This is a genomic window from Bacteroides finegoldii DSM 17565 (assembly GCF_000156195.1).
GTDB lineage: Bacteria > Bacteroidota > Bacteroidia > Bacteroidales > Bacteroidaceae > Bacteroides > Bacteroides finegoldii.
Window position 1 is genome coordinate 1 of the sequence record NZ_GG688337.1, and the last position, 51504, is coordinate 51504.

Sequence of the window (51504 nt, forward strand, 5' to 3'; positions counted from 1 at the left end):
TTCCGAGAAAGGGAATAGAGAATGGAGTCGACCTAATTCACTCGTTGCAAAACTTTGACGATATTTTTTAAGCATATCGAACTCGGTAAAACCTAAACAAGGTTCGATTTCTGAGATTTTTTGTATCTTTACCATGTGTTTTTATTTTAGATTACCCCCGTTTTGGCCGTCAAACCGTTTTTTGGGGGGAATGCTTAAAGATACAAAAAAGGCAACTAATTCGCAATGAAGTAGTTGCCTTAAATTTTATTATTTTAGGAATATCCCGAAGTAAATCGCATTAAGATTCAACTTCCGGCGTAATCAGCTTGTAGCCTTTTCCGTGAATATTGATAATCTCGATAGAATCATCTTCTTTCAAATGTTTACGCAGTTTCGTAATATACACATCCATACTGCGGGCATTGAAATAATTATCATCAATCCAGATAGTCTTCAAAGCAAAGTCACGCTGTAAGATTTCATTTGCATGTGCGCAAAGTAAACCGAGTAACTCAGATTCTTTTGTAGTCAACTTAGTCTGCTTACCCTCCGTTGCCAGAATCTGCTTCTGAGTATCAAAAGTAAACTTACCAATCTTATAGATATTACTTTCTTTGTTCTTCTTTCCGCGAACACGTCTCAAGATCGCTTCAATTCTGAATGTCAGTTCTTCCATACTAAACGGTTTGGTGATATAATCATCCGCACCAATCTTAAATCCTTCCAGAATATCTTCCTTCAGCGTTTTTGCTGTCAAAAAAATAATAGGAATCTCGGCGTTCGCTGCACGGACATCCTGTGCCAATGTGAAGCCATCTTTCTTAGGCATCATTACGTCAAACACGCACAAGTCATATTTATTCTTCAAGAAAGCCTTATAACCAGCGTCTCCATCAGGATATAACTCAGCAGAATAACCTTTTGCCTGTAAATATTCTCTTAAAAGCATGCCAAGATTTTCGTCATCCTCGCATAATAAAATACGCAGTTTCTCGTCCATATCAATTATTTTTTAATAAAGGTAATGCAATAATAAATTTAGTTCCTACATTCAGGTCACTTTCAGCTCGGATGGTTCCTTTATGATCGACAATAATTTTCTTCACATAAGCCAATCCCAGTCCAAAGCCCTTCACATCGTGCAGATTACCCGTATGCACACGATAGAACTTTTCAAATATCTTTTTCAGGTTTTCCTTCTTGATACCGATACCATTATCCTGTATCGAAATCATCAGTTTACCCGATTCATTCCATGTTCTCACGTTCAATTCCAAATCCTCGTCCGGCTTTTTATACTTCACCGCATTATCCATCAGATTAAAGATGACATTCGTAATATGCATCTCGTCTGCAAATATAACAGGATCGGTCGCCTCAAGGTTCGATGTTATCTTTCCATTATACCGTTCCACTTTCAAGGCAAAGGTATTGACAACTCCCGTTATCAATTCGTTCGCATCGATTTCCTTCATCTTCAAAGTCGCCTTCTGCCGGTCGAACATCGACATTTGGAGCACCTTTTCCACTTGAAAACGCAGGCGTTTGGTTTCATCATTTATAACCCCCGATATATGCTGGAACATCTGCGGAGATTTTCCGACCGCCGGATCTTTCAACATCTGCGCCGCCAGCGAAATGGTGGAGATCGGAGTCTTAAACTCATGCGTCATATTATTGATAAAGTCATTCTTCATCTCCGTCAATTTCTTCTGACGGAACACGATATAAATCGTAAAAATGAATGTCACCAACAACACCATTGTAAATATCAACGACGGAATCATGAAACTGATCGAATCAAAAAGATAGTCTCTTCTTCCCGGAAAATGTACATTCAGTACACTCATCTTCGCAGGCGGATCATTTTTAAACAAGGCCTGCTGGTACACTTCATCATTTCCCTTCGGATCATAATCCGCACAACGATAGACTTCCTTTCCATCCTTGTCAATCACCGTAAAGTGAAAAGGCAGGTCTATATTATTATTATACAGATTCGATTTCAAGTAACCGTTTAAATCACCAAACCGTACTCTATCTCCGATCGACTTGTCACTTGCCCGATAAATCATCTGCCAGACCACTTCATTAAGTAGCTCACGTTGATACATATATCGGTTCTTGATAGCCTCAATCAGTGAACGCGAAGTCTCCGGAATCGTTTTTGATCCTCTATAAGGAGAGATCATAGCTTTCGGAAGTTCGGATGGTTTGGTAGTCATCACCTTCAATTCAAAATCCGTATAAACCTTTCCATCTTTAGACTTCATCGTAAAACGTTGCGTCTGCTGAACCATATTATTCTGTTGCAGCGAAGGATTGTTCTCAATCAACGCTTTTCTTTCCGCTTCAGAAATATCCTCAATCAACCAACGTTGCGTTTCCGCATATTCCACATCCTTAGAAACCTGATCCAGACTATTGCGCACAGCCATATCAAACTGTTCCTTCCGGGTTTTCATCATTTCCTCAATATAACTGACCTGTAAATACAGTAAACTGAGGAATGAAAGCCCCATTACAATACCTAATATCCAAATTGTTGACTTCTTCATAGCAACAAAATTAACACTCCCTAATTAACACTCCTAATGCATTAACTTGATTTAACCGGAACTTCCCGGAAATTAACCGTATAGAGCCATTTAGGTTGTATTTTGATTACTACAACAATAAAACCCCTACTTTGGTTTGCAAATTTAATAAAAAATTAAATCTTTTCCTTGCGTTTTTCCATCTTTATTAATCATAGTTAAACAAAAACCGCCACCTTTTACTTAAAAAAGATGACGGTTTTAACAGTATTAAGAGAATTACACGTTATTCTTCTGTCTGCTTAGCTTCAAAATCCTTAATCAACTTATCCTGAACATCCGTCGGAACAAGCTCATAACTAGAGAACTTCATGATAAACGAAGCACGTCCGCCGGTCAGCGAGCTAAGAGCCGTAGAATAAGACGACATTTCTTTCAAAGGCACTTTCGCAACCAGTTTCTCAAAACCTTTTTCGCTGCTCATACCCATAATCATGGCACGACGTCCCTGCAGGTCCCCCATCACATCTCCCATCCTATCAGACGGAACAAACACTTCTACATCATAAATCGGTTCCAGAATTTTCGGACCGGCATTCTTGAAGGCTTCACTAAAGGCATTACGTCCGGCAAGCATAAAGGAGATTTCATTCGAATCTACCGGGTGCATCTTACCATCGTAAACAATAACGCGCACGTCACGAGCATACGAACCCGTCAACGGTCCTTGCTCCATACGAGACATAATACCTTTCATAATAGCAGGCAAGAAGCGGGCATCGATAGAACCACCGACGATACTGTTAACAAACACCAGTTTACCACCCCATTCCAATGGTATCTCTTCCGTACCTCTCACGGTAATCTTAAATTCCTGTCCGTTGAACTTATACGTTTCAGGTATAGGCATACCTTCTTTATAAGGTTCTACGATCAGGTGAACTTCACCAAACTGACCGGCACCACCGGACTGTTTCTTATGACGATAGTCGGCACGGGCAGCCTTTGTAATCGTTTCACGATACGGAATCTTCGGCTCTTCATATTTTACCTGAAGTTTTTCGTTGTTTTCCAAACGCCATTTCAAGGTACGAAGATGGAATTCTCCCTGACCGTGTACCAAAGTCTGTTTCAGTTCTTTTGATTGCTCAATCACCCATGTAGGATCTTCTTCACGCATACGGTTCAGGATACTCATCATCTTTTCCACATCCGCTTCATTCACCGGCTTAATGGCACGGGTATATTTAGAGTTCGGATATTTGATAAAATTGAATTTGTAGTCGCAATCCTTACCATTCAGCGTATTACCGGTTTTCACGTCTTTCAGTTTCACGGCAGCACCGATATCACCGGCCTGCAATTCTTCCACCTTGACACGGTTACCACCGGCTACCACATAGATTTGCGCGATACGTTCCTTCGAACCACGGTCGGCATTCAGCAAATCGTCTCCCTCATGAACTTTACCGCTCATTACTTTAAAATAGGAAACTTCACCGATATGCGGTTCCACACTTGTCTTGAAGAAATAAAGAGATTCCGGTCCATTGGAGTCCGGAGCCACTTCTTTACCTTCCGTATTCTGTACCTTCGGCATTTCAGATACAAAAGGAACAACGTTGCCCAAGAATTCCATCAAGCGACGAACACCCATATCTTTCCCCCCGCAGACGCAGAATACAGGGAACATACCCCTGGCGATCAATCCCTTACGGATACCTTCACGCATTTCGTCTTCTGACAGGGAATCTTGCTCGAAGAATTTCTCCATCAGATTTTCATCATTCTCGGCAGCAGCTTCTACCAATGCTTTGTGCATTTCCATAGCCTTATCCATTTCTTCTGCCGGAATATCTTCGATTGTCGGAGCCCCTCCTTCGGGTTTCCACGAGTATTTCTTCATCAACAATACGTCGATCAGCGCATTAAAGCCCGGACCGGTAGCTATCGGATATTGGATGGGAACAACTTTAGAGCCGTATGCCTCTTTCAGCTGTTCGAGGATATTATCATAATCGCATTTTTCATTATCAAGCTGGTTGACTAGAAAAATAACAGGTTTATTCAGCTTTTCTGTATAACGGAAGTGATTTTGTGTACCGACTTCGACGCCGTATTGGCCATTGAGAAGGATAATTGCTGTGTCGGTCACATTTAGTGCAGTCACTGTGCTGCCTACGAAGTCGTCCGATCCCGGACAGTCAATAATATTAAGTTTTTTGTTATTCCATTCTACATGGAGAACGGTGGAGAAAACGGAGTAACCATACTCTTGTTCAACAGGGAAATAGTCGCTAACAGTATTTTTTGCGGCAACAGATCCGCGACGTTTTATAACACCACTCTCGAAAAGCATCGCTTCCACGAGAGTGGTTTTCCCAGAGCCAGAACTTCCCAACAAGGCAATGTTCTTGATTTCATTAGTCTGATATACTTTCATAATATATAAGATTTTAGTAATTACTCAGTATGTTTCTCACATACCATTAATTTTGTGATGCGCAAATTAGGGATTAATTGGGGGAAAAGCAATACTTATGGCAGTGTTACTAAACAATGTTATGTAACACATCTTTAACATGAACATTTTCGAAACGGGTTAAAAATTATTTTCGCATGGCTATAAACTAATTTCATAGTTGCAACGAGTAATCCGGCACGATGTTATTTTTAGTTGTTTTCCTTTCATACAATAGTTCCCCCGTTACCTAATCAGTTTTCGTTTGACTTAAGTCAAGCGATAGTTTAACTTAAGTCATTCTATCGTTTGACTTAAGTCAAACGAAAACCCGGCTACAAGTTCGAATCTTATTTATAAAAGAAAAGATCTTAAATTCAGCATTGCAGGAAATTATCTTCTACTAATCGATGGGGGAATTATCTATTTAGCGTATTCCTACCCCACTATAAATAATTTCCGTCAACTGCTTTTTTGATATATCTAATAATAGTCTTACTTTTACACCCACAAACCCAAACAGCATAGCTATGGCAGGTATCTATCTTCATATTCCTTTTTGCAAAACTCGCTGCATCTACTGCGACTTCTACTCAACCACTCGCAGCGAACTCAAAACCCGTTATGTACAGGCTCTCTGCCGGGAGTTGGCGATGCGTAAAGAATACCTGAAAGGAGAAGATATAGAAACTATTTATTTCGGTGGCGGAACCCCGTCTCAACTGGAAAAAGAGGATTTTGAACAAATATTTGATACCATCCGCGAGCACTACGGATTGAATCATTGTCAGGAAATCACTCTGGAAGCTAATCCGGATGATTTATCGCAGGAATATCTGGAAATGCTTTCCTCACTTCCTTTCAACCGCCTCAGCATGGGAATACAGACTTTTGATGACGCTACGCTCAAACTATTGAGACGCCGCCACAATGCCCGTACAGCCATCGAAGCAATTGACAGATGCCGGAAAGCCGGTTTCCAGAACATCAGTATCGACCTAATTTACGGATTGCCCGAAGAAACAAAAGAACGATGGGAAAACGATCTCCGTCAAGCTATCAGTCTGAATGTAGAACATATCTCCGCCTATCACTTGATTTATGAGGAAGATACACCTATATATAATATGTTAAAACAGCACCAGATATCCGAGGTAGACGAAGACTCCAGTTTAGAATTTTTCACATTACTGATAGAGCATTTGCAGAAAGCAGGATTTGAACACTATGAGATTTCCAATTTCTGCCGCCCCGGAAAATATTCCCGCCACAACACTTCCTATTGGAAAGGAATAGCTTATCTGGGATGCGGACCATCGGCACATTCTTTTGACGGAATGACACGGGAATGGAATGTGTCTTCAATCGACACCTATATAAAAGGTATAGAAGAAGACTGCCGTGCTTTCGAGACAGAGTATCTGGACCCAACCACCCGCTACAACGAATTTATTATCACTACCATACGTACCGTATGGGGAACACCTATAGAGAAACTGAAACAGATGTTCGGCAATGAAATGTGGGAGTATTGTCAAAAAATGGCTGCACCTTATCTGAAAAATGGTAAACTGGAGGAATACAACGGAGCTTTGCGGCTGACGCGTGAAGGGATTTTTATTTCCGATAGCATAATGAGTGATTTACTTTGGGTAGACTAACCAAACAAACAAAAAGCCGATGACCAAATACCTACCAATGGCCACGAAAGAAATCGTAGAAGAGATTAGCCAAGATTTACATTTAATACTATCTTTGCAGCCAAAAAGCAGGCACTAACTATGTTTATCATTATTGGAATTATGCTGACAGGCATGCTTCTTGGCTACTTGTTACGCAGTAAAAGACTATCATGGATACACAAGATAATCACTCTCCTTATATGGATTCTTCTCTTTCTTCTCGGAATAGATGTAGGGGGTAATGAATCTATCATCAAAGGATTACACACTCTTGGGCTGGAAGCTGTTGTCATCACGGTAGCTGCGGTCATAGGAAGTACTCTATGCGCATGGGGGTTGTGGTACCTATTATATAGTAAAGGAAAGGAGACAAAAGCATGAAAGGTAGTTTGATTATTGTCTCTTTTTTCATTATCGGTACTCTTTGTGGAGTTTGCCATCTTATCCCATACGACTTCACCGACAGCAAACTTAGTTACTATGCCCTCTGCGGACTCATGTTCTGCGTAGGTATCAGTATCGGTAATGATCCGAACACTTTGAAGAGTTTTCGGTCCCTGAATCCCCGGCTTGTATTCCTTCCTATCATGACAATACTCGGCACATTAGCAGGCTGCGCCATAGCGGGAGCTTTTATGAGCCAGCGAAGTCCTTTAGACTGTATGGCAGTTGGAGCCGGATTTGGTTATTACTCGCTCTCCAGCATATTTATCACCGAATATAAAGGTCCCGAATTGGGAACTATCGCATTACTTTCCAATATCATGCGTGAAATTATCGCTTTGCTGTGTGCACCCTTATTAGTGAAATATTTTGGAAAGCTAGCTCCTATTTCTGTTGGTGGAGCCACAACGATGGATACCACTCTTCCTATCATTACCCGATATTCGGGAAAGGAATTTGTAATCATTTCCATCTTCCATGGCTTTGTTGTCGATTTCAGCGTTCCGTTCCTAGTCACATTCCTTTGCTCAATATCATTTTAACAGCAATAAATCCTAAAATACAGAAATACTCTACTATCGTTTTCGCACACGTATTACAAAAATGTTTCATAAAAAGGTGTTTTTATATCAAAAAGCAGATCATCTCTTGACTTACATCAAGAAATCAGCCTAAAAAGAATCTTTTCCTTTTCTTTATTTTTATGCTATAAAACATATTCTTATATTTGCATAGGTAAAAAGAAAAAACTAAGCGCTTAGACAGTATTTTCAATAGGTATTAGATTTGTTTTTAGGAATAGTTTTTAGGTATAACAATTAAAAAAGTAGGTATTATGAAACGTTTAGGATTAACATTAGTGGCAGCGCTCTGCCTTGCTGCTACAACATTTGCAGCCGGAAATCAGCCTACAACTGCAAAATGGGAAGGTAACATCAATGTAAGTAAACTAGGCAAATATTTAAAGTTAAACTCCGATCAGAGTGAAGAAGTAGCCAATATTTGCGATTATTTCTCCACACAGATGTCAAGAGCTACAACAGCGAAGAAAGATAAAGAAGCAAAATTGCGCAACGCTGTTTATGGTAACTTGAAACTGATGAGAAAGACTCTTAGTGCTGAACAGTACGCCAAGTATGCAGCATTGATGAATATCACTTTACAGAATAAAGGTATTGAACTGAATAAGTAAAAATGATTAATATGTAAAAGAGAGAGAGAGTGGAAGCCGGTTGGCTTCCACTTTTTTTATACTATTATTTAATAGTCACCATCGTAGCCCCAAACCCATATTCCTGGAAAGAAGCATCCTGATAACGGCAATTACTATATTTCCGTTTCAATTCATCAATAACAGCCTTTCGAAGTACACCATCTCCCTTGCCGTGAATAAAGACAATCTTTTGTTCACGCTTATTCTTATAGGTTTCCATTACTTCGCGAAACTTATCCAATTGATAATTCAGAATTTCAGCATTGCCCATCCCTTGAGTATCATCCAGCAAAGAATCGATATGAAGATCTATTTCAATAATTCCGCTCTTTCCGCTATGAGTAGTATGGTTTGGTTTCACAATAGGTTGTGACTTCGGTTTATCTACAGATTTCTTCTGCAGCAGAGCCTCTTGAATCTCCTCCGCCGAAACATATACTTGTTTGGCAGGCATATCATCTTTCACAATGTCATAAATCAAAGCCGGTTCTTCAAAGAAATCAGAATCGCTAAATGTATGAAGTTTATAGAACTTCACGGTATCGATCCGTATCTCCACACTAACAGCCGGTTTGATAGCCGCAGGCTTACCGTCCTTGAAAGCGATCAACTGAACAGCCACCCGCTCCATGTCATTCAGTACATCTTTGGTGAACTCTTCCAACAGCAATTTTGTATTAGGCTCCACCAAACCGTGCGAACGGTTCTTCCATGCTTTTCCTTCTGCACTCAAATAAGTGTAATACAAATAATAATTGCTATCATTTACCAGATAAGTTTCAAAAGGAGTAGTCATCATCGCTTTTGCGTCTTCGGGCACATAAGCCAGAAATACATTCAAAGTATCTCCTCCACGCACCTCCGGCTGACGTTGAATGACAGGCATCTCCGGTTTTACCGGTTTAACTGGTTCTTCCGGTTTCGGAGCAGACGAACCGGGTTTACGCCTCATATTATAGTCATCTGTTTCAATCACGACACACTCGCGTATCGGCATTGGAATATCAAACCCATCCGCATCTTCTACCAACACAAAATCCTTTCCCTGGAATCCAGTTACGATTCCACCGCCTACCTCACTAAGAAAGCGTACTTTATCTCCTATTTTCATTATTGTATATCCAATTAAAATTCAAACTCAAAAAAACGAGTAACAAAGATAGAGATTTCTATGAAATTAAATGGAGATTCGGTTCTAAAAACAAACCGTCTGCCTTTATTCCTCTTTTTATTGTAACTTTGCATACGAAATACCAAACATATAATCTAAAATTCACCATTAACGACGAAAACCGATGAAAGAACTTATTAAAATCATTGCTTTTGATGCAGACGATACCTTGTGGAGCAATGAACCTTTTTTCCAGGAAATAGAGAAACAATATACAGACCTATTAAAGCCTTATGGCACTTCTGAAGATATTTCAGCCGCTTTATTTCAAACAGAAATGAATAATCTGAAATGTCTCGGCTATGGAGCCAAAGCCTTCACCATTTCTATGGTAGAGACAGCTTTGCATGTGAGTGGACAAAAGATTTCAGGTACAGACATTCAACATATTATTGAATTAGGCAAATCATTACTGAAAATGCCTATTGAACTATTGCCGGGAGTAAAAGAAACGCTTAAAGTATTGAAAGAGAAAGGAAAATACAAATTAGTAGTTGCCACTAAAGGAGATTTGCTCGATCAGGAGAATAAACTGGAACGTTCCGGATTAGCCTCTTATTTCGATCATATTGAAGTGATGTCCGATAAAACAGAGAAAGAATATCAACGAATGTTGAATATCTTACAGATTGCTCCTTCCGAATTTGTCATGATTGGCAATTCTCTGAAATCGGACATTCAACCTGTTCTATCGCTGGGAGGATATGGCATACATATTCCTTTTGAAGTGATGTGGAAACATGAAGTAGTAGACACATTCACACATGACCATCTGAAGCAGGTGAAAAGATTTGATGAGTTGCTGCTTTTGTTTTAAATAAGTTCTGTTCTTTCTTCAGATAAGCTTTAAATCTGAAGAAAGAAATCAGTGAACAATGCCATCTTATTGGATTACAAATCCAACAGTTTCATCAATTCAGCAGCCCGACACGCTTCTATCGAATTACCGACAGAGAGTTTCTCCAAAATATTCTGCCGGTGTCGATTGACTGTATTCACACTAATATAAAGGGCAGCTGCAATTTCTTTACTAGATAGTCCTTTACGTATACAGCGAAGTATTTCCTTTTCGCGTTCGGATAGGATATTGCGATGTTCTTCCGAAAGAAAGAGCATTTCGACTTCTCCACGTTCCATATGGGTAATAGTGGGATATATCCCCTGCTCCGTTCGTTGATCTGCAGACAAGGTATAAAGACAAAAAATCAACCATACACTTCCGGAAGGAGTATTTTCCATAATCTGCACTAAATTATCAATATACTGATAGACTCCTTTCTCATTCATCATACGTATTCTGCATCTTCCCCGGTACTTCAACCGTTCTTCGGAAGACATCGAAAAGGTCTTCTGAAAAAACTGATACTCCAATAACCGCTTTTCTACCAAGTCTTCAGGATGAATACGCCGATAAATACAATCTTCATCCATAGAATCAATCACACTTAAAGCAGCTTCTTTGGGAGTCAACCCTAGAAAATGCGCCCAAGGATGAACGGCAATGTAACTTTTCCTATTCGAAAGATCTGAAATAACAGCACATCCACCATTAATCTCCGTCAATGAATGAATAAAGCGTTGATGTTGCTCTACAACTCCATTGTCCAATATTTCATCGGCTATCAGTTGTGTCGCATAAACTTCATCTATTTCCTTTTGTAATACGTCCATCTTATAAAATGGTTATTATTCAGTATTGTTGCACACGGAGGTATGACCTATCTTTGCACCACAAAGATAAAGATAATCAAATTAGAAATGATCATGAAACATTTAAAAATCAAAATCATGTCAATAGCCTTTATGGCAGTAACAACTTCTTCTATGGCACAAAGTTTGAATAAGATGAACTGGCTGAACGAGCCTCAACAGTGGGAAATAAAAGATGGCAAAACCTTAGTGATGGATGTTCCTGCAAAAACAGACTTTTGGAGGATTTCTCATTATGGGTTCACAGTGGACGACGGACCTTTCTATTATGCGACTTATGGTGGAGAATTTGAAGCCAAAGTAAAGATAACCGGCAACTATGTCACCACCTTTGACCAAATGGGATTAATGCTGCGCATCGACCATGAGAACTGGATAAAAGCAGGTGTGGAATACGTTGATGGCAAACAGAATGTAAGTGCCGTAGTTACACACCGAACCAGTGACTGGAGTGTAGTACAATTGCCGGATGCTCCCCGCTCTATATGGATAAAAGCAGTCCGTCGCCTGGATGCAGTAGAAATATTTTTCTCACGTGATGACAAAGAATATATTATGATGCGCACTTGTTGGTTGCAAGATAATTGTCCTGTCATGGTAGGATTAATGGGAGCTTGTCCGGACGGAAAAGGGTTCACCGCTACATTCGAAGAATTTAAAGTGACTCCATTAGCCGATCAACGAAGACTGGAATGGGCAAAAAGGCAAATGAACAAATAAAAATCAGTCCTGATGCTATTTATTTAAATAGAGAGAAAGCTCTTTATACTATAAATATGGTAGTATATCTTACTTTAAATGTTCTATTTTTAATATGATGAGTATAAATAGCATCACACGGATTTCCTCTTCCAGCAGTTCTGTTGTATAAAATAATGCAAGAATATACAGTTCCAGAGGAGTTTTTCCTTTAAAAACAGTCAAAAGATACACTATAAATAAACTTATTGACAATCGTTTCTTTAAAAGGAATAACCAGTTCCTTTTAAAGGAACGACTCATTGATCGGTGAGAAACACTTTATTCCTTTAAAAGGAGCATATAAAACTTTATTTTAAGTGCTATCCCAGAGCTAACCTACACCTGAAACAGCCAACACTCCACATATCAATTTGAGACAAAACAAAGGTAAGTTCTATACATCTATTCTATAAAAAATACAGACTAAAACAAATTGTCCCAAAACGCAATCGATTTATTTCTTTTCTAAATTCGAAAACAGCAAATCCTTCTCATTGTCAACTCATGCCTAAATATATCCTGTATATATGAAATTATACAACGATAAAATATACGTTTTCTCATATTATCGCCAAAACCGTATATACTTATCTTTCTCACGATCCAACGCACCTTCATCGACACAATCATCCAACCGGAACCATGAATGTTCTATCAATGAGCCTCTCTTTTTAACAGACTTATCCCAGTTTCCTATCACTTGTCCTTCATGAAGAACAATCGGATAAAACAGACCATTATTGGTAAATGCTTTCGAGTAATGCTCTTTAGGCAAAACGTCTGTCCGGTCTTTATAACCAAGCAAATATTCATCATAAGAAGGAAGAAGATGCAAACTGCCGGTAACTTTTCCACGAGTCCGGCAATCTTCATGAATATACCATGTTTGTCCATTCCATTCTTCTGCCGTTAATTCCGAATCAATCAAATAAATAGCTTGACGTGCATCTGTAATAGGCAGCCCCGACCACCAGACAAAATCTTGCAAAACAGCAGGAGCATGACTACGAAAATAGCTTCTAGCCAAACGAGCCAAAGATTCATCTTTGGTCAATTCCGGCACCGGTGGAACACGCTCTTCCAAAAGCGCATACGTACATTTACTTCCTTTATCTTCCCCACTACATACAATCCCCACCTGCTCCGCACGAGCCATAAAGCGGGTCATACGATGATTATCCGCTACAATCCCCGAACGGTTAAAATGCTCGGCAATCTCCTGCCTCGTCAGGCTTTTCTTCCCACAAAGAATTTTCTCCAACAGATTATGACTTTTCGTATAGAGTTCTTCAGAAATTTCCAAGTCATGCCCTTTCGCATAAGACTCATTAGCAGATATAATACGCCCGGCGGAAAGTTTCAACATCCACCGGATATCTTCTGCTGCTACGAGATGCCATGTCGGACGCATTACATGAGTTCGCAGGATTTCACCATCACGCAGTGCTTTTTCCACAGTTTGAATCGTTGCTGACTTCAAACGCATTCCTACTGCCCATTTCACCATGGAATAATTCTGTGCCTGCATAGCTCCCATCCAGGACACAAGTTCCTTGGGTTGAGAGAAAAGAGGACTTAATAACTGTTGGTTGAGTAAACGTATATTCGGTATTTTCATTTGCTCCCTTTTTAAATATAATTGTAATTCGTCACCAATATAGCATTTATTTTAAATACAATTGTAATTTCTTGAGATTTTATCCTCTACTTCAAATACGATTGCAATTTCCCCATTCTAATTTTTCTATTGTTTTTCTGACTTTATAGCTGCATATATACCAATTTATGTCTATTTTTGTCATCTCAAACCAAAGAAAATAGAAATGATGCTCTATAAACTCATCCCTCCTTCAGTAGTAACAGCAACTATCCAGTTGCCGGCTTCTAAAAGTATCAGTAATCGTGCATTAATCATCAATGCGCTGGGCAAAGGTATTTATCCTCCTGAAAACCTGTCCGATTGTGACGATACACAGGTGATGATAAAAGCTCTCACCGAAGGGAAAGAGACGATTGACATTATGGCTGCGGGCACTGCTATGCGTTTCCTTACCGCCTATTTAAGTGTGACTCCGGGGGAACGGACAATCACAGGAACAGCCCGTATGCAGCAACGCCCGATACAGATATTAGTCAATGCGCTTCGTGAGTTAGGAGCTGAAATAGAGTATGTCCGCAATGAAGGATATCCTCCCCTCCGCATCAAAGGTGCAGAATTGAAAGGAAACGAAATAACACTGAAAGGAAATGTCAGTTCCCAATATATATCTGCTCTATTGATGATAGGTCCGGCACTCAAAGACGGTTTGACTTTGCATTTAAGCGGGGAGATAATTTCCCGTCCTTATATCAATCTTACATTGCAACTGATGCAGGACTTTGGAGCCAAAGCTGCATGGACTTCTCCCAATAGCATTTCCGTTGCTCCACAACTCTATCAGAGCATTCCTTTCAAAGTGGAAAGTGACTGGAGCGCAGCTTCCTATTGGTATCAGATTGCCGCCTTATCTCCCAAAGCAGAAATTGAATTATTGGGGTTGTTTCCTAACAGTTATCAGGGAGATAGCCGGGGAGCAGAAGTTTTCTCACGCTTAGGTATAACTACCGAATTTACATCGCAAGGTGTGAAACTGAAAAAAACAGGCAAAGCGCTGGAAAGACTGGAAGAAGACTTTGTCGACATTCCGGATTTGGCACAAACGTTTGTCGTTACTTGCGTCTTGCTGAATATTCCTTTCCGTTTCACAGGATTACAAAGTCTGAAAATAAAAGAAACTGATCGTATTGCCGCATTGCGCACCGAGCTTAAAAAGCTGGGATATGTTATTGAAGAAGAAAATGACAGCATATTAATGTGGAATGGCGAACGATGTGAACCGGAGGAAATTCCGGTAATTGACACTTACGAAGATCATCGTATGGCAATGGCATTTGCTCCGGCAGTTATCTGTCATCCTAATTTGCTTATTGCCGATCCGCAGGTGGTCACCAAATCATATCCCGGATATTGGGGGGATTTGAAGCAGGCCGGATTTCAGGTGATAAACGAAGGGTAACCTTCGGACATTATAGTCTGTCAGCAGGCTAATAAAGGATTATAATTACCCCACTGGCTGATCGATACTATCTAAATAAAAACGAGAGCATATATGAATACTGATTTCATAAACTTAACAGCAGAAAATCTTTCTTATGAGCATTTATGCTGCATTATCCGTAGCAAGAAATCCCATCCGGGCATTGAAGCAAAACAGCAATGGCTTTCCGACCGACTGAAGGAAGGTCATGTTTTTAGAAAGTTAAATGCAAAAGCTACAGTCTTTATTGAATATGCTCCTCTCGAAAAAGCTTGGGTTCCGATAATGGGAGATAACTATTATTACCTCTATTGTTTATGGGTTTTAGGTAGTCCCAGAGGAAACGGATATGGAAGTTCGTTGATGGAGTACTGTATAGCCGATGCCAAAGAAAAAGGTAGATCCGGCATTTGTATGCTCGGGGCAAAAAAACAGAAGAGCTGGCTTTCCGACCAATCATTTGCAAAGAAATTTGGTTTTGAGGTGGTTGACACTACGGATAACGGATATGAATTGCTTGCTCTTTCTTTTGACGGAACAGTACCGAAGTTCGCGCCAAATGCCAAGAATCAGAAAATAGAAAGTGAGGAACTGACGATTTATTATGATATGCAATGTCCCTATATCTATAAATACATTGAAATGATCAAACAATATTGTGAAACAAATGATGTCCCTGTTTCTTTTATTCAAGTAGATACGCTACAGAAAGCAAAAGAGTTACCGTGTGTTTTTAACAATTTTGCTGTATTTTATAAAGGAAGTTTTGAGACTGTGAATTTACCAACTATCGACTATTTAAAAAGAATACTCAAAAAATAAGAAATACAATCCTGACTTTTCCCGTTAATTATCAGGATTGTATTTTATCCGCTTCATTAAAAGGACTTCTCATTTGCCATCTTCCACATATTGAGAAAAGAGGCTTTAGTGATTTCCACAATCTTATCCCAATTCAGCCGGTCGGCATGATCGGAAGGCTGGTGATAATCAGGATGCCCGTCCGTATGATACCAGATGATCGGAATACCTACTTTGGCAAACGAACCGTTATCACTTCCTCCTATCGGATTTTCCCAGGCACGGTAATCCGGTTCCAATTGCAAACTGTATTTTCTGATATCCCCTTTCAGCCAATCGCCAAAAGCCGGATGAGCAGCCGTATAGAAATAAACGACCTGTTTAGGCTGTTGAGGTTTGTTATTACGGCCAATCATGTCAAAGTTCAGATAGCCTTTGATTTGAGACAGGAAAGGACAAGTTTGTACAAAATATTTAGAGCCAAGCAGTCCTTTTTCTTCTCCATCCCAAAAAGCAAAGATTACATTTCTTTCGGGTTGCTGTCCACTGGCTAAAAAGGCTCTTGCTATTTGCAGCACTGCCGATACACCGAAGGCGGGGAGGAGTCGGATAATAAATAGCAGGTTCCAGCACTTGACCCAAGGAATCAAACAGTGTATTCAAGGCATCCTCATCCAATTGATTCGAGTGACAATAAAGATGTTCTAACAGACTTCCTTGCGGTACCATTAAACGAGTTAGCTGATTATGTTCACAACGCAATTCACTAATATTAGAGTTATCGGACAGATCAAGTTCGGTCAATTTGTTGTATGAGCAACTTAATTCCCTTAAAGAAGGGCAACATTTCAATATATCAGTAATTGATTGGAAAGCACATCCTTGTATCAATATCGCAGAAATTGAAGTCTTCTCGTTCAATTCCAGATGTGACAATACTTCATTAGAACTCAAATCAATATCGCGCAATGCCGACAAGCTTTTAAGGGAAAGGGAAGAAAAACCATTATAAGAACAATATAAACTTTCCGCTTCCGGATGACTACCAAACTCTATTGAAGTCAATTTTGGATTAGAATAAATTTGTATAGATCGCAATCGGGAGCAGTTCCCAATCTCCAGACGCTCCAAATCTGCGAGACTACCGATATTAATACTTTCCACGTTGGGACAAAAGGTATTCAAGTCCAATTTTCGGGTACCAGAAATGCAATTCAAAGCCAGAGATTTCATTCGCGGCATATTTCCCAAATAAAGATTACTCAAAGGAAGAAGCAAACCACTTATATCGATAAGCTGCAGCTCTTCTGCCCAAAATCTTCACTTCGTATGATCCCTTATTTCCATATCTATATACCACTCCGCCAGTCATTGAAGAAGGGTCTTCTATTTTCTGTATACGACCGTTTCCCCAATCTATCACCATTCGTCCCCCACTTGCTACAATGTCCAATTGCCGCCAGTCTCCTACAACATTCACTGTAAAGCGAATCGTGTTTTCATCTGTCAACGCCGGAAAATTAAAATCATCTCCAAACACTCTGTTGTCTGTATCTTTACAGGCAGCAAGAGTAATGAATAAGATAATCACACACATACTCCGAACGAATTATACTCTGTCTTTTCATGTTATATTTAAGTTAGCAACATACAAAAGTAAGAAAAGAAATAGATGCCATACTCAATAGAATGAAATTTATAAGTAACTTTGCACAAATTTGATTCGTAATTGTTATATTGGTATGTGGATACTCATTATAAGTCTGGTACTGCTGGGTGTTATCGCGCTGATAGCCGGAATCATCCGCAACAAAAGACTAGAAAAGAAAATAGAAAAAGGCGAACTGGATCGTATGCCGGAAGTGAAAGAAGTAGATGCGGAATGCTGCGGACAACATGAAGTATGTGAAAGGGATAGCTTGTTGGCCGCTGTCAGTAAAAAGATAGAATACTACGATGATGAAGAGCTGGACCAATTCATCGGCAGACCTGGAAATGCATATACGGAAAAAGAAACAGATATGTTTCGGGATGTACTGTATACAACATTGGATATAGAAGTAGCCGGATGGGTACGTAGTCTTCAACTCCGTGGCATCGAACTGCCGGATGACCTCAAAGACGAGGTCTTTCTGATTATCGGAGAAAGAAGAAACGGAAACAGTTGAGAGTTGACAGTTGAGAGACGATAGTTCGTTGCTGTGATCTGATTACGGTCTTTAATTTTTAATCTTTAATTTTTAATTTACTTGGATTTACTACAATATACATTCTTTCAACACGCCTTATTGGGTAGTCTGCTGGCAAGCATTGCCTGTGGGATTATCGGTACATACATCGTTACCCGCCGTCTGGTATTTATCAGTGGAGGAATCACTCATGCTTCTTTTGGCGGTATTGGGTTAGGATTGTTTGCCGGAATTTCCCCGATACTCTCAGCGGCTGTATTCTCTGTTTTATCAGCCTTCGGTGTGGAGTGGCTTAGCAGACGGAAAGATATGCGTGAGGACTCTGCCATTGCAGTGTTCTGGACGTTGGGGATGGCACTCGGTATCATGTTCAGCTTTTTGTCACCTGGATTTGCACCCGACTTATCAGCTTATCTTTTCGGGAATATCCTGACCATCAATCAAATTGACTTATGGATGCTCGGCATATTGGCACTCATACTGACCGGATTCTTTTATCTGTTTATCCGCCCTATCGTATATATTGCCTTTGACCGTGAATTTGCACGTTCGCAGAAGATTCCGGTAGAGATATTCGAATACGTGTTAATGATGTTCATCGCATTGACTATTGTAGCCTGCCTGCGGATGGTAGGTATTGTGTTAGCCATATCCCTTCTCACCATTCCACAAATGACGGCTAACCTCTTCACTTATAGTTTCAAGAAAATCATCTGGTTATCCATCGGCATCGGTTTCTTAGGATGCTTGGGCGGATTATTTATTTCTTATCATTGGAAAGTCCCCTCGGGAGCTTCCATCATATTCTTCTCTATCCTGATTTATGCTGTCTGCAAAATCGGAAAGAGTTGTTGCAGGAAAAAGTCATCATAATAAATATAGTATATGGAAATCAAAATTCAATCACTGGAAAGTATCCATGAAGCAGCCCAGGAATTCATCGCTGCCATGGGCGACAACACTGTATTTGCTTTATACGGAAAGATGGGTGCCGGTAAAACCACATTTGTAAAAGCACTCTGCGAAGAATTGGGTGTAGCCGATGTCATCAGTTCTCCAACTTTTGCTATTGTCAACGAATACCGTTCGGACGAAACCGGAGAGTTAATTTATCACTTCGATTTTTACCGTATCAAGAAACTAAGTGAAGTGTACGATATGGGATACGAAGATTATTTCTACAGTGGCGCTCTCTGCTTTATCGAATGGCCGGAACTGGTGGAAGAATTACTGCCGGGTGACGCCGTAAAAGTAACGATTGAAGAACTGGAAGACGGAAGTAGAGTGATTAAACTATGACCGGACAATATATCGTACAAGGAATCTTTGCGCTGGCAGGAACTGTCTCCCTGCTGGCGTCATTGCTTAACTGGGACTGGTTCTTTACAACACGTAATGCGCAAACCATTGTCAGAAATGTAGGACGTAACCGGGCACGACTCTTCTATGGGATATTAGGGATTATCATTATAGGCATGGCTATCTTCTTTTTTGTAGAAACACGAAAAGTCATGGGATTATAAGCTTTATAAGAAATAAAGAAAAGTCAGACCATTATTGATTTATATTACAATAGTTGCCGTGCTTTCATCTCCAAATATTTATTAATCACATCAATTGAAAGATTTTCCGGTGTGGTCAACAAAGAATAGATCCCGTGCTGCTTCAAAGTAGATACGATGAGCCGTTTCTCGTAAGCAAACTTCTCTGCAATCACATGGCGATAATAGCCTTCCGTATCTTTTGCCGGTTGTGCAATGTATTCCTTCAGATCGGCATCCTCGAAAAAGACCACGAGCAAACGGTGACGGTGATTCAGCTGTTTCAGATAAGACAACTGGCGATTCATGCTGCCTATACTCGAAAAGTTGGTATAGAGCACTAACAAGCTCCGTTTACCAACATGTTTGTTCAGATGCACACAAAGAGCCGAGAAATCCGTCTCTCCGAAAGTAGTCTGCTGACTATACAGATTCTCCAACAACGTTTGCATATATCCCGGCTGCCTGGAAGCAGGGACAAAAGTATCGAAGTGTTCATCAAAGGTCACCAATCCGGCTTTGTCTTCTTTCCGCATGGCAACATACGAAAGCACCAGCGAAGCATTAATCGCATAATCCAACAAAGTCATCCCACGAAAAGCCTGCTGCATCACCCGTCCTTTATCTATCACATTGTAAATCTGCTGCGAACGTTCATCCTGATATACATTCACCATAAGCTCATGCCTGCGTGCACTCGCTTTCCAGTTAATCGTACGATAATCGTCTCCCTTTACATACTCTTTGATTTGTTCAAACTCCGTATGATGTCCCACCCTGCGAATACGCTTTATTCCCAGCTCGGTCAGATTATCGCTCATCGCCAACAATTCATATTGATGAAGCATCAGATAAGACGGATACACCTTGATATCCAAAGGTTCCGCACAGGTATAACGACGGGAAACCAGCCCAATCCTTCCGGTCACAAAAACTCTGACATACCCAAACGAATAAACACCGCGACGGGTAGGACGCAGACGATAAGTTATCGTCTTTCCTTCATTCGCCTGTAACTTCGTACGAAAGTCAACATCACGTTTCTGAAAAACGACAGGAATCTCATCAATAACCTCTAAAGAAACAGGATACGTATAGCTGCTTTCCACACGAATACTTACCTCATTCTCATCACCATTGGAGAAGCGGTCGGCACACTGACGGAAAGCCTGTATTCCCCGAATACGATAAAGAGAATACACATCTGCCGATACCACCAAAAACAAGACAAAAAGTGTCCACTGCCCGATGACAAAGAACGGAGCAAGAACGTATCCGCTACCCAGCAACAGGATAACTACGATCAGGGCAATATAGAAGCGACGAGTTAAAAACATCTATTTCGGGACTTCCACTTTATCAATCAAACGCTGTGTCACTTTCACCGGAGAATAACCTTCCATTTCAGCTTCCGCAGTCAGGATCAGGCGATGCTGAAGCACATACGGAGCAACGAACTTGATATCCTCCGGTGTCACAAAATCCCGTCCTTGCAAAAGAGCATAGGCCTTTGAAGATTGCAACATCGCTACGGAAGCACGTGGAGAAGCTCCTAGATACACTGCCTTGCTAGTACGAGTCTGCTGCACAATCAACGCGATATATTGAAGCAGCGTACGGTCTACAAACACCCGGCTCATCAAGGCACGAAGAGAAAGAAGTTCTTCTTTAGTAAGTACGGGGGTCACATCTTCCAGTTTTACCAATGCCGCATTCGTATGGTGGCGTTCCAGAATATTCACTTCCTCTTCCAGCGAAGGATAATCCATCGTTATCTTCATCAGAAAACGGTCGAGCTGCGCTTCGGGAAGTTTGTATGTCCCCTCCTGCTCCACCGGGTTCTGAGTAGCCAGAATCGTATAAAGTTCCCCCATCCGGTGAGTGGTCCCGTCGATACTGACCTGGCGTTCTTCCATCACTTCAAACAAGGCAGCCTGTGTCTTCGCAGGAGCACGGTTGATTTCATCTACCAATACGATATCTGCAAAAATCGGCCCCTGATGAAAGTCAAAACCATTGGTTTTCATATTAAACACAGTTGTACCCAGCACATCACTCGGCATTAAATCCGGAGTAAACTGGATACGACTGAAGTCAGCATCAATCAGACGGGCAGTCAAACGAGCCAATAGTGTCTTCGCAACGCCCGGAACACCTTCTATCAATACGTGTCCATTCGCCAGAATAGCCGTCAACACCAAATCAACAGTCTGCTCCTGTCCCACAACGATGGACGCAATCCGCTCCTTCAACTCCTGTATCTTCTCGGAAAAAAGAGTTAAATCTAACCGTTGTTCTGTATTCTCTTCCATAAATTTCTTCTTTAGATATGATTGATTATTTCATTCATTTTATCAATAAGCACTTTCATTTGCTCCGCATTAATCCTGCGTCCTCCGTAAATCACCGGCCGCACTTCACGAATAAACTTCGCAATCTCTTCAACCTCCATCCCCGTTTTCCGGGCAATCCGGTGAAAAGAGCGTTCATCATCCGCCACCTCTTCAATGTCTACCTGAATCTCCCTTCTCAACTCTTCGGCAAAATAAGTAAACTTCTTCCGCACCAAGTCGTCATGGTCCTTCTTTTGAAAATACAGTGTACCTATCAGTTCAGTAAATTCGAGAGATCTATTTGCCGGTTCACGTATGACGGGGATAACCCGCTGCCGCCTCTTTGCCGTAAATATCATAAAGAGAAGAATGGCAATCATCGTCAGATACAAAGCCCAGCGAAGCGGTGGCTGCGAAAGGAAATAGCGGAAAGGGGACTTCTGCACCTGCACCGTTTCTTTCGTATATCCTTCCGTGCGAAGAACAGGAAGATCTCCCATGTGCGACAGCAAACGGAAGAGATAGGCTCCATTTCCTCCATCCAACATCCCATAGTTTGTAAAAAGTAAAGGAGTGGAAACTAAAATAATCTCTCCTTTACCATGCCGATAGGACATCGCGACAGGTATACACGAAAGACTATCCGTCACCAAAGAATCCGCTTCGGTCTCATAGCGAAACTCGTTCGAGTCAATCACCCTTTGTGCCAAGACCTCACTCCGGAGCGAATCCATCCAAAAGTAGGACGAGCAGAATTGAGGATAAAAATAAAAAGTCCGGCGTGAATACACTGTAGAATCTCCCACCCAGCATATACTGTCTTTTGCCAACAGAGAAGCGGCATATTTCTTTAAAGCCATCGGACTGAAATAAGAATAGTAAGTTCTGAAGTCCAACGTATCTTCCAAATTTGTGCCAAATAAAGTACTCACTAACATTATTTTATTGCCCCGATCAGCCATCCGCAGCAAAGCCTTCACGTCCACGCTCGACAATATCAAGTCATCAGCTATAGCTAATATACCTTTACACTGTCCTACCGTATCCTCTTGTTCCAACTGATAGAAACTTTTCTTCGACAGCGCATATCCATGCGGCAAACAGGACAACAACAGGCTATCGAACACCTCACAACCGAAAGGCTGTTTGTCGTAATGACCGAAAGTCGGTTTCCACACAAATTTCTTCGGCAAATGATATTCTACCGCAAACATGACCAACAAAAAGACTACGATAAAGATAATAAACCAACGGCTTCCTTTCACGAGACGCCTCCTTTCTCTATTTCTTCCTGTAAAGCCCGCATTGTCCGGAAAAGTTCTTCCGTCGCTTCAAAATTTCCATAGCGCACCTGCAAAAAATGGTTTGTCAGTTGCCGGAAAGCAGAGAGTCGCACTTCATACAGATATTGCGTAGGAGTCTTATAAGGTTGCCATTCGATACGGGCCGCATCACTCAACCGCTTCAATGTCTGCAAATAAAGCAACCGTACAGCCTCCCGATAGTTCCTTTGAGAAAGAGCCTCGTTAATCCCTTCCGGAAAGTCGACTCCGTAAATCGTATCTTCTTCCACCGCATAAGGCAATGTTCTCTTACCGGAGCGCATGAACAGTTCGGGACGTTTCTTATAGACAAACCAACTAACCAAAAGCAGGATAAAGACAGCGATACAAACCAGAATAAGTTCCGAATACTCATCAGCAAAACGGCTGCCGAATATTTCACGCAGAAATTCCCCAAACTGTTTATTGATCCATTCGAAGAGATTAATCTCCGGAGCAATCAACTCACGGTTATAGTTATACGCCGGATCAGATTGCCATCGGGCAAGCTGCGTCGTATCACAGACCAACGTATCAGTCGGGGAGGTCAGATTCATTTCTCCTGTGTCTGATGTTAGAGTTTATCAAAATTATCTATATCACTTTCCACCGTTATGCTGTCCACCACCTCAGATGCGTGACCGTACTGATAGACCAGACCGACAACCGTAAACATGGCTGACAAGTAAGAGCCATACAACATCAGGACAGAGAACAGATATTGTGCAAAGTTCAGTCCGACAGAAGCCCCTGCTTCACCACCGTCACTCATGGTAAATACCATTTTCACGATATAGATTATATACCACGGTATGGAAACGATTCCCTGCAACACGCTAGCAATAAGTCCCATCACAATAAGAATCAGAAAAACCCCTCCCCAAGTGGCAAATCCCAACCGGAAGGTCTTCCTGAATGCCTCCATTAACGAAATCTCCTCAAACAAATAAATCGGAGCCATCAAGGCAAGAGGTATGGCAAATGCAAACAATAACGGAAGAGTGAGCAGTAACGTAAATGGAGTCAACACTGCCAACAGCACTATAATGATAACGGCAAGCAGAAGCAAAAAGCTACAGAACACCCCTATAATGAATAATCTTTTGATATTACGAAGTAATAACGGTTTTATATCGTTAAAGAGAATTCCATTCAGACGTTCTTCCCGTTCAATGTATAACCGGATCATGGCATAAATTAAAGAGGTCAACAGCAAGGCTCCCAAAAATGAAAAAAAGACAAGTCCTGCATAATTGAATGCGAACGAAGGTCCGAAAACGGATAACGGATCATCTCCCATTCCACCTGCCGCCTGCATAGCGGTAAGATCCGTCATACCGCCCATCAACCCGCTAAAATTTGCCGCTTGAAGCAAACAGACCGGAAGTATCAGATACGTTGCATACTTCAGCAACTGCTTCCAATTTTCCTTTATAAAATCAAAAGAAGCATTCAGCTTCTCACCGAAAGGACGTTTCACATACATCGCAATCTTAGGTTTCTGTGATTCCATGTTTTTTCTTATTTGGTAAATAAATATAGTAGAAAATAATAAATGCCAGTGAAGTGAGAATTACGCCAAGCCTCAACATATCCGGAAGTTCCGTATGACGGGTTATAAACCCTTCTATAAATCCTGCCATTATAAATACGGGGACAGTGCCTATAACTATTTTCAGCCCGCGCTTTGCTCCCCGACGGAAGGATTCAATCCTCGAATAAGTCCCGGGAAACAGCCATCCGTTACCTAAAGCCAGCCCGGCGGCACCTGCCACAATAATTGCCCAGATTTCGAGCGTACCATGCAGCCAGACGGCAAGAGTAGACTCCCAAAGCAAACCGTGCTGATAAAAGAAAGTCTGAAAGGCTCCTATCATAATCCCATTGGAGAGAAGCATATAGCCTGTACCGAAACTGGTCAGCAGTCCCATTGCAAAACAGTTGAAAGATACCATAACATTGTTGAGCGTAATCCCCAGAAACATCGGAACTTCATCCGAACCGTTATAAACCGCCATCGGCTCACCATTGGCTATATTGTCCAATGTCATGTCCACATAGCCGTTTCCTAGAATCAAGCGGACGAAATCCGGATCGTTTGCAGCAGACAATACTCCAATCAGTGCGCTGGCAACGAAAATAATAAAAGAAACCAGTAACTCGCGATGTGCATCATACATTGTTTGCGGCACTTCCTGCGTCCAAAAGGTGATAATCCGTGTCCACTTCTCGCGTTTATTCCGATAGATTTCATTATGCAACGCCGAAGCCAGATTATTCAGATAAATAGTGATGCGGGAAGTCGGGAAATGTGTCTGGGCGAATGCCAGGTCAGCAGTCAGGTCTGTATACGCATCCGCAAGTCGGTCGGGAGACAAGCCGACAGCCTGCTCCACAATCTTCTCTGTCTCTTTCCATTTTTCAATGTTCCGACGAATAAACGTAACCTCTTTCATGCTTTTCAGTAAATTCCGGATAAGTTTTGTCCGAAACCGGAAGCAAAAGTAAGAGATTTATAATATATTTGCAACGGAATCCTAAAAATGTTTAACCATAAATGGCAGAATCCACGATAATAACCGGACAGTTTGTTCGTATCAGCCAAACACCCGCCAGTATCGGTGAACGTCTGATCGCTTTGATCATTGATTATTTTCTGATCGGGCTTTATCTATATTCTACAATTACCCTTATTGCAAAGTTACACTTGCCATCGGGATTCAACCTGTTCTTTTTTCTGTTTATCGTTTATCTGCCCATACTCGGCTACTCCTTTCTCTGCGAAATGTTCAATCACGGACAGAGTTTCGGAAAAAGATTGATGAATATCCGTGTGGTAAAGTTGGACGGTTCTACTCCCAGCATTGGTTCTTACCTGCTACGGTGGCTCCTTTTCATAGTTGACGGACCATTGACAAGCGGTTTAGGCATCTTTGTCATCCTACTGACCAAGAATAATCAGCGTCTAGGTGATCTCGCTGCCGGAACAATGGTGATTAAAGAAAAGAACTATCGCAAAATACACGTCAGTCTTGACGAATTCGACTATCTGATGAAGAATTACCGTCCGGTCTACCCTCAATCCGCCGACTTATCATTGGAACAGGTAAATGTGATTACCCGTACACTAGAGTCCGGAGAAAAAGACCGCATACGGCGCATCTCAGCGCTTGCCAAAAAGGTACAGTCACTTCTTTCCATCACTCCGCAGGATGGTAATCAGGAAAAATTTCTCCAGACGGTATTAAGAGATTATCAATATTATGCGTTAGAAGAAATATAGGAAGTTTGTCCGATGGCCCTACATATTTACAGCTTAACAACCAGATATACAGTTCCTTTGTTCGTATACTTAGAAGAGACACGTTTCGCACGATTGGATACCTTTTTGAAGAAAAACTTCTTCATCACCCGCAGAGAATACAGTCAAATAACGGGTTATTGAAAGGAAAAGCACTGCGTGAGCTCAACCTTATGGTCGAAAAGGGCATTCTTAAGACACAGAAACCGGGAATCGGACAATACACTTAAAGGCTGATAATCAGCAGAATGACCAGTTGTTCAGTAATAATTAAGGTGATAATAGAAAATACGTTTTCTTCTATTATCACCCGCTATTGTCACCAAATTTCACCTGGCTATCAATAGATTAAGCCAGAAAAGTGACAAGTGACAATTAAAAGAGGGGTTTATCTCACTGTGAGACCGGACACCGTTTAGTCCACCTGTCCCAGAGAATTTCCGTATTCCATTTCTCCTTGAACCACAAAGAGAACTTCTTCCGGATCGTATTCTCCCATTTCATCCTTTTTGGCTTCTTTCACAATGTAAGCCACAACCTCTTCCAGATCAATATCAACATATCCATCCGCATCGGGCTGAGCATCAAGGATTCCACTTTCAGAGTAATACTCGTCAATCAAATCGAGGAAATAATACAACTCGTCATCCGAGAATTTCTCCTTCAGTTCTTGAGGCAGATAGTTTTTGATAAACTCGATGGTCTTTTCGTCATCGGCATCTGCTAATAAAAATCTTCTTCCAGTCCCATGATCATTTAAGTATTAAGTGATAGATATTAAGTAGACTGCTTATAACAGCTTCTTTACTTTCTCTACAAATACAGGTTTGCTGACAGCGCCTACTTGCTTGTCTACAATCTCACCATTCTTGAAAAACAATACGGTAGGGATATTACGGATACCATATTCAGCAGGCAAATCGCTATTTTCATCCACATCACACTTGCCGATGATTACCTGTCCTTCAAACTCTGCCGCCAATTCTTCAATAATAGGAGCTACCATTTTGCAAGGGCCACACCAAGGAGCCCAAAAATCTACCACAACCGGTTTTCCTTCTGCAAGGATCTCCTTATAGTTGCTGTCTGTAATTTCTAAAGCCATTTTTTTAAATATTAAGTATTAATTATTAAATAGTATTTCACTTGCTATTACCGCCACAAATATAATCAATTTATACGGAACCCCAATTCCGGACGGTCTTTTAAATAGGTAATTAATTCACGGCCCACCGAAAGCTTGACCGGACGGGAAATTAAGTCGACCGCCATACGGTTTACATCAATATCATCCGTCACCCTAAAATAGAGTTCCGTATTTCCCGGATGTTCTTTTGTCAATGTTGCAAGTTCTGTGATTAAAGCGGAGTTCAACACGGACAACGGGATAATAATGGTTATCTTCTGCACCAACTCTTCTTTTACATCCGGCAGCAGTTCCATAGAAGTAATCTTCACTTCCAGTTCATCCTGCCGCCATTGCTTGGGTTGACAACGAGCTTTGATAAACAAAAAAGTACCCTCATTGAGGTATCCTTGATAAGTCACCCAGTCATTTCCCCAGAATGGAATCTCGGTAGAGCCGGAATAATCTTCTATCTTGGCGATACCATAAGGATTTCCGTTCTTGCTGATTCCACGACGGACACTGGTCACAATACCTCCCATCGTTATTTCGCGACCAGCAAGGGCTGCTTTATCTTCCAAATCTGCCATACGTGTGTTGCAGACGTGTTCCAATACAATGGAGAATTCATCCAACGGATGAGCTGAAAGGTAGATACCAACCAAATCACGCTCACGGTTCAAACGGTCGAGATCACTCCAACGCTCTACTCCCTGAGGAATCTCAGGAGTTGCCACATCAATTACGTTTTCGCCACCAAACAGAGAATTGACTGCAGCAGCTTTATCAGCCTGATAACGGTTGCCATAACGCATCAAAGTTTCCAGGAAAACTTCTCCTTTAGAGTTGACAGCAAAGTACTGTTCACGTTTCAGTTCCGGAAAACTGTCAAAGCCACCGGCCAACGCGAGGCATTCCATGTTCTTCTTATTGCAGGCATTCAGATTGACACGTTGCACAAAGTCGAAAATTCCGGTAAAAGGACCGTTCTTTTCACGTTCCTCCATGATACTCTGCACGGCAGCCTCGCCTACTCCTTTTACGGCTCCAAGCCCGAAACGGATATTACCGTCACGATTTACAGTAAACTTCAAGTTACTCTCATTGACATCCGGTCCCAAGGTCTGAATACCCATCGCCTTACATTCATCCATCAGCTTCGTGATATCCGTAATGTTCGACAAACTTCGGCTCATTACAGCCGCCATATATTCGGAAGGATAATTCGCTTTCAGATAGGCAGTCTGATAAGCCACCCATGAATAACAAGTAGCATGAGACTTGTTAAAAGCATACGACGCAAACTTTTCCCAGTCCGTCCAAATCTTTTCGAGAACTTTCGGGTCGTGTCCGTTCTTACGTCCACCCTCGATAAATTTAGGCTTCATGTGATCCAGCTTGTCACGCAGCTTCTTACCCATTGCCTTACGAAGAGCATCAGACTCACCGCGTGTAAAGTCCGCCAACAAACGTGACAAAAGCATCACCTGTTCCTGATAAACCGTAATCCCGTATGTATCCTTCAAGTACTTTTCCATTACCGGAATATCATACTCAATCGGCTTACGTCCATGTTTACGATCGATAAAATCGGGGATATAATCCATCGGTCCCGGACGGTAGAGAGCGTTCATGGCAATCAAATCTTCGAATGTAGAAGGCTGCAACTCACGCAAATACTTCTGCATACCGGCAGATTCAAACTGGAATGTACCGATCGTACGACCGTCACTGTATAATTTATAAGTAGCCGGATCGTTAATATCAATCTGATCCACATCCACTTCAATGGCACGGCTCAGACGGATATTTTCAACGGCTTCTTTAATGATAGACAATGTCTTCAAGCCAAGAAAGTCCATCTTAATCAGTCCGGTATCTTCAATCACCGAACCTTCATACTGGGTGACAAGCATTTTCTCACCCGTTTCTTTATCATCGGCAGTGCTGACAGGCACCCAATCGGTAATATCATCACGGCAGATAATCGTACCGCAAGCATGCACACCCGTACCACGTACATTACCTTCAAGCATTTTGGCATATTTCAGCGTATCGCGCACCAACGGATCCGATGAAGCTTCGGCAGCTTGTAATTCGGGCACGTATGCAATCGCATTCGGCAAGTTCAGTTTCTTATCCGGAATTTTATCCGGCACCAGTTTAGCCAAGCGGTCGGATTCCGAAAGAGGAAGTTTCTGCACACGGGCAACGTCCTTGATAGCCAACTTTGTAGCCATCGTACCATAGGTAATGATGTGCGCCACCTTTTCCTGACCATATTTATTCGTCACCCAGCGAAGTACCTCACCACGACCGTCATCATCAAAGTCCACATCAATATCAGGCAAAGAGATACGGTCCGGATTCAGAAAACGTTCAAACAGCAAATCATATTGGATAGGGTCGATTTTCGTAATTCCCAGACAGTACGCCACAGCCGAACCGGCCGCCGATCCACGTCCCGGACCTACGGATACACCCAACTCCTTGCGGGCAGCATTGATAAAGTCTTGCACAATCAAGAAGTATCCGGGGAAACCCATAGTCTTCATGATATATAGCTCAAAATTCATGCGTTCCTTCACTTCTTCCGACAAAGGCTCGCCATATATCCGTTTCGCACCATCGAAAGCCAACTTAGCCAGATAGTCTCCTTCGAGCTTGATACGATAGAGTTTATCATAACCACCCAGACGTTTTATTTTAGCCTTCGCATCCTCTTCACTCAACACCACATTGCCATGCTCATCTTGCGTAAACTCATCGAACAAGTCTTTCTCCGTAAATTTCGCTCTGTATTCTTCTTCTGTTCCAAAGTCCTCAGGAATAGCGAAAGTAGGCATAATAGGGGCATGATCGATGGAATAATATTCTACTTTATCGAGAATTTCCAATGTATTGCTCAAAGCTTCGGGTACGTCCGCAAAGAGTTCATTCATCTCTTCACGTGTTTTCATCCACTCTTGTTTGGTATAAAGCATACGGGTAGGGTCATCCAAATCCTTGCCGGTACTCAAACAGATCAGACGGTCGTGCGCTTCCGCATTTTCCTCGTCCACAAAATGAACGTCGTTCGTACAAATCAATTTTATGTTGTACTTTTGGGCATACTCCATCAGGTATTTATTCACTTTTACCTGCATTGGATAACACTCGTGATTGGCACGGGGAACGGTCGCTTTATGGCGTTGCATCTCTAGATAAAAGTCATCTCCGAATAAGTTCTTATACCACTGTATGGCTTCCTCCGCTTCCGCAAACTGATCATTGGTAATCCGTTTCGGTATCTCTCCACCGAGGCAAGCCGAACAGACAATCAGACCTTCATGATACTTTTCCAATTCGCTGCGGTCGGTACGCGGACGCATATAGTATCCGCGCGTCCATGCGTGCGATACTAATTTAATAAGGTTATGGTATCCCTTTTCATTTTTAGCCAATACAATCAGGTGGTAACCGCTCTGGTCGAGTTTACCTTCTCTTAAATCCATTGTACGGCGTGCCACATACATCTCACAACCGATGATGGGTTTGAACAGTTTGCTTTCCGCTTCTACAATTTTGGCTTTACAATCGGCAATCTCAGCTTCTTTGTCCTCACACTCTATGGTTCCGGCTTCTATACCCGCAATTCGTTTTTTCAGGTCTTTGACCTCTCCTTTGGGACCGCTATTCTTTTTATTAACGTAGTTCGTAAATTCTTTAATACCGAACATATTTCCATGATCGGTCACGGCAATACCCTTCATTCCATTCTTCATCGCTTTGTCGACCAGACGAGCCACGCTAGCCTGACCGTCCAAAAGAGAATATTGGGTATGGACATGTAAATGAACGAAATCCTGCATAATGATAAGTAGTTAATTTGAAGGCATAAAATTACTATCTCCCGAGAGATAAACAAAAATAATCCTCAAAAAGTTATCAACATTCACATTTCTATGCCTAATTACTTGCTGATTTTTTAAATTAAGTATATTTTTGCAGGCAATATCATTAAACAGCATTCATGGGCCGACTAAAGAAATTAAAGAAAATACGTATTCACCGCGAAGGAACACATATATTATGGGCTAGCTTCTTGCTACTACTATTGATTAATGTCGCTCTTTATTGGGGAATCGATTGTAAGATACCATTCTATGTGGTAGCAGTAGCAAGTATAACAGTTTATCTGTTGATGGTGAATTTCTTTCGTTGTCCGATCCGTCTCTTCGGACAGGACACTGAAAAAATAGTCGTAGCACCTGCCGACGGAAAAATCGTTGTTATCGAAGAGGTTGATGAAAACGAGTATTTTCATGACCGGAGATTAATGATCTCCATCTTTATGAGTATTGTCAACGTACATGCCAATTGGTATCCGGTGGACGGTACTATTAAAAAGGTGGCACATCACAATGGAAACTTCATGAAAGCCTGGCTGCCGAAAGCCAGTACGGAGAACGAGCGTTCTACGGTGGTAATCGAAACTCCGGAAGGAGTGGAAGTGCTTACCCGCCAAATCGCCGGAGCTGTGGCACGCCGTATCGTCACCTATGCAGAGGTAGGCGAAGAATGTTATATTGACGAACATATGGGATTCATCAAGTTCGGTTCCCGCGTGGACGTATATTTACCCATCGGCACGGAAGTCTGTGTCACTATGGGACAATTAACAACCGGTAACCAAACAGTTATCGCCAAACTCAAATAATCCTGTCACAATGACGAACGTTATTAAAAAAAATATTCCGAATACCGTAACCTGCCTGAACCTTTTCTCCGGTTGTATTGCTTGTGTCATGGCTTTTGAAGCCCGTTATGAACTAGCATTACTATTCATTATTCTAAGCTCCGTATTCGATTTTTTCGACGGAATGTTGGCACGTGCGCTTAATGCACACTCCATCATTGGAAAAGATTTGGATTCATTGGCGGATGATGTCAGCTTCGGTTTTGCTCCCTCAGCGATTGTATTCTCTCTGTTCAAAGAGATGTACTATCCGGCAAGCATGGAATTTATCGCTCCTTACCTGCCGTACGCTGCATTCTTAATCTCTGTATTCTCTGCTTTGCGGCTGGCAAAGTTCAATAACGATACCCGGCAGACCACTTCTTTCATCGGTCTTCCTGTTCCTGCCAATGCTCTGTTTTGGGCTTCTTTAGTAGCAGGCGCACATGACATACTGATTTCCGAAAGCTGTCATCCTGTCTATCTTTTTATAGTTGTTTGTCTGTTTTCATGGTTATTGGTAGCAGAAATCCCCATGTTCTCTTTGAAATTCAAGAATCTGTCATGGAATGACAACAAAATCAGTTTTACATTTTTGATTGTATGCATTCCTTTCCTTGTATTTCTTGGAATCAGCAGCTTTGCAGCCATCGTTGTATGGTATATTTTACTTTCACTTTTTACAAGAAAAAGTAAATAAACAATCTCTTGGCACGTTTGTTGTACTATGAGTTTTATCAGAGTTACAATATAAAAATCATAGCCCAATGCATATACTTTTATTTATACTTCTCTTTATCATCACCATTATCGTATTTGGTCTTTCAGTTGTCGGACTCATACTCAAAGCCATCTTCGGAATAGGCCACCGTTTTTCGTCTTCATCACGACCGAGACAAAACGAATCCGGACGTAGCGCGGACCAGCAAAGCTACAGTCAGGGAACACATCGTCCGACGGATCATGAAGAGGAAATATTCTCCGACGACGTTCCAAGAAAAAAGCATAAAAAGATATTCACCCAGGATGAAGGAGAATATGTAGACTTCGAGGAAATTAAAGAATAACGATAAACTCTACACAGCTCGGTTATTAATCACCACTCCATCAATCGCTATCTACGTTTTGCCGCAAAGAAGTTTTTCATAAGGGCGGCACATTCGTCTGCCAGCAGTCCTTTGACAACCACTGTTTTGGGATGCAGCGCCGAAACGGCATATTTCTGATAGCCACGTTTTTCATCTTCGGCACCGAATACGAGTTTACCCGTTTGTGCCCAGGCAATGGCTCCCGCACACATCACGCAAGGTTCAACCGTGACATACAATGTACATTCATTCAGATACTTACCACCAAGGACATTGGCGGCAGCAGTAATGGCCTGCATCTCGGCATGAGCCGTTACGTCATTCAATGTTTCTGTGAGATTGTGGGCACGTGCAATAATCCGTTCTTTACAAACAACGACCGCCCCTACAGGCACTTCACCCCGTTCGGCAGCTTTACCGGCTTCTATCAAAGCCTGTTTCATAAAGTAAGTATCGTCCAGCATCCCCCTCTAGTTTTTAATCTACATTTTTTTAAGATTATCCCCTATCGTCTCATATCGTGCTCACCAAAAAGGGTGGGATAATCTTCTTCCATATTCTTATGGATAAACATGAGAATCGTTTCACGAAGCCAGCGTGACTTATTGGTTATCTTGTATTTCTCAAGATAACGATCAACAATCAGCTGTTCTTCGTCGCTCAACAAAATGCTCATACGTCGTTCACGTTTCGTACACTCGACGTGCATTTTCAGGCACTTTTTACTTCTTTTTCTCATATCTTCTGCAAAATTACTTTTACTTCTGTAAATACAAAGAATAAAAGCAGTAAATTTGCAAAAAAAGATGGCTAAACATAATGAATTAGGAAAAGCCGGAGAAAATGCCGCAGTAACCTATCTGGAGCAACAAGGTTACATTATTCGTGACCGGAACTGGAGAAAAGGACATTTTGAACTGGATATTGTGGCTACCCAAAAGCAGGAATTAATTGTAGTGGAGGTAAAGACCCGCAGCAATACTCAATTTGCCGAACCGGAGGACGCTGTTGACATCCCTAAAATAAAACGTACCGTACGCGCTACGGATACCTATATGAGACTATTTCAAATCGATGTACCTGTACGATTCGATATCATTACGGTAGTGGGCGAAGACGGAAACTTCAAGATCGAGCATATCAAAGAGGCGTTTTATCCTCCTTTATTTTAAAATTCAAGACATAGAAGATACAAAATTATTATAAATTGATTAATTATGAATGTTGAAACAGCCAGAGAATACAGCCTCAGCAAAAAAGCCGCTACGGAAGATATGCCTTTCGGTGATGATTTCCTGACAATCAGAGTCATGGGAAAAATGTTTTTATGTATTAGTTTCAATACGCCTGACAGGATTACGATGAAATGTGATCCAGACTACGCCATCGAATTGCGGGACCATTACAATGGCGTGGAAGGTGCTTGGCATTTTAACAAGAAATACTGGAACCAAGTATTCCTTGACCGCGACCTAGATGATAAACTGATAAAACAATTGATCGACCATTCCTATGATGAAGTCCTCAAGAAGTTCCCCCAAAAACTACGTGCAAAATATGACGCCCTCCCCTGAAATATTCCCCGTTCCATTGATTCATATCAGTGAAACGAATTCGACCAATAACTACCTGCAAACTCTTTGTGCCCGGCAAAAAGTAGGGGAGTTGACGACCGTAGTTGCCGACTTTCAAACATCCGGACGAGGGCAACGTGGGAATTCTTGGGAATCAGAACCGCTCAAGAACCTCCTTTTTAGTTTTGTGCTTTTCCCTGTTTTTTGGGAAGCGCGCTGCCAGTTTCTTATTTCGCAGATTATATCTTTGGCTATTAAGGAAGAGTTAAGTACTTATACTGAGGACATTTCTATCAAATGGCCGAACGATATTTATTGGAAAGAGAAAAAGATTTGTGGAATATTAATCGAAAACGATTTGATGGGACGGAACATCTGTCAAAGCATTGCAGGAATCGGAATCAATATTAACCAGGAAGAATTCTACAGTCCGGCTCCCAATCCTGTTTCACTATATCAAATCACTGGAAAACGCCATGATGTCTTTAAGATATTAAAGAATATCATGATCCGTGTTCAGTCTTATTATGCCAAACTTCAAAAAGGAGATATAACACAGATAACCAACCAATATGAAAAATCACTTTTCAGAAAAGAAGGAATGCACCGATATAAAGATATTGACGGTGAATTTCTGGCACGAATTATTTGTGTTGAGCCGGAAGGTAGGTTAATCTTAGAAGACGAAAAACAGGTCCGAAGGGCTTATATGTTTAAGGAAGTGGAATATTTATTGAGATAAAAATCTTTTATATATGAGAACTACATTATTTGCTTTGTTATTTTTCATAATTAGTTGTGAAGACTCAGAAAACAGTCCTACCCCATCTATTAAAGAAAGCGATACTGATAACCAAGAAGAGTCTTATCAACTTCCTGTAATCTTCCACATCTTTTACGATGGGAGCGATTCAGACCAAACTGTGACAACTAAAAGAATAAAAGAAATTATTGATGCTTGCAATAAGTATTATGACAATTCGAATAACAAAAGTGTAGATATTCATTTGAAATTCATCCTTGCTACCCACAACAATGAGGGAAAAGTACTTTCTGAGGCTGGAATAGAGCGTATAAAAGTAAACAACGCAGAATTGGACTGTGACAATTTTATGGATGACAAGTCTAATATTCAATATCTATGGGATACCGACCAATACATCAATATTATGTTATATCGGTTCACAAACAAAAATATATTAGGAATCTCTTACCTTCCATATACAGTCAAGCCGGACAAATTAGAAGGACTAAATCAACTTAATTTCTTACCAACACACTCCACTCTGACATATCCTCACTGTATATCTATCAACAAATTATATATTAACGGGAAAGCCAATATAGAAGGACAAATCTATAATCCTTCAGATGTTATTGCCACCCTTGCCCATGAATTTGGACACTATCTAGGTTTATATCATACTTTCAATGAAACGAAAGACTCGGCAGGAAATATAATTACCAATCTATGTGAGGACACTGACTATTGTACAGATACCCCTCCTTACAACAGAGATGAATATAAAGATTTTTTAGACAACTATATCCCTAAAAATGGAATCAAGATCACATTCAATGATTTACCATATCTTATGGAAAGGAAAAACTGTATGGATAATACCCAATCTACCCCAAACAACATCATGGACTATGAATACTCATACGTTAATCGCTTTACCAATGAACAAAAAAATAGAATCCGGTATGTGCTGGCACACAGTCCGTTGATTCCAGGAAAAAAGGTTACCAGAAGTATAACAAAGACATCGGCACCACAAGAATTTCCCATGCGAACAATCAAATAAAACTGTATTATAGAAAAAGAGGTGAACCATTTTCAGCGATTCACCTCTTTTTCTATTCTCAATATCTTATCCAATGTCTTTTGAGCCTCTGTTGACGGAAATTGTGAAATAACTTTTCTCAACGAATTCCGGGCCTTCTGATAACCGGTCGAAAAGACTTTTGATAATCCATCCCGATAACGCGCATATTGCATCTTAGTAGGCGATGCAAGTTTTTTAAAATCAGTATCCAACCGTTTCTTCTCCTTTTCAGCCATCAGATAATAGTAATTACCTAAGAATATATTAGCAGCCAGATTATCCGCATCCAACTGCAAAACCTTTTCATACATACGCAGAGCCTCCTTTTCCTGCCCACGGCACACTTGTATCTCAGCACATGCCTCCAGATAATCTACATTATCAGGAGTCTTTTGAAGCAATTCCTTGTAAAACAGATAAGCCTTGTCATAATTCCGATTCTTCCTATAAGCAGAAGCCAGTTCTACAGCTAATTTTGAACTAATATCACTACTCTTATCAATGCTCGTCCAATAGAACATCTCGGTACGGTCTATATCCAAACCGATTGTTTGGCGGAAATAGCTCACAGCCTGTCCATGCTGCCCTGATTCAATGGCAGCAGACACTTTCTGCAACATTTCATCGACCGACTGCGCATTCAGCACCAGTGGCAATGAAAACAATGATAAAAAGAAGATAGTTAAGGCTCTCATAATCCCACTTTTGTTATTTAGTTCGTGACACACAAAGATACAATAAAAAAAATAAAAGATGTACCTTTGCGGACGAAAAGAACAATCAATTTGATAAAAGTGTTTTTATACAATGACAGATAAAAAACAGGTCACTGAAAACAGACGAATATTACAGATTGCCATCCCATCAATCATATCGAATATCACCGTTCCATTATTGGGACTCATCGATGTCACCATTGTAGGCCATCTCGGTTCTCCGGCCTATATCGGGGCCATCGCCGTAGGAGGAATGCTGTTCAATATCATCTACTGGATTTTCGGATTCCTTCGCATGGGGACCAGTGGAATGACTTCACAAGCTTACGGACAGCACGACCTTAACGAAATCACCCGACTATTGCTACGTTCCGTCGGAGTAGGATTACTCATCGCTTTCTGTCTGCTGCTGCTTCAGTATCCCATTCTGCACTTGGCATTTACATTTATAAAGACCACATCGGAGGTAGAACAACTGGCAACCACTTACTTCTACATCTGTATTTGGGGAGCTCCCGCCACCTTAGGGCTTTATGGATTTGCAGGCTGGTTCATCGGTATGCAGAACTCACGTTTTCCGATGTATATCGCCATTACCCAGAATATAGTTAATATTGTTGCCAGCCTATGTTTTGTTTACCTATTGGATATGAAAGTGGCAGGCGTAGCCGCAGGAACTCTTATTGCCCAATATGCAGGCTTCTTCATGGCTCTTTGGCTCTATATGCATTACTACCATACGCTCCACAAACGAATCGTCTGGAAAGAAATAATACAAAGACAAGCCATGTATCGCTTCTTTCAAGTTAACCGCGACATATTCTTCCGTACACTCTGTCTTGTCATGGTCACTATGTTTTTCACCTCTGCCGGAGCAGCACAAGGAGAAGTCGTTTTAGCCGTCAACACTTTGCTTATGCAATTATTCACCTTATTCTCCTATGTCATGGATGGCTTTGCTTATGCCGGTGAGGCGTTGGCTGGACGTTATATCGGCGCAAAAAATCAAACAGGCCTCCGCAGTACCGTACATCATCTCTTTTATTGGGGATTGGGCCTTTCGTTTCTATTCACCCTCTTATATTCAGTTGGCGGGAAAAGCTTTCTAGGCCTGTTAACCAATGATATTTCAGTAATCGCCGCTTCCGACTCCTACTTTTATTGGGCACTTATCATTCCATTAGCCGGTTTTTCCGCCTTTCTTTGGGATGGTATCTTTATCGGCGCTACCGCCACCCGCCAAATGCTTTACTCCATGTTGGTAGCTTCCGCCAGCTTTTTCGGAATATATTACGGATTCCATTCCTTGTTGGGAAATCATGCCTTATGGTTGGCTTTCCTTGTTTATCTTTCACTAAGAGGAATCGTGCAAACTTTTTTAGGGAGACAAATCATGCGAAAAGTAATCGTTCCCTGATGAGGAGTATCCGATAAATTATCTCTATATTTGCGGAAAACATTAAAAGTAAAAGATATGGCAAAGTATAAAAGAATTCTACTAAAATTAAGCGGAGAGAGCCTGATGGGCGAAAAGCAATACGGCATTGACGAAAAAAGATTGGCAGAATATGCGGAACAAATCAAAGAAATCCACGAACAAGGGATACAAATCGGCATTGTCATCGGAGGCGGAAATATTTTTCGTGGCCTAAGCGGAGCTAGTAAAGGTTTCGACCGTGTGAAAGGCGATCAAATGGGAATGTTGGCTACTGTCATCAACAGTCTTGCCCTCAGTTCGGCACTTGTTGCCACCGAGGTGAAAGCCCGTGTATTGACAGCAGTACGGATGGAACCTATCGGTGAATTTTACAGCAAATGGAAAGCCATCGAATGTATGGAAAACGGTGAAGTGGTTATCATGTCCGCAGGAACGGGAAATCCCTTCTTCACCACAGATACCGGTTCTTCACTGAGAGGAATTGAAATCGAAGCAGACGTTATGCTGAAAGGGACTCGTGTAGACGGTATCTATACAGCTGATCCCGAAAAAGATCCTACCGCAACCAAGTTTGACGACATCACTTATGATGAAGTTCTGAAACGTGGTCTGAAAGTTATGGATTTAACTGCTACTTGTATGTGCAAGGAAAATAATTTGCCTATCGTTGTATTTGATATGGATACGGTAGGCAACTTAAAGAAGGTAATCAGCGGAGAAGAAATAGGTACATTAGTACACAACTAATCTCCCGATCGAATAAAATTAATCGTCTGACAGTTGATTCTTTTTCGTCTGACTACTGTCAGACGAAAGTTCAACAGTAGTCAGACGCAAGTTTAACTATTGTCAGACGATTAATTTTATGCATAAACAAGATTAGTTCCCTCTTTACTTAGAAATAGTTTTTAGCATACGAAAGATTAAATTATACTATCAACCGCCTAAACGCTTGTTTATCATTGACGAACTGCGTACTTTTGCACGCCATAAAAAAAGGACTAAGAACAATGAATAACAAGACCAAAGGTTTTATCTATGGAGCCATTGCCGCTGCCAGCTACGGTATGAATCCTCTTTTTGCACTTCCGCTCTATGCAGCCGGAATGAGTGTCGATACCGTTTTATTCTACCGTTATTTCTTTGCCGCAATCGTGCTGGGTATTCTGATGAAAATGCAGCGTCAATCCTTTGTGCTTCACAAGGCAGACGTCTTGCCCTTAGTCATTATGGGATTGCTGTTCTCTTTCTCATCGTTGCTCCTGTTTATGAGCTATAATTACATGGATGCCGGAATCGCTTCAACCATCCTGTTTGTTTATCCGGTAATGGTAGCTGTTATTATGGGGGTGTTCTTCAAGGAAAAAATATCCGCAATTACAGTTTTCTCTATTCTGCTGGCACTTTCGGGTATTGCTTTGCTCTATCAAGGAGATGGTGATAAACCGCTATCCACGTTGGGGATCATCTTCGTACTGCTGTCTTCACTTTCATATGCTATATACATAGTAGGTGTGAACCGCTCAACATTGAAAAACCTGCCAACCACCAAACTTACATTTTACGCCATCCTGTTCGGACTATCGGTTTACATCGTCCGTCTGAACTTCTGTATGGAGCTGCAGGTTATACCATCCACCTGGTTATGGGCAGATACATTGGCTTTGGCTATTCTGCCAACCGCCATTTCATTGGTCTGCACCGCCTTAGCTATCCATTATATAGGCTCTACACCAACCGCCATTCTAGGTGCTTTGGAACCTGTGACAGCCTTATTTTTCGGTGTTATGCTGTTCCATGAGAAACTAACTCCTCGCTTAATGGTTGGTATTTTAATGATTATCACCGCCGTGACCTTGATTATCATCGGCAAATCACTCATAAAAAAGATGGGGATGCTGTTGCAGATGAACAAAAAATAATATACTTTTGCTACTTAATCAATCAAATAGCAACTTTAATTATCAAAAAATATGGTAGACGTAAAGACTTGCCTTGACAATGCACAAGAAAAAATGGATATGGCTGTTATGTATCTGGAAGAAGCACTGGCACATATCCGCGCCGGAAAAGCGAGTACCCGACTGTTGGACGGTATCCGTGTAGACTCTTACGGAAGTATGGTTCCTATCAGCAATGTAGCAGCCGTAACTACTCCCGATGCACGTAGTATCACCATCAAACCGTGGGATAAGAGTATGTTCCGTGTCATCGAAAAAGCGATTATCGACTCCGACCTCGGTATCATGCCTGAAAATAACGGCGAAGTGATCCGTATCGGTATTCCCCCTCTGACGGAAGAACGTCGTAAGCAATTGGCAAAACAGTGTAAAGGCGAAGGCGAAACTGCAAAAGTCAGCGTACGCAACGCCCGCCGAGACGGTATCGATGCACTTAAGAAAGCTGTAAAAGACGGATTGGCAGAGGATGAGCAAAAGAATGCGGAAGCGAAACTGCAAAAGATCCACGATAAGTATATCAAACAAATTGATGATATGCTTGCTGAAAAAGATAAAGAAATTATGACTGTATAAGTTGAGCATGGAGAGTTGAGAGTTGAAAGTTACTATGTAGTATACCAACAACGCGTTCAGCTCTCAATTCTCAACTCTCAATTCTCAACTTATGAAAGGATTAGTAATCAAAAACACAGGTAGCTGGTATCAGGTAAAGAGTGATGACGGACAGTTTATCGAATGTAAAATCAAAGGTAATTTCCGACTCAAAGGAATCCGAAGTACCAACCCGGTAGCGGTAGGCGACCGTGTCCAGATTATCCTTAACCAAGAAGGCACTGCCTTTATCAACGAAATAGAAGATAGAAAAAACTACATTATCCGTCGTTCTTCCAATCTTTCCAAACAATCTCACATCCTTGCCGCCAACCTCGATCAATGTATGTTGGTGGTTACTGTCAATTATCCCGAAACTTCAACAATCTTTATTGACCGTTTTCTCGCATCTGCAGAAGCCTATCGGGTTCCTGTCAATTTGGTATTTAACAAAATAGATGCCTACGATGAAGATGAGTTCCGATATTTGGACGCACTAATCAATCTATACACACATATCGGTTATCCCTGCTTCAAAGTTTCCGCCAAAAACGGTCATGGAGTAGAAGCAATCAGAAAGGCACTGGAAGGTAAGATTACACTGTTCTCCGGACATTCGGGAGTAGGAAAATCCACCCTTATCAATGCCATACTGCCGGGAATAGAAACAAAAACGGGTGAAATCTCTTCATATCACAACAAAGGAATGCATACTACCACTTTCTCCGAAATGTTCCCTGTGGACGGAGACGGATATATCATCGATACTCCCGGTATCAAAGGATTCGGTACATTCGATATGGAAGAAGAAGAAATCGGACATTACTTTCCCGAAATATTCAAAGTCTCCGCAGAATGTAAATACGGCAACTGCACACACCGTCACGAACCGGGATGTGCTGTGCGCAAAGCGGTAGAGGAACATTTAATCAGCGAATCACGCTATACTTCCTACCTAAATATGCTGGAAGATAAAGAGGAAGGAAAATACAGGGCAGCTTACTAGATCAAAGAGAATAATAAACTGAAAAACATACAATAGCTTTATTAGCTACATAAACAATTTTAAAACCATGAAAAAAGGCTGCATCATTTTTCTTATCTTAAATGTACTGACAACGTCTGCATTATTCGTCGGTGGATTCATTCTAAATTCCGAAGAACAAGAATCCGACAAACAAAGTTCAACAGAATCCTCACCATCCAAAGATAGTTTATCACCCAAAGATAATTTATCATACTTAAAAGATGAAACACACTTTGTTGCCCAAGAAAAACAAAAAGGAAAACTTAAGACAGATGTCACCTATTATTTAGCAGAGAAAGGATATACACTTTCAAAAAATACAGAAATAACGGTTATTTGCCAAACAGACGAACAAAACACGTTAATGGAAGATAAGGATGGAAATCGCTTTACCATACCAAGTAGAAGCGTGGAAACACAGCGTCCCCTTAAAATGATTAATCCTAATTATCATTATTATATGGGTGGTACTTGGCTCCACACTTTCGATCCTTATAAACGCCCCATTACAGAAATCATATCCAAATGGGGAGACTATACATTATGCAATAAGCAAGAAGGCTCTTACACATTTCCATATCTAACTCATGTTTCAGGAATCAGTAGAGGACACTCTGTCACTCTGCTCACAGATGAAAAAGGAATTGTCACCGGAAGCCGATGTTCCAATGAGAGTTCGAACCTTTTCGGTTTTTTGTTCTTCTACTCTGATATTCTTTCACTAAATGTATATGAGCCACAAGGCACATTACTAATAGAACCAGGAACCGATACTGACAACAGTGGATCTATCATCGAAGGAATTTATATGTATGTGTTATATACAATACCAGCAGCAATACTATTGTTCGTAATTCTTTGGGGTATGATGATTGTCCGGATTGTCCCTAACAATATTATCAACTTCACACTTCGCGCAGGAACATTTCTTATTATATATGTTCTTTCCATCATCTTCTTAGAACACTATCATAGTGTGTGGCTGATTCTTTTCCCATGTTATATGGGAGTGGGATATATGCTAATTAGAGGATTAAAAAATTACTTAAATTTAGAAGCGCGCTGCACACGCTGCCATGCCATCAACAGTATTAACCGCCATAAGGAAGAAACCGGACGGGAAAGAACTATAAGAAAATGTAACATTCATTTCCATTTAGAAGCCAATGGAGATATTACACATAGCGCCTATGTATATAACGAAACAACCGTACATTATCATCACAAAGATGTGTGTGAAAAGTGTAAATATACACAGGAATACAACAGTGACACAGTATTAAAAAAAAGCATAGAAGAATGCCCGCATTGTGGTAGCACAGACATCAGTAAAGAAATGGATATCGACAACATTAAATATAAAGGAGGGAAAATAACCTTTGACTATGCATATCAAGAGTACTGTACCCTATGCAACGAATCGATATGGGAAGGAAATGGATCGTATTATTTCAATGCCCCAAAACCTGCAAATACACCAAAGAGACGCACTCCAGTTTCTAACGCAACTCCTCAGTCTCAAGATAATACTTTTAGACACGGATATGAATGTCGTTACTTTGATAGTGGACTTTCTAATCAAATGGGCACAGGAATATGTATCAAAACAGGGTGTGACCAAAATGGAGATAAATGTAACAAAGAAGGAGGTTACTGCCCATGGTTTGAATTACGAAATTAAACATATTTAGACCTAATAAGGTATTGCAAAAAATTATCAGTCAGAGGATGTCTGAGAATAAACTATCCCCAGAAAGTCGGACATCCTCTAATTAATAAAAGAGGGAAGATTACTTCTATTTTATCATTATTCAATTAAACCTTTTCTATCAAAAACAATCTAACCTACTGAAGATACAATGTAATATGCTATATACTATACTAAACCATGAATAAGAAGACTAAATGGGGGATCATCATCCTTGTTGGTACCGGAATTATCGGTGGAGGAATTTATTCACAATTACCCAAAAAGAACGACGAACTAACAGCAGCCGACAAAATAATGAGCGGCAAATCTAAAAAAGGGAGACAAGTTTTAAATGTAAACGCCAAAATTATAAAACCGCAATCCCTGACAGACGAATTTACAACTACCGGTGTATTGCTACCCGATGAAGAAGTAGATTTATCTTTTGAAACTTCCGGAAAGATTGTTGAAATCAATTTTGAAGAAGGAACATCGGTGAAAAAAGGACAGTTGCTTGCCAAAGTAAACGACCGACAGTTACAGGCACAACTACAACGCCTCGTCTCACAGTTGAAACTGGCAGAAGACCGTGTATTCCGTCAAGACGCATTGCTGAAGCGAGATGCTGTCAGTAAAGAAGCGTATGAACAAGTAAAAACAGATTTGGCAACCTTGAATGCCGATATCGAAATTATAAAAGCAAATATTGAACTGACCGAACTGCGCGCTCCGTTCGACGGAGTTATCGGACTTCGCCAAGTCAGTATCGGTACTTATGCTTCACCGACAACAGTGGTTGCCAAACTAACCAAAATCGCTCCGCTAAAAGTCGAATTTTCCGTACCGGAACGTTACGCCAAGCAAATAAAGAAAGGAACAAACCTGAATTTCAGTGTTGAAGGTAATCTGGACGCTTTCGGTGCGCAGGTATATGCCGTTGAATCAGCTATTGACCCTAATCTGCACCAATTTACAGCACGTGCACTCTATCCGAATGTGAAGCATATTTTACTACCCGGCCGCTATGCGAGTGTATTATTGAAGAAAGACGAGATTGAAAACGCAATCGCTATCCCCACAGAAGCAATTGTCCCGGAAATGGGTAAAGATAAGGTCTATTTATATAAATCGGGAAAAGCCGAACCGGTGGATATCATAACCGGTATTCGTACCGCATCCGAAGTACAAGTAATAAGGGGGTTGCACATGGGAGATACCATCATCACCTCAGGAACACTGCAACTCCGTACCGGACTTGCCGTAACGCTTGACAAAATTGATTAATACCTGCGCCCTATGAACATATCCGAATTAAGCATACGCCGCCCGGTATTAGCCACCGTACTAACCATCATTATCTTACTTTTCGGATTTATCGGATACAACTATCTGGGTGTCCGTGAATATCCGTCAGTGGATAATCCGATCATCTCTGTCAGTTGCTCTTATCCGGGAGCAAATGCCGACGTTATCGAGAACCAGATTACCGAGCCGTTGGAACAGAATATTAACGGTATTCCGGGTATCCGCTCTTTATCCAGTGTCAGCCAACAAGGACAGAGCCGTATCACTGTAGAATTTGAATTGTCCGTCGATCTGGAAACCGCTGCAAACGACGTGCGTGATAAGGTATCACGTGCACAACGGTATTTACCGCGTGACTGTGACCCTCCTACCGTATCGAAAGCTGATGCGGATGCACAACCTATCTTAATGGTTGCTTTACAGAGCGACAAACGCTCGCTATTGGAGTTAAGCGAAATCGCAGACCTGACAGTCAAGGAGCAGTTGCAGACCATCTCCGATGTAAGTAGCGTTTCTATCTGGGGAGAGAAACGTTATTCCATGCGCCTTTGGCTGGATCCGGTAAAAATGGCGGGCTATGGTATCAGCCCTATTGACGTAAAAAATGCGGTAGACAATGAGAACGTGGAACTTCCGTCAGGTAGTATCGAGGGAAATACTACCGAACTGACAATCCGAACACTTGGATTGATGCATACAGCTGATGAATTTAACGATTTGATTATCAAGGAATCGGATAACCGCATCGTACGTTTCAGTGACATAGGTCGGGCTGAATTAGGTCCTGCCGACATCAAAAGTTACATGAAGATGAATGGCGTACCAATGGTAGGTGTCGTAGTCATTCCGCAACCGGGTGCCAACCATATCGAAATTGCCGACGCAGTATATCAGCGTATGGAGCAAATGAAAAAGGATTTGCCGGAAGATGTACATTATAATTACGGATTCGACAACACTAAATTTATCCGTGCATCTATCAATGAAGTAAAGTCCACCGTATATGAAGCTTTCGTACTCGTTATCATCATTATCTTCCTCTTCCTGCGCGATTGGCGTGTTACGTTGGTACCTTGTATTGTGATTCCCGTCTCCCTTATCGGTGCATTCTTCGTCATGTACCTGGCTGGTTTCTCCATCAACGTACTTTCTATGCTTGCCATCGTATTGTCTGTGGGATTGGTGGTGGATGACGCTATCGTAATGACGGAAAACATCTATATCCGGATAGAAAAAGGAATGAGCCCGAAAGAGGCGGGAATAGAAGGAGCTAAAGAAATTTTCTTTGCTGTCATCTCGACAACCATTACACTGGTTGCCGTATTCTTCCCCATCGTCTTTATGGATGGTATGACCGGACGATTATTCCGTGAATTCAGTATTGTGATTTCCGGTTCGGTTATCATTTCTTCATTTGCCGCACTGACTTTCACGCCTATGCTGGCAACCAAATTACTGATAAAACGGGAGAAACAGAGTTGGTTCTATGCGAAAACAGAACCTTTCTTTGAGGGTATGAACCGCCTGTATAGCCGTTCATTGGCTGCTTTCCTTCGCAAACGCTGGATTGCCCTTCCTTTCACGGTCATCACTATATGTCTCATCGGAATTCTGTGGAATATAGTACCGGCCGAAATGGCTCCTTTGGAGGACCGTTCACAAATCAGCATCAACACTCGTGGTGCAGAAGGTGTGACTTATGAATATATCCGGGATTACACAGAAGATATCAACCAACTTGTCGATTCCATTCTTCCTGACGCCGAAGCCGTGACTGCACGTGTTTCCAGTGGTAGCGGTAACGTGCGTATTACTTTGAAAGATATGCAGGACCGTAACTACACCCAGATGGAAGTAGCCGAAAAAATATCGAAAGCGGTACAGAAAAAGACGATGGCACGTTCGTTTGTGCAGCAACAGTCTTCTTTCGGCGGTCGTCGCGGAAGTATGCCGGTTCAATACGTTCTTCAAGCTACCAATCTGGAAAAACTGGAAGAGGTATTGCCCAAATTCATGGCAAAAGTGTATGAAAACCCGGTCTTTCAGATGGCAGACGTTGACTTGAAGTTCAGTAAACCGGAAGCCCGTATTCAAATCAACCGTGATAAAGCCAGCATTATGGGAGTAAGTACTAAAAACATTGCCCAAACTTTGCAGTATGGATTAAGCGGACAACGTATGGGGTATTTCTATATGAATGGAAAACAATACGAGATCTTGGGAGAAATCAACCGGCAACAGCGAAATAAGCCGGCCGATCTGAAAGCGATCTATATCCGCAGCAATAATGGAGACATGATACAGCTAGACAACCTGATCGAATTGGAAGATGGTATTGCTCCTCCTAAATTGTACCGTTACAATCGTTTTGTGTCGGCTACCATTTCTGCAGGCTTAGCCGATGGAAAAACAATCGGTCAAGGTTTGGACGAAATGGACAAGATAGCAAAAGAAACATTGGATGATACTTTCCGTACAGCTCTGTCCGGAGACTCAAAGGAATACCGTGAAAGTTCTTCCAGTCTGATGTTTGCCTTTATCCTGGCTATTCTCCTAATTTACCTGATTCTGGCAGCACAGTTCGAAAGTTTCAAAGACCCGTTGGTTATCATGCTGACAGTGCCGCTGGCTATTGCCGGAGCTTTGGTCTTCATGTATTTCGGAGATATTACGATGAATATTTTCAGTCAGATCGGTATTATCATGCTGATCGGTCTGGTGGCGAAGAACGGTATTCTTATTGTAGAATTTGCCAATCAGAAACAGGAAGCCGGAGAGGATAAAATGAGTGCCATCAAAGATGCTGCCCTTCAACGCCTCCGTCCGATTCTGATGACAAGTGCCTCTACGGTTTTGGGACTTATCCCGCTGGCATTTGCCACCGGAGAAGGTTGTAACCAGCGTATTGCCATGGGTACGGCGGTAGTGGGTGGTATGGTCGTATCCACTCTGCTTACAATGTACATTGTACCGGCTATTTACAGTTACATTTCGACTAACCGAATCAAAAAACTACAAGAATGAAACAGAAAGGAATTTGCATGAAACGCATCATTTATATCACCATTGCATGTGCCTTCTTATCAGTCTCTTTTGCAAAGGCACAAGTTCTCACTCTCAAGGAGTGTCTGGAAGAAGGATTGCAAAACAATTACTCTTTACGTATCATCCATAACGAAGAGCAGATCAGCAAAAACAACGCAACGTTGGGAAATGCGGGTTACCTGCCTACACTGGACTTCTCTGCCGGATATACCGGAAACCTCGACAATATTGAGACCAAGGCGCGTGCTACCGGGGAAATAACAAAAAATAACGGAGTCTACGATCAGACGGTTAATGTCGGTCTTAACCTCAACTGGACTATTTTCGACGGATTCAATATCAGTACCACCTACAAACAGTTGAAAGAGCTGGAACGTCAGGGGGAAACCAACACGCGTATTGCTATTGAAGATTTTATTGCTGCCCTGACTTCCGAATACTATAATTTTATCCAGCAGAAGATTCGTCTGAAAAACTTTCATTATGCAATGTCGCTTTCCAAAGAGCGCTTACGCATAGCCGAGGCTAGTCACCTGGTTGGTAAGTTTTCAGGACTGGATTATCAGCAGGCAAAAGTGGATTTCAATGCAGACAGTGCCCAATACATCAAACAACAGGAATTGCTCCATTCTTCACGCATCCAGTTGAATGAACTAATGGCCAACAACAATGTCAATCAAAACATTATTATCAAAGACTCCACCATCGACGTACACAGCGACTTGCAATTTGATGATTTGTGGAATTCTACGTTAGCAACCAATGCTTCTTTGCTCAAGGCCGATCAAAACACGGTACTTGCCCAATTGGACTACAAGAAAATAAACTCACGCAACTATCCATATCTCAAATTAAATACCGGATATGGATATACGTTCAACAAATATGACATCAATGCAAACAGCAGAAGAGGTGAACTGGGCTTTAATGCCGGAATAACTGTCGGTTTTAATATCTTCGACGGTAATCGTCGCCGCGAAAAGAGAAATGCAAGTCTGGCTTTCAAGAATCGTCGCCTGGAACGACAGGACTTGGAATTAGCACTTCGCTCTGATCTCAGTAACCTATGGCAAGCCTATCGCAACAATCTTCAATTGCTGAATCTGGAACGTCAAAACCTGATAACCGCCAAAGACAATCACGATATTGCCATGGACCGTTATATACAGGGGGACCTCTCCGGTTTTGAAGTGCGTGAAGCACAAAAAAGTTTGTTAGATGCAGAGGAACGCATCCTTTCTGCTGAATATAATACGAAACTTTGCGAAATATCCCTGTTGCAAATCAGCGGAAAGATTACGAAATATCTGGAATAAGGAAGTAGTTTCCATTTATTTTTTGATTGGGTTAATCTTCTTATCGGGAGGGTTAACCCAATTTTTACTGTATAAAAAACAGTTATTACATATCGATGTTTTTCTTTCTTCCTACATTTGCATACTATAAAAACATTAAATAATAAAAGCCATGAGAAAACTAAGTCTTTTCTTACTGCTACTTTTTATCCTGACAAACGCCTCAGCCCAAAAAGCAACAGATTACAGAAAACAACAGAACTACAAAGAATGGGTACACATCGCCCCCAAATTTGACGATGATTTCTTCAAGACGGAAGAAGCCCAACGCATTGGTGACAACGTGTTACTCTATCAACAAACGACTGGAGGCTGGCCCAAGAATATCTATATGCCGGCAGAACTGACGGAACAAGAATATAATGCGGCACTAAAAGCTAAAAAAGATACCAACCAAAGTACCATTGACAACAATGCCACCACGACAGAAATAGAATATTTGTCACGGCTTTATCTGGCTACGCAAAAGGAGAAATATAAAGAAGGAGTGCTGAACGGTATTCAATATCTGCTCAAATCGCAGTATGAAAACGGTGGATGGCCTCAATTTTATCCGCGTCCCAAAGGTTATTATGTACAAATCACCTACAATGACAATGCAATGGTGAGAGTCATGAATCAACTTCGGAGCATATACGAAAAGAAAGCTCCGTACACTTTCCTTCCTAACAAGATCTGTGAACAAGCACGTAATGCATTTAATAAAGGGATAGAGTGTATACTCAAAACGCAGGTGCGCCAAAATGGAGAGTTAACAGTGTGGTGCGCCCAACATGACCGTGTCACTTTGGAACCCTGCAAAGCACGTGCCTATGAACTCCCATCACTAAGCGGACAAGAGTCGGACAACATTGTATTACTGTTGATGTCACTTCCCCATCCATCTGCAGACGTTGTAAAATCCATAGAAGGTGCTATCAAATGGTTCCAAAAGTCTGAAATAAAAGGAATACAGAAGGAATATTTCACTAACAGTGATGGCAAAAAAGACTATCGCATGGTTCCCTGTGAAGACTGTCCTACTCTTTGGGCACGTTTTTATGATCTGGAAACAAACCGACCTTTTTTCTGCGACCGTGATGGCATTAAAAAATATGATATATCGGAAATCGGACACGAACGCCGAAATGGTTATAGTTGGTATAACAAAGATGGAAGCAAGGTGTTGAAGAGATATGAAAAATGGAAAAAAGAACAGAATAAGTAATCATAACTGATGAAAGTTTGATGTTTACATTGCAAATGTAAATATCCGAAAAATCTTTAAGTCCTTAGGGATATTCCTAAAATAATAAAATTTAAGGCAACTACTTCATTGCGAATTAGTTGCCTTTTTTGTATCTTTAAGCATTCCCCCCAAAAAACGGTTTGACGGCCAAAACGGGGGTAATCTAAAATAAAAACACATGGTAAAGATACAAAAAATCTCAGAAATCGAACCTCGTTTAGGTTTTACCGAGTTCGATATGCTTAAAAAATATCGTCAAAGTTTTGCAACGAGTGAATTAGGTCGACTCCATTCTCTATTCCCTTTCTC

General features: G+C 41.3%; 48 protein-coding genes and 4 pseudogenes. 31 read left to right on the top strand and 21 right to left on the bottom strand.

Annotation, left to right across the window (positions count from 1 at the left end):
- From BACFIN_RS23795 to BACFIN_RS01475, 4 genes and pseudogenes are all read right to left on the bottom strand, one after another.
- A pseudogene (locus BACFIN_RS23795) lies at window positions 1-135 on the bottom strand (transposase); the annotation flags it as partial.
- A 145-nt stretch (window positions 136-280) separates the two neighbouring features.
- Window positions 281-982, bottom strand: coding sequence for a response regulator transcription factor RprY (gene rprY / locus BACFIN_RS01485; RefSeq protein WP_007757824.1), 702 nt, complete (start codon window positions 980-982; stop codon window positions 281-283).
- Window position 983: 1 nt separating this feature from the next.
- Complete coding sequence (locus BACFIN_RS01480) at window positions 984-2540, bottom strand: sensor histidine kinase (protein WP_007757830.1); 1557 nt, start codon at window positions 2538-2540, stop codon at window positions 984-986.
- Between the two features lie 265 nt (window positions 2541-2805).
- Window positions 2806-4962: an elongation factor G gene (locus tag BACFIN_RS01475; protein ID WP_007757831.1), complete on the bottom strand. Its 2157-nt coding sequence runs from the start codon at window positions 4960-4962 to the stop codon at window positions 2806-2808.
- Between the two features lie 548 nt (window positions 4963-5510).
- On the opposite strand from BACFIN_RS01475, the gene hemW reads away from it, so the two are divergent.
- The 4 genes from hemW to BACFIN_RS01455 all read left to right on the top strand — a co-directional run bounded on the left by hemW (window position 5511) and on the right by BACFIN_RS01455 (window position 8298).
- A complete protein-coding gene (gene hemW, locus BACFIN_RS01470) occupies window positions 5511-6641 on the top strand; it encodes a radical SAM family heme chaperone HemW (RefSeq protein ID WP_032839965.1) in 1131 nt (376 codons plus the stop codon).
- 120 nt (window positions 6642-6761) lie between these two features.
- A complete protein-coding gene (locus tag BACFIN_RS01465; RefSeq protein ID WP_004321999.1) occupies window positions 6762-7043 on the top strand; it encodes a LysO family transporter in 282 nt (93 codons plus the stop codon).
- Entirely contained in the window at window positions 7040-7648 is a 609-nt protein-coding gene (locus BACFIN_RS01460) for a lysine exporter LysO family protein (protein WP_007757833.1), read from the top strand. Before BACFIN_RS01465 ends, BACFIN_RS01460 begins: the two co-directional genes overlap by 4 nt.
- A 293-nt stretch (window positions 7649-7941) precedes the next feature.
- The gene (locus BACFIN_RS01455; RefSeq protein ID WP_007757836.1) at window positions 7942-8298 is read left to right on the top strand and encodes a hypothetical protein; all 357 of its coding nucleotides are present in this window, start codon (window positions 7942-7944) and stop codon (window positions 8296-8298) included.
- A 64-nt stretch (window positions 8299-8362) separates the two neighbouring features.
- Here BACFIN_RS01455 and BACFIN_RS01450 read toward each other — a convergent pair whose 3' ends face one another.
- Window positions 8363-9430, bottom strand: a complete 1068-nt coding sequence (locus BACFIN_RS01450; RefSeq protein ID WP_007757837.1) for a DUF2027 domain-containing protein — start codon at window positions 9428-9430, stop codon at window positions 8363-8365.
- A gap of 184 nt (window positions 9431-9614) precedes the next feature.
- Between BACFIN_RS01450 and BACFIN_RS01440 the strand changes: the two genes are divergently transcribed.
- On the top strand, window positions 9615-10307 hold the full coding sequence (locus BACFIN_RS01440; RefSeq protein ID WP_007757841.1) for an HAD family hydrolase: 693 nt from the start codon (window positions 9615-9617) through the stop codon (window positions 10305-10307).
- A 74-nt stretch (window positions 10308-10381) separates the two neighbouring features.
- Here BACFIN_RS01440 and BACFIN_RS01435 read toward each other — a convergent pair whose 3' ends face one another.
- Window positions 10382-11161, bottom strand: coding sequence for a response regulator transcription factor (locus tag BACFIN_RS01435; protein WP_007757844.1), 780 nt, complete (start codon window positions 11159-11161; stop codon window positions 10382-10384).
- Window positions 11162-11248: 87 nt separating this feature from the next.
- Here BACFIN_RS01435 and BACFIN_RS01430 point away from each other — a divergent pair, with 87 nt between their 5' ends.
- Entirely contained in the window at window positions 11249-11920 is a 672-nt protein-coding gene (locus BACFIN_RS01430; protein WP_229036723.1) for a DUF1349 domain-containing protein, read from the top strand.
- Between the two features lie 586 nt (window positions 11921-12506).
- Here the strand turns inward: BACFIN_RS01430 and BACFIN_RS01425 are convergent.
- Window positions 12507-13559, bottom strand: coding sequence for a winged helix DNA-binding domain-containing protein (locus BACFIN_RS01425; RefSeq protein ID WP_007757852.1), 1053 nt, complete (start codon window positions 13557-13559; stop codon window positions 12507-12509).
- Window positions 13560-13767: 208 nt separating this feature from the next.
- On the opposite strand from BACFIN_RS01425, the gene aroA reads away from it, so the two are divergent.
- Together aroA and BACFIN_RS01415 are read left to right on the top strand one after the other, a co-directional pair.
- Window positions 13768-14997: a 3-phosphoshikimate 1-carboxyvinyltransferase gene (gene aroA / locus BACFIN_RS01420; protein WP_032839967.1), complete on the top strand. Its 1230-nt coding sequence runs from the start codon at window positions 13768-13770 to the stop codon at window positions 14995-14997.
- 93 nt (window positions 14998-15090) lie between these two features.
- On the top strand, window positions 15091-15840 hold the full coding sequence (locus tag BACFIN_RS01415; protein WP_007757854.1) for an N-acetyltransferase: 750 nt from the start codon (window positions 15091-15093) through the stop codon (window positions 15838-15840).
- A 56-nt stretch (window positions 15841-15896) separates the two neighbouring features.
- Here the strand turns inward: BACFIN_RS01415 and BACFIN_RS21080 are convergent.
- Together BACFIN_RS21080 and BACFIN_RS23525 are read right to left on the bottom strand one after the other, a co-directional pair.
- Window positions 15897-16415, bottom strand: a pseudogene (locus BACFIN_RS21080) (M28 family metallopeptidase); the annotation flags it as partial.
- A 662-nt stretch (window positions 16416-17077) separates the two neighbouring features.
- A complete protein-coding gene (locus BACFIN_RS23525) occupies window positions 17078-17416 on the bottom strand; it encodes a hypothetical protein (RefSeq protein ID WP_007757856.1) in 339 nt (112 codons plus the stop codon).
- Window positions 17417-17561: 145 nt separating this feature from the next.
- On the opposite strand from BACFIN_RS23525, the gene BACFIN_RS01400 reads away from it, so the two are divergent.
- The 4 genes from BACFIN_RS01400 to BACFIN_RS01385 all read left to right on the top strand — a co-directional run bounded on the left by BACFIN_RS01400 (window position 17562) and on the right by BACFIN_RS01385 (window position 19531).
- Window positions 17562-17987 (top strand): hypothetical protein, encoded by a 426-nt coding sequence (locus BACFIN_RS01400; RefSeq protein WP_007757857.1) that lies wholly within the window; start codon window positions 17562-17564, stop codon window positions 17985-17987.
- A gap of 81 nt (window positions 17988-18068) precedes the next feature.
- Window positions 18069-18881 (top strand): metal ABC transporter permease, encoded by an 813-nt coding sequence (locus BACFIN_RS01395; RefSeq protein WP_007757858.1) that lies wholly within the window; start codon window positions 18069-18071, stop codon window positions 18879-18881.
- 12 nt (window positions 18882-18893) lie between these two features.
- Window positions 18894-19307: a tRNA (adenosine(37)-N6)-threonylcarbamoyltransferase complex ATPase subunit type 1 TsaE gene (tsaE, locus tag BACFIN_RS01390; protein ID WP_007757859.1), complete on the top strand. Its 414-nt coding sequence runs from the start codon at window positions 18894-18896 to the stop codon at window positions 19305-19307.
- Window positions 19304-19531 carry an immunity 17 family protein gene (locus BACFIN_RS01385; protein ID WP_007757860.1) on the top strand — a complete coding sequence of 76 codons (228 nt, stop codon included), beginning with the start codon at window positions 19304-19306 and terminating at the stop codon, window positions 19529-19531. Before tsaE ends, BACFIN_RS01385 begins: the two co-directional genes overlap by 4 nt.
- A 44-nt stretch (window positions 19532-19575) precedes the next feature.
- Here BACFIN_RS01385 and BACFIN_RS01380 read toward each other — a convergent pair whose 3' ends face one another.
- Genes BACFIN_RS01380 through BACFIN_RS01355 form a run of 6 tightly spaced genes read right to left on the bottom strand, consistent with a single transcriptional unit; the run spans window position 19576 to window position 25660 of the window.
- Window positions 19576-20886 carry a DUF58 domain-containing protein gene (locus tag BACFIN_RS01380; protein ID WP_007757861.1) on the bottom strand — a complete coding sequence of 437 codons (1311 nt, stop codon included), beginning with the start codon at window positions 20884-20886 and terminating at the stop codon, window positions 19576-19578.
- On the bottom strand, window positions 20887-21861 hold the full coding sequence (locus BACFIN_RS01375; protein WP_007757862.1) for an AAA family ATPase: 975 nt from the start codon (window positions 21859-21861) through the stop codon (window positions 20887-20889).
- Window positions 21862-21872: 11 nt separating this feature from the next.
- Window positions 21873-23147: a DUF4350 domain-containing protein gene (locus tag BACFIN_RS01370; protein ID WP_007757863.1), complete on the bottom strand. Its 1275-nt coding sequence runs from the start codon at window positions 23145-23147 to the stop codon at window positions 21873-21875.
- Window positions 23144-23761, bottom strand: coding sequence for a DUF4129 domain-containing protein (locus BACFIN_RS01365; RefSeq protein WP_007757864.1), 618 nt, complete (start codon window positions 23759-23761; stop codon window positions 23144-23146). Before BACFIN_RS01365 ends, BACFIN_RS01370 begins: the two co-directional genes overlap by 4 nt.
- Window positions 23762-23778: 17 nt before the next feature.
- Window positions 23779-24717, bottom strand: a complete 939-nt coding sequence (locus BACFIN_RS01360) for a hypothetical protein (RefSeq protein ID WP_007757865.1) — start codon at window positions 24715-24717, stop codon at window positions 23779-23781.
- Window positions 24698-25660 (bottom strand): stage II sporulation protein M, encoded by a 963-nt coding sequence (locus BACFIN_RS01355; protein ID WP_007757866.1) that lies wholly within the window; start codon window positions 25658-25660, stop codon window positions 24698-24700. The genes BACFIN_RS01360 and BACFIN_RS01355 overlap by 20 nt, the downstream gene beginning before the upstream one ends.
- A 101-nt stretch (window positions 25661-25761) precedes the next feature.
- On the opposite strand from BACFIN_RS01355, the gene BACFIN_RS01350 reads away from it, so the two are divergent.
- Window positions 25762-26487: an RDD family protein gene (locus BACFIN_RS01350; protein WP_007757867.1), complete on the top strand. Its 726-nt coding sequence runs from the start codon at window positions 25762-25764 to the stop codon at window positions 26485-26487.
- 433 nt (window positions 26488-26920) lie between these two features.
- Here BACFIN_RS01350 and BACFIN_RS0220270 read toward each other — a convergent pair.
- The 3 genes and pseudogenes from BACFIN_RS0220270 to dnaE all read right to left on the bottom strand — a co-directional run bounded on the left by BACFIN_RS0220270 (window position 26921) and on the right by dnaE (window position 31482).
- A pseudogene (locus tag BACFIN_RS0220270) lies at window positions 26921-27255 on the bottom strand (hypothetical protein).
- A 40-nt stretch (window positions 27256-27295) separates the two neighbouring features.
- On the bottom strand, window positions 27296-27610 hold the full coding sequence (trxA, locus tag BACFIN_RS01340) for a thioredoxin (RefSeq protein ID WP_007757870.1): 315 nt from the start codon (window positions 27608-27610) through the stop codon (window positions 27296-27298).
- Window positions 27611-27675: 65 nt separating this feature from the next.
- The gene (gene dnaE / locus BACFIN_RS01335; protein WP_007757871.1) at window positions 27676-31482 is read right to left on the bottom strand and encodes a DNA polymerase III subunit alpha; all 3807 of its coding nucleotides are present in this window, start codon (window positions 31480-31482) and stop codon (window positions 27676-27678) included.
- A gap of 161 nt (window positions 31483-31643) precedes the next feature.
- On the opposite strand from dnaE, the gene BACFIN_RS01330 reads away from it, so the two are divergent.
- The 3 genes from BACFIN_RS01330 (at window position 31644) to BACFIN_RS01320 (ending at window position 33415) form a co-directional block, all read left to right on the top strand.
- Window positions 31644-32330: a phosphatidylserine decarboxylase family protein gene (locus BACFIN_RS01330; protein WP_007757873.1), complete on the top strand. Its 687-nt coding sequence runs from the start codon at window positions 31644-31646 to the stop codon at window positions 32328-32330.
- A 10-nt stretch (window positions 32331-32340) separates the two neighbouring features.
- The gene (gene pssA / locus BACFIN_RS01325; RefSeq protein WP_007757875.1) at window positions 32341-33048 is read left to right on the top strand and encodes a CDP-diacylglycerol--serine O-phosphatidyltransferase; all 708 of its coding nucleotides are present in this window, start codon (window positions 32341-32343) and stop codon (window positions 33046-33048) included.
- 67 nt (window positions 33049-33115) lie between these two features.
- Window positions 33116-33415, top strand: coding sequence for a DUF4834 family protein (locus BACFIN_RS01320; protein WP_007757877.1), 300 nt, complete (start codon window positions 33116-33118; stop codon window positions 33413-33415).
- Window positions 33416-33462: 47 nt separating this feature from the next.
- On the opposite strand, the gene BACFIN_RS01315 is transcribed toward BACFIN_RS01320, so the two are convergent.
- Together BACFIN_RS01315 and BACFIN_RS01310 are read right to left on the bottom strand one after the other, a co-directional pair.
- Entirely contained in the window at window positions 33463-33900 is a 438-nt protein-coding gene (locus tag BACFIN_RS01315) for a nucleoside deaminase (protein ID WP_007757878.1), read from the bottom strand.
- A 41-nt stretch (window positions 33901-33941) separates the two neighbouring features.
- Window positions 33942-34175, bottom strand: coding sequence for a hypothetical protein (locus BACFIN_RS01310; RefSeq protein ID WP_004299215.1), 234 nt, complete (start codon window positions 34173-34175; stop codon window positions 33942-33944).
- A 67-nt stretch (window positions 34176-34242) separates the two neighbouring features.
- On the opposite strand from BACFIN_RS01310, the gene BACFIN_RS01305 reads away from it, so the two are divergent.
- Genes BACFIN_RS01305 through BACFIN_RS01290 form a run of 4 tightly spaced genes read left to right on the top strand, consistent with a single transcriptional unit; the run spans window position 34243 to window position 36818 of the window.
- The gene (locus tag BACFIN_RS01305; RefSeq protein ID WP_007757879.1) at window positions 34243-34608 is read left to right on the top strand and encodes a YraN family protein; all 366 of its coding nucleotides are present in this window, start codon (window positions 34243-34245) and stop codon (window positions 34606-34608) included.
- A 45-nt stretch (window positions 34609-34653) separates the two neighbouring features.
- Window positions 34654-35010 (top strand): MmcQ/YjbR family DNA-binding protein, encoded by a 357-nt coding sequence (locus BACFIN_RS01300; protein WP_007757881.1) that lies wholly within the window; start codon window positions 34654-34656, stop codon window positions 35008-35010.
- Window positions 34994-35752 (top strand): biotin--[acetyl-CoA-carboxylase] ligase, encoded by a 759-nt coding sequence (locus BACFIN_RS01295; protein WP_007757882.1) that lies wholly within the window; start codon window positions 34994-34996, stop codon window positions 35750-35752. Before BACFIN_RS01300 ends, BACFIN_RS01295 begins: the two co-directional genes overlap by 17 nt.
- A gap of 13 nt (window positions 35753-35765) precedes the next feature.
- Window positions 35766-36818, top strand: a complete 1053-nt coding sequence (locus tag BACFIN_RS01290) for a zinc-dependent metalloproteinase lipoprotein (protein WP_007757884.1) — start codon at window positions 35766-35768, stop codon at window positions 36816-36818.
- A 32-nt stretch (window positions 36819-36850) separates the two neighbouring features.
- On the opposite strand, the gene BACFIN_RS01285 is transcribed toward BACFIN_RS01290, so the two are convergent.
- The gene (locus tag BACFIN_RS01285; protein ID WP_007757886.1) at window positions 36851-37534 is read right to left on the bottom strand and encodes a tetratricopeptide repeat protein; all 684 of its coding nucleotides are present in this window, start codon (window positions 37532-37534) and stop codon (window positions 36851-36853) included.
- A 112-nt stretch (window positions 37535-37646) separates the two neighbouring features.
- Between BACFIN_RS01285 and BACFIN_RS01280 the strand changes: the two genes are divergently transcribed.
- From BACFIN_RS01280 to BACFIN_RS23920, 11 genes and pseudogenes are all read left to right on the top strand, one after another.
- Window positions 37647-38972: an MATE family efflux transporter gene (locus BACFIN_RS01280; protein ID WP_007757888.1), complete on the top strand. Its 1326-nt coding sequence runs from the start codon at window positions 37647-37649 to the stop codon at window positions 38970-38972.
- Window positions 38973-39029: 57 nt separating this feature from the next.
- Window positions 39030-39740 (top strand): UMP kinase, encoded by a 711-nt coding sequence (gene pyrH, locus BACFIN_RS01275; RefSeq protein ID WP_007757889.1) that lies wholly within the window; start codon window positions 39030-39032, stop codon window positions 39738-39740.
- 263 nt (window positions 39741-40003) lie between these two features.
- Window positions 40004-40915, top strand: coding sequence for a DMT family transporter (locus BACFIN_RS01270; RefSeq protein WP_007757890.1), 912 nt, complete (start codon window positions 40004-40006; stop codon window positions 40913-40915).
- A 51-nt stretch (window positions 40916-40966) separates the two neighbouring features.
- Window positions 40967-41527 carry a ribosome recycling factor gene (gene frr / locus BACFIN_RS01265; RefSeq protein ID WP_007757891.1) on the top strand — a complete coding sequence of 187 codons (561 nt, stop codon included), beginning with the start codon at window positions 40967-40969 and terminating at the stop codon, window positions 41525-41527.
- A 91-nt stretch (window positions 41528-41618) separates the two neighbouring features.
- The gene (gene rsgA, locus BACFIN_RS01260) at window positions 41619-42551 is read left to right on the top strand and encodes a ribosome small subunit-dependent GTPase A (protein ID WP_007757892.1); all 933 of its coding nucleotides are present in this window, start codon (window positions 41619-41621) and stop codon (window positions 42549-42551) included.
- Window positions 42552-42618: 67 nt separating this feature from the next.
- The gene (locus tag BACFIN_RS01255; protein ID WP_007757893.1) at window positions 42619-44253 is read left to right on the top strand and encodes a hypothetical protein; all 1635 of its coding nucleotides are present in this window, start codon (window positions 42619-42621) and stop codon (window positions 44251-44253) included.
- 207 nt (window positions 44254-44460) lie between these two features.
- Window positions 44461-45546: an efflux RND transporter periplasmic adaptor subunit gene (locus tag BACFIN_RS01250; protein ID WP_007757894.1), complete on the top strand. Its 1086-nt coding sequence runs from the start codon at window positions 44461-44463 to the stop codon at window positions 45544-45546.
- 12 nt (window positions 45547-45558) lie between these two features.
- Window positions 45559-48591, top strand: a complete 3033-nt coding sequence (locus BACFIN_RS01245) for an efflux RND transporter permease subunit (RefSeq protein ID WP_007757895.1) — start codon at window positions 45559-45561, stop codon at window positions 48589-48591.
- A complete protein-coding gene (locus BACFIN_RS01240; protein ID WP_004306530.1) occupies window positions 48588-49928 on the top strand; it encodes a TolC family protein in 1341 nt (446 codons plus the stop codon). Before BACFIN_RS01245 ends, BACFIN_RS01240 begins: the two co-directional genes overlap by 4 nt.
- A 151-nt stretch (window positions 49929-50079) precedes the next feature.
- Window positions 50080-51174: a pectate lyase gene (gene pelA / locus BACFIN_RS01235; RefSeq protein WP_007757896.1), complete on the top strand. Its 1095-nt coding sequence runs from the start codon at window positions 50080-50082 to the stop codon at window positions 51172-51174.
- Between the two features lie 199 nt (window positions 51175-51373).
- A pseudogene (locus BACFIN_RS23920) lies at window positions 51374-51504 on the top strand (transposase); the annotation flags it as partial.

Bases quoted from the DNA above. Each gene is read 5' to 3' on its own strand.
- BACFIN_RS01245 (WP_007757895.1), top strand. From the start codon at position 45,559: ATGAACATATCCGAATTAAGCATACGCCGCCCGGTATTAGCCACCGTA.
- BACFIN_RS01360 (WP_007757865.1), bottom strand. From the start codon at position 24,717: ATGGAATCACAGAAACCTAAGATTGCGATGTATGTGAAACGTCCTTTC.
- dnaE (WP_007757871.1), bottom strand. From the start codon at position 31,482: ATGCAGGATTTCGTTCATTTACATGTCCATACCCAATATTCTCTTTTG.
- BACFIN_RS01400 (WP_007757857.1), top strand. From the start codon at position 17,562: ATGTGGATACTCATTATAAGTCTGGTACTGCTGGGTGTTATCGCGCTG.
- pyrH (WP_007757889.1), top strand. From the start codon at position 39,030: ATGGCAAAGTATAAAAGAATTCTACTAAAATTAAGCGGAGAGAGCCTG.
- BACFIN_RS01440 (WP_007757841.1), top strand. From the start codon at position 9,615: ATGAAAGAACTTATTAAAATCATTGCTTTTGATGCAGACGATACCTTG.
- BACFIN_RS01435 (WP_007757844.1), bottom strand. From the start codon at position 11,161: ATGGACGTATTACAAAAGGAAATAGATGAAGTTTATGCGACACAACTG.
- BACFIN_RS01350 (WP_007757867.1), top strand. From the start codon at position 25,762: ATGGCAGAATCCACGATAATAACCGGACAGTTTGTTCGTATCAGCCAA.
- rprY (WP_007757824.1), bottom strand. From the start codon at position 982: ATGGACGAGAAACTGCGTATTTTATTATGCGAGGATGACGAAAATCTT.
- BACFIN_RS01255 (WP_007757893.1), top strand. From the start codon at position 42,619: ATGAAAAAAGGCTGCATCATTTTTCTTATCTTAAATGTACTGACAACG.
- BACFIN_RS01290 (WP_007757884.1), top strand. From the start codon at position 35,766: ATGAGAACTACATTATTTGCTTTGTTATTTTTCATAATTAGTTGTGAA.
- BACFIN_RS01315 (WP_007757878.1), bottom strand. From the start codon at position 33,900: ATGCTGGACGATACTTACTTTATGAAACAGGCTTTGATAGAAGCCGGT.
- BACFIN_RS01480 (WP_007757830.1), bottom strand. From the start codon at position 2,540: ATGAAGAAGTCAACAATTTGGATATTAGGTATTGTAATGGGGCTTTCA.
- BACFIN_RS01365 (WP_007757864.1), bottom strand. From the start codon at position 23,761: ATGAATCTGACCTCCCCGACTGATACGTTGGTCTGTGATACGACGCAG.
- BACFIN_RS01300 (WP_007757881.1), top strand. From the start codon at position 34,654: ATGAATGTTGAAACAGCCAGAGAATACAGCCTCAGCAAAAAAGCCGCT.
- pelA (WP_007757896.1), top strand. From the start codon at position 50,080: ATGAGAAAACTAAGTCTTTTCTTACTGCTACTTTTTATCCTGACAAAC.
- BACFIN_RS01320 (WP_007757877.1), top strand. From the start codon at position 33,116: ATGCATATACTTTTATTTATACTTCTCTTTATCATCACCATTATCGTA.
- BACFIN_RS01380 (WP_007757861.1), bottom strand. From the start codon at position 20,886: ATGTTTTTAACTCGTCGCTTCTATATTGCCCTGATCGTAGTTATCCTG.
- BACFIN_RS01475 (WP_007757831.1), bottom strand. From the start codon at position 4,962: ATGAAAGTATATCAGACTAATGAAATCAAGAACATTGCCTTGTTGGGA.
- BACFIN_RS01450 (WP_007757837.1), bottom strand. From the start codon at position 9,430: ATGAAAATAGGAGATAAAGTACGCTTTCTTAGTGAGGTAGGCGGTGGA.
- trxA (WP_007757870.1), bottom strand. From the start codon at position 27,610: ATGGCTTTAGAAATTACAGACAGCAACTATAAGGAGATCCTTGCAGAA.
- BACFIN_RS01330 (WP_007757873.1), top strand. From the start codon at position 31,644: ATGGGCCGACTAAAGAAATTAAAGAAAATACGTATTCACCGCGAAGGA.
- BACFIN_RS01375 (WP_007757862.1), bottom strand. From the start codon at position 21,861: ATGGAAGAGAATACAGAACAACGGTTAGATTTAACTCTTTTTTCCGAG.
- BACFIN_RS01270 (WP_007757890.1), top strand. From the start codon at position 40,004: ATGAATAACAAGACCAAAGGTTTTATCTATGGAGCCATTGCCGCTGCC.
- BACFIN_RS01355 (WP_007757866.1), bottom strand. From the start codon at position 25,660: ATGAAAGAGGTTACGTTTATTCGTCGGAACATTGAAAAATGGAAAGAG.
- BACFIN_RS01455 (WP_007757836.1), top strand. From the start codon at position 7,942: ATGAAACGTTTAGGATTAACATTAGTGGCAGCGCTCTGCCTTGCTGCT.
- BACFIN_RS01280 (WP_007757888.1), top strand. From the start codon at position 37,647: ATGACAGATAAAAAACAGGTCACTGAAAACAGACGAATATTACAGATT.
- hemW (WP_032839965.1), top strand. From the start codon at position 5,511: ATGGCAGGTATCTATCTTCATATTCCTTTTTGCAAAACTCGCTGCATC.
- BACFIN_RS01430 (WP_229036723.1), top strand. From the start codon at position 11,249: ATGATCATGAAACATTTAAAAATCAAAATCATGTCAATAGCCTTTATG.
- BACFIN_RS23525 (WP_007757856.1), bottom strand. From the start codon at position 17,416: ATGTGTGTGATTATCTTATTCATTACTCTTGCTGCCTGTAAAGATACA.
- tsaE (WP_007757859.1), top strand. From the start codon at position 18,894: ATGGAAATCAAAATTCAATCACTGGAAAGTATCCATGAAGCAGCCCAG.
- frr (WP_007757891.1), top strand. From the start codon at position 40,967: ATGGTAGACGTAAAGACTTGCCTTGACAATGCACAAGAAAAAATGGAT.
- BACFIN_RS01465 (WP_004321999.1), top strand. From the start codon at position 6,762: ATGTTTATCATTATTGGAATTATGCTGACAGGCATGCTTCTTGGCTAC.
- rsgA (WP_007757892.1), top strand. From the start codon at position 41,619: ATGAAAGGATTAGTAATCAAAAACACAGGTAGCTGGTATCAGGTAAAG.
- BACFIN_RS01310 (WP_004299215.1), bottom strand. From the start codon at position 34,175: ATGAGAAAAAGAAGTAAAAAGTGCCTGAAAATGCACGTCGAGTGTACG.
- BACFIN_RS01385 (WP_007757860.1), top strand. From the start codon at position 19,304: ATGACCGGACAATATATCGTACAAGGAATCTTTGCGCTGGCAGGAACT.
- BACFIN_RS01240 (WP_004306530.1), top strand. From the start codon at position 48,588: ATGAAACAGAAAGGAATTTGCATGAAACGCATCATTTATATCACCATT.
- BACFIN_RS01425 (WP_007757852.1), bottom strand. From the start codon at position 13,559: ATGAAAATACCGAATATACGTTTACTCAACCAACAGTTATTAAGTCCT.
- BACFIN_RS01295 (WP_007757882.1), top strand. From the start codon at position 34,994: ATGACGCCCTCCCCTGAAATATTCCCCGTTCCATTGATTCATATCAGT.
- BACFIN_RS01250 (WP_007757894.1), top strand. From the start codon at position 44,461: ATGAATAAGAAGACTAAATGGGGGATCATCATCCTTGTTGGTACCGGA.
- aroA (WP_032839967.1), top strand. From the start codon at position 13,768: ATGCTCTATAAACTCATCCCTCCTTCAGTAGTAACAGCAACTATCCAG.
- BACFIN_RS01285 (WP_007757886.1), bottom strand. From the start codon at position 37,534: ATGAGAGCCTTAACTATCTTCTTTTTATCATTGTTTTCATTGCCACTG.
- BACFIN_RS01305 (WP_007757879.1), top strand. From the start codon at position 34,243: ATGGCTAAACATAATGAATTAGGAAAAGCCGGAGAAAATGCCGCAGTA.
- BACFIN_RS01460 (WP_007757833.1), top strand. From the start codon at position 7,040: ATGAAAGGTAGTTTGATTATTGTCTCTTTTTTCATTATCGGTACTCTT.
- pssA (WP_007757875.1), top strand. From the start codon at position 32,341: ATGACGAACGTTATTAAAAAAAATATTCCGAATACCGTAACCTGCCTG.
- BACFIN_RS01415 (WP_007757854.1), top strand. From the start codon at position 15,091: ATGAATACTGATTTCATAAACTTAACAGCAGAAAATCTTTCTTATGAG.